At 49.6% G+C, this 56,977-nt stretch carries 60 protein-coding genes and 1 pseudogene (1 of these 61 cut by a window edge); 37 read left to right on the forward strand and 24 right to left on the reverse strand.

The features are described 5' to 3' along the window. The 3 genes in view from SFSGTM_RS14350 to SFSGTM_RS14360 are tightly spaced (at most 21 nt apart) and all read left to right on the forward strand, a layout consistent with a single transcriptional unit that may run on beyond the window. Positions 1-115, forward strand: partial view of an acyl-CoA dehydrogenase family protein gene (locus SFSGTM_RS14350; RefSeq protein WP_198420566.1) — the final stretch only. The gene continues 1,037 nt to the left of window position 1, outside the view; 115 of the gene's 1,152 nt are visible here — the last part of the coding sequence; its start codon lies off the left edge, out of view; its stop codon occupies positions 113-115. 21 nt (positions 116-136) lie between these two features. Further along, complete coding sequence (locus SFSGTM_RS14355; protein WP_162085763.1) at positions 137-529, forward strand: DUF302 domain-containing protein; 393 nt, start codon at positions 137-139, stop codon at positions 527-529. Further along, a complete protein-coding gene (locus SFSGTM_RS14360; RefSeq protein WP_162085764.1) occupies positions 526-714 on the forward strand; it encodes a rubredoxin in 189 nt (62 codons plus the stop codon). The genes SFSGTM_RS14355 and SFSGTM_RS14360 overlap by 4 nt, the downstream gene beginning before the upstream one ends. Before the next feature lie 42 nt (positions 715-756). On the opposite strand, the gene SFSGTM_RS14365 is transcribed toward SFSGTM_RS14360, so the two are convergent. After that, positions 757-1,233, reverse strand: coding sequence for a thioredoxin family protein (locus SFSGTM_RS14365; RefSeq protein WP_162085765.1), 477 nt, complete (start codon positions 1,231-1,233; stop codon positions 757-759). 84 nt (positions 1,234-1,317) lie between these two features. Between SFSGTM_RS14365 and hemC the strand changes: the two genes are divergently transcribed. From hemC to SFSGTM_RS14390, 5 genes are all read left to right on the forward strand, one after another. Continuing rightward, a complete protein-coding gene (gene hemC, locus SFSGTM_RS14370) occupies positions 1,318-2,259 on the forward strand; it encodes a hydroxymethylbilane synthase (protein ID WP_434784333.1) in 942 nt (313 codons plus the stop codon). Continuing rightward, positions 2,256-3,032 (forward strand): uroporphyrinogen-III synthase, encoded by a 777-nt coding sequence (locus SFSGTM_RS14375; protein ID WP_162085767.1) that lies wholly within the window; start codon positions 2,256-2,258, stop codon positions 3,030-3,032. Before hemC ends, SFSGTM_RS14375 begins: the two co-directional genes overlap by 4 nt. Next, positions 3,025-4,044: a uroporphyrinogen-III C-methyltransferase gene (locus tag SFSGTM_RS14380; RefSeq protein WP_162085768.1), complete on the forward strand. Its 1,020-nt coding sequence runs from the start codon at positions 3,025-3,027 to the stop codon at positions 4,042-4,044. The genes SFSGTM_RS14375 and SFSGTM_RS14380 overlap by 8 nt, the downstream gene beginning before the upstream one ends. Further along, a complete protein-coding gene (locus SFSGTM_RS14385; protein ID WP_162085769.1) occupies positions 4,044-4,463 on the forward strand; it encodes a heme biosynthesis HemY N-terminal domain-containing protein in 420 nt (139 codons plus the stop codon). Before SFSGTM_RS14380 ends, SFSGTM_RS14385 begins: the two co-directional genes overlap by 1 nt. Positions 4,464-4,680: 217 nt before the next feature. Next, positions 4,681-4,992 carry a hypothetical protein gene (locus SFSGTM_RS14390; protein WP_162085770.1) on the forward strand — a complete coding sequence of 104 codons (312 nt, stop codon included), beginning with the start codon at positions 4,681-4,683 and terminating at the stop codon, positions 4,990-4,992. Positions 4,993-5,310: 318 nt separating this feature from the next. On the opposite strand, the gene SFSGTM_RS14395 is transcribed toward SFSGTM_RS14390, so the two are convergent. Together SFSGTM_RS14395 and SFSGTM_RS14405 are read right to left on the reverse strand one after the other, a co-directional pair. Next, the gene (locus tag SFSGTM_RS14395; RefSeq protein ID WP_162083488.1) at positions 5,311-6,426 is read right to left on the reverse strand and encodes an IS91 family transposase; all 1,116 of its coding nucleotides are present in this window, start codon (positions 6,424-6,426) and stop codon (positions 5,311-5,313) included. Beyond that, positions 6,423-7,336: pseudogene (locus tag SFSGTM_RS14405) on the reverse strand (tyrosine-type recombinase/integrase). The gene SFSGTM_RS14395 and the pseudogene SFSGTM_RS14405 overlap by 4 nt, the downstream one beginning before the upstream one ends. A gap of 168 nt (positions 7,337-7,504) precedes the next feature. Here SFSGTM_RS14405 and SFSGTM_RS14410 point away from each other — a divergent pair. The 5 genes from SFSGTM_RS14410 (at position 7,505) to SFSGTM_RS14430 (ending at position 10,408) form a co-directional block, all read left to right on the forward strand. Beyond that, positions 7,505-8,011 (forward strand): hypothetical protein, encoded by a 507-nt coding sequence (locus tag SFSGTM_RS14410; RefSeq protein WP_162085771.1) that lies wholly within the window; start codon positions 7,505-7,507, stop codon positions 8,009-8,011. Between the two features lie 147 nt (positions 8,012-8,158). After that, entirely contained in the window at positions 8,159-8,854 is a 696-nt protein-coding gene (locus SFSGTM_RS14415) for a CTP synthase C-terminal region-related (seleno)protein (RefSeq protein ID WP_162085772.1), read from the forward strand. Positions 8,855-8,937: 83 nt separating this feature from the next. Then, positions 8,938-9,441, forward strand: coding sequence for a GNAT family N-acetyltransferase (locus SFSGTM_RS14420; RefSeq protein WP_162085773.1), 504 nt, complete (start codon positions 8,938-8,940; stop codon positions 9,439-9,441). A gap of 89 nt (positions 9,442-9,530) precedes the next feature. After that, positions 9,531-9,935 carry a GFA family protein gene (locus tag SFSGTM_RS14425; protein ID WP_162085774.1) on the forward strand — a complete coding sequence of 135 codons (405 nt, stop codon included), beginning with the start codon at positions 9,531-9,533 and terminating at the stop codon, positions 9,933-9,935. 86 nt (positions 9,936-10,021) lie between these two features. After that, positions 10,022-10,408 carry a VOC family protein gene (locus tag SFSGTM_RS14430; protein WP_162085775.1) on the forward strand — a complete coding sequence of 129 codons (387 nt, stop codon included), beginning with the start codon at positions 10,022-10,024 and terminating at the stop codon, positions 10,406-10,408. 392 nt (positions 10,409-10,800) lie between these two features. Here the strand turns inward: SFSGTM_RS14430 and SFSGTM_RS14435 are convergent, their stop codons facing one another. Then, on the reverse strand, positions 10,801-11,805 hold the full coding sequence (locus SFSGTM_RS14435) for an OmpA family protein (RefSeq protein WP_162085776.1): 1,005 nt from the start codon (positions 11,803-11,805) through the stop codon (positions 10,801-10,803). A 282-nt stretch (positions 11,806-12,087) separates the two neighbouring features. Further along, the gene (locus SFSGTM_RS14440; protein WP_162085777.1) at positions 12,088-12,408 is read right to left on the reverse strand and encodes a YajG family lipoprotein; all 321 of its coding nucleotides are present in this window, start codon (positions 12,406-12,408) and stop codon (positions 12,088-12,090) included. A 412-nt stretch (positions 12,409-12,820) separates the two neighbouring features. Between SFSGTM_RS14440 and SFSGTM_RS14445 the strand changes: the two genes are divergently transcribed. From SFSGTM_RS14445 to SFSGTM_RS14485, 9 genes are all read left to right on the forward strand, one after another. Then, the gene (locus SFSGTM_RS14445) at positions 12,821-14,914 is read left to right on the forward strand and encodes a GGDEF domain-containing response regulator (RefSeq protein WP_162085778.1); all 2,094 of its coding nucleotides are present in this window, start codon (positions 12,821-12,823) and stop codon (positions 14,912-14,914) included. Positions 14,915-15,324: 410 nt separating this feature from the next. Continuing rightward, the gene (locus tag SFSGTM_RS14450; protein WP_332836247.1) at positions 15,325-23,796 is read left to right on the forward strand and encodes a glycoside hydrolase family 94 protein; all 8,472 of its coding nucleotides are present in this window, start codon (positions 15,325-15,327) and stop codon (positions 23,794-23,796) included. Between the two features lie 277 nt (positions 23,797-24,073). Beyond that, complete coding sequence (locus SFSGTM_RS14455) at positions 24,074-24,340, forward strand: hypothetical protein (protein ID WP_162085779.1); 267 nt, start codon at positions 24,074-24,076, stop codon at positions 24,338-24,340. Beyond that, positions 24,318-24,623 carry an IS66 family insertion sequence element accessory protein TnpA gene (tnpA, locus tag SFSGTM_RS14460; RefSeq protein WP_162083703.1) on the forward strand — a complete coding sequence of 102 codons (306 nt, stop codon included), beginning with the start codon at positions 24,318-24,320 and terminating at the stop codon, positions 24,621-24,623. The genes SFSGTM_RS14455 and tnpA (SFSGTM_RS14460) overlap by 23 nt, the downstream gene beginning before the upstream one ends. Positions 24,624-24,685: 62 nt before the next feature. After that, complete coding sequence (tnpB, locus tag SFSGTM_RS14465; protein WP_232526076.1) at positions 24,686-24,979, forward strand: IS66 family insertion sequence element accessory protein TnpB; 294 nt, start codon at positions 24,686-24,688, stop codon at positions 24,977-24,979. An 80-nt stretch (positions 24,980-25,059) separates the two neighbouring features. After that, positions 25,060-26,688 carry an IS66 family transposase gene (tnpC, locus tag SFSGTM_RS14470; RefSeq protein ID WP_162084465.1) on the forward strand — a complete coding sequence of 543 codons (1,629 nt, stop codon included), beginning with the start codon at positions 25,060-25,062 and terminating at the stop codon, positions 26,686-26,688. A gap of 76 nt (positions 26,689-26,764) precedes the next feature. Next, complete coding sequence (locus SFSGTM_RS14475; RefSeq protein ID WP_162085780.1) at positions 26,765-26,992, forward strand: hypothetical protein; 228 nt, start codon at positions 26,765-26,767, stop codon at positions 26,990-26,992. Next, positions 26,985-28,445, forward strand: a complete 1,461-nt coding sequence (locus SFSGTM_RS14480) for an ATPase domain-containing protein (RefSeq protein WP_162085781.1) — start codon at positions 26,985-26,987, stop codon at positions 28,443-28,445. Before SFSGTM_RS14475 ends, SFSGTM_RS14480 begins: the two co-directional genes overlap by 8 nt. 30 nt (positions 28,446-28,475) lie before the next feature. Continuing rightward, positions 28,476-29,975: an ATP-binding protein gene (locus SFSGTM_RS14485; RefSeq protein ID WP_162085782.1), complete on the forward strand. Its 1,500-nt coding sequence runs from the start codon at positions 28,476-28,478 to the stop codon at positions 29,973-29,975. 1 nt (position 29,976) lies between these two features. On the opposite strand, the gene SFSGTM_RS14490 is transcribed toward SFSGTM_RS14485, so the two are convergent. Next, positions 29,977-30,456 (reverse strand): CZB domain-containing protein, encoded by a 480-nt coding sequence (locus tag SFSGTM_RS14490; protein ID WP_162085783.1) that lies wholly within the window; start codon positions 30,454-30,456, stop codon positions 29,977-29,979. 187 nt (positions 30,457-30,643) lie between these two features. Between SFSGTM_RS14490 and tnpA (SFSGTM_RS14495) the strand changes: the two genes are divergently transcribed. The 3 genes from tnpA (SFSGTM_RS14495) to tnpC (SFSGTM_RS14505) all read left to right on the forward strand — a co-directional run bounded on the left by tnpA (SFSGTM_RS14495) (position 30,644) and on the right by tnpC (SFSGTM_RS14505) (position 33,014). Further along, the gene (gene tnpA / locus SFSGTM_RS14495) at positions 30,644-30,949 is read left to right on the forward strand and encodes an IS66 family insertion sequence element accessory protein TnpA (protein WP_162083703.1); all 306 of its coding nucleotides are present in this window, start codon (positions 30,644-30,646) and stop codon (positions 30,947-30,949) included. Between the two features lie 62 nt (positions 30,950-31,011). Further along, positions 31,012-31,305, forward strand: coding sequence for an IS66 family insertion sequence element accessory protein TnpB (gene tnpB / locus SFSGTM_RS14500; RefSeq protein ID WP_232526076.1), 294 nt, complete (start codon positions 31,012-31,014; stop codon positions 31,303-31,305). Between the two features lie 80 nt (positions 31,306-31,385). Next, positions 31,386-33,014 (forward strand): IS66 family transposase, encoded by a 1,629-nt coding sequence (tnpC, locus tag SFSGTM_RS14505; RefSeq protein ID WP_162084465.1) that lies wholly within the window; start codon positions 31,386-31,388, stop codon positions 33,012-33,014. A 156-nt stretch (positions 33,015-33,170) separates the two neighbouring features. Here tnpC (SFSGTM_RS14505) and SFSGTM_RS14510 read toward each other — a convergent pair whose 3' ends face one another. Further along, complete coding sequence (locus SFSGTM_RS14510) at positions 33,171-33,806, reverse strand: DUF1109 domain-containing protein (protein ID WP_162085784.1); 636 nt, start codon at positions 33,804-33,806, stop codon at positions 33,171-33,173. Next, a complete protein-coding gene (locus SFSGTM_RS14515; protein WP_232525990.1) occupies positions 33,807-34,346 on the reverse strand; it encodes a sigma-70 family RNA polymerase sigma factor in 540 nt (179 codons plus the stop codon). Positions 34,347-34,656: 310 nt separating this feature from the next. On the opposite strand from SFSGTM_RS14515, the gene msrA reads away from it, so the two are divergent. The 5 genes from msrA (at position 34,657) to SFSGTM_RS14540 (ending at position 37,415) form a co-directional block, all read left to right on the forward strand. Beyond that, positions 34,657-35,325, forward strand: coding sequence for a peptide-methionine (S)-S-oxide reductase MsrA (gene msrA / locus SFSGTM_RS14520; RefSeq protein ID WP_162085785.1), 669 nt, complete (start codon positions 34,657-34,659; stop codon positions 35,323-35,325). Continuing rightward, on the forward strand, positions 35,322-35,915 hold the full coding sequence (locus SFSGTM_RS14525; RefSeq protein WP_162085786.1) for a cytochrome b/b6 domain-containing protein: 594 nt from the start codon (positions 35,322-35,324) through the stop codon (positions 35,913-35,915). Before msrA ends, SFSGTM_RS14525 begins: the two co-directional genes overlap by 4 nt. A 10-nt stretch (positions 35,916-35,925) precedes the next feature. Then, positions 35,926-36,699, forward strand: coding sequence for a molybdopterin-dependent oxidoreductase (locus tag SFSGTM_RS14530; protein ID WP_162085787.1), 774 nt, complete (start codon positions 35,926-35,928; stop codon positions 36,697-36,699). Continuing rightward, positions 36,700-37,011, forward strand: coding sequence for a pentapeptide MXKDX repeat protein (locus SFSGTM_RS14535; RefSeq protein ID WP_198420567.1), 312 nt, complete (start codon positions 36,700-36,702; stop codon positions 37,009-37,011). Positions 37,012-37,103: 92 nt separating this feature from the next. After that, positions 37,104-37,415 carry a hypothetical protein gene (locus SFSGTM_RS14540; protein ID WP_162085788.1) on the forward strand — a complete coding sequence of 104 codons (312 nt, stop codon included), beginning with the start codon at positions 37,104-37,106 and terminating at the stop codon, positions 37,413-37,415. Between the two features lie 6 nt (positions 37,416-37,421). Here the strand turns inward: SFSGTM_RS14540 and SFSGTM_RS14545 are convergent, their stop codons facing one another. Further along, positions 37,422-39,410 (reverse strand): UvrD-helicase domain-containing protein, encoded by a 1,989-nt coding sequence (locus SFSGTM_RS14545; protein ID WP_162085789.1) that lies wholly within the window; start codon positions 39,408-39,410, stop codon positions 37,422-37,424. A gap of 276 nt (positions 39,411-39,686) precedes the next feature. Here SFSGTM_RS14545 and SFSGTM_RS14550 point away from each other — a divergent pair, with 276 nt between their 5' ends. From SFSGTM_RS14550 to SFSGTM_RS14570, 5 genes are all read left to right on the forward strand, one after another. Next, entirely contained in the window at positions 39,687-40,508 is an 822-nt protein-coding gene (locus tag SFSGTM_RS14550; protein ID WP_162085790.1) for a symmetrical bis(5'-nucleosyl)-tetraphosphatase, read from the forward strand. A gap of 119 nt (positions 40,509-40,627) precedes the next feature. After that, positions 40,628-40,861 (forward strand): DNA-binding protein, encoded by a 234-nt coding sequence (locus SFSGTM_RS14555; protein ID WP_232525991.1) that lies wholly within the window; start codon positions 40,628-40,630, stop codon positions 40,859-40,861. Continuing rightward, entirely contained in the window at positions 40,854-41,147 is a 294-nt protein-coding gene (locus SFSGTM_RS14560) for a helix-turn-helix domain-containing protein (RefSeq protein ID WP_162085791.1), read from the forward strand. Before SFSGTM_RS14555 ends, SFSGTM_RS14560 begins: the two co-directional genes overlap by 8 nt. A gap of 100 nt (positions 41,148-41,247) precedes the next feature. Then, positions 41,248-41,553, forward strand: a complete 306-nt coding sequence (locus tag SFSGTM_RS14565; RefSeq protein WP_162085792.1) for a type II toxin-antitoxin system Phd/YefM family antitoxin — start codon at positions 41,248-41,250, stop codon at positions 41,551-41,553. After that, the gene (locus SFSGTM_RS14570; protein WP_162085793.1) at positions 41,544-42,041 is read left to right on the forward strand and encodes a hypothetical protein; all 498 of its coding nucleotides are present in this window, start codon (positions 41,544-41,546) and stop codon (positions 42,039-42,041) included. The genes SFSGTM_RS14565 and SFSGTM_RS14570 overlap by 10 nt, the downstream gene beginning before the upstream one ends. An 87-nt stretch (positions 42,042-42,128) precedes the next feature. Here SFSGTM_RS14570 and SFSGTM_RS14575 read toward each other — a convergent pair whose 3' ends face one another. The 15 genes from SFSGTM_RS14575 to radC form a co-directional block, all read right to left on the reverse strand. Continuing rightward, positions 42,129-42,581: a DUF4234 domain-containing protein gene (locus SFSGTM_RS14575; RefSeq protein WP_162085794.1), complete on the reverse strand. Its 453-nt coding sequence runs from the start codon at positions 42,579-42,581 to the stop codon at positions 42,129-42,131. 127 nt (positions 42,582-42,708) lie between these two features. After that, positions 42,709-43,368: a glycine-rich domain-containing protein gene (locus tag SFSGTM_RS14580; protein WP_162085795.1), complete on the reverse strand. Its 660-nt coding sequence runs from the start codon at positions 43,366-43,368 to the stop codon at positions 42,709-42,711. A 63-nt stretch (positions 43,369-43,431) separates the two neighbouring features. Further along, entirely contained in the window at positions 43,432-44,193 is a 762-nt protein-coding gene (locus SFSGTM_RS14585; protein WP_162085796.1) for a lysophospholipid acyltransferase family protein, read from the reverse strand. A 20-nt stretch (positions 44,194-44,213) separates the two neighbouring features. Further along, positions 44,214-44,969 (reverse strand): GNAT family N-acetyltransferase, encoded by a 756-nt coding sequence (locus tag SFSGTM_RS14590; RefSeq protein WP_162085797.1) that lies wholly within the window; start codon positions 44,967-44,969, stop codon positions 44,214-44,216. Positions 44,970-45,111: 142 nt separating this feature from the next. After that, positions 45,112-46,449, reverse strand: coding sequence for a Fic family protein (locus tag SFSGTM_RS14595; RefSeq protein ID WP_162085798.1), 1,338 nt, complete (start codon positions 46,447-46,449; stop codon positions 45,112-45,114). Positions 46,450-46,667: 218 nt separating this feature from the next. Then, positions 46,668-47,291 (reverse strand): FMN-binding negative transcriptional regulator, encoded by a 624-nt coding sequence (locus tag SFSGTM_RS14600; RefSeq protein ID WP_162085799.1) that lies wholly within the window; start codon positions 47,289-47,291, stop codon positions 46,668-46,670. Between the two features lie 9 nt (positions 47,292-47,300). Beyond that, complete coding sequence (gene pyrC, locus SFSGTM_RS14605; protein WP_434784334.1) at positions 47,301-48,332, reverse strand: dihydroorotase; 1,032 nt, start codon at positions 48,330-48,332, stop codon at positions 47,301-47,303. Then, complete coding sequence (rsmI, locus tag SFSGTM_RS14610; RefSeq protein ID WP_162085800.1) at positions 48,332-49,198, reverse strand: 16S rRNA (cytidine(1402)-2'-O)-methyltransferase; 867 nt, start codon at positions 49,196-49,198, stop codon at positions 48,332-48,334. Before rsmI ends, pyrC begins: the two co-directional genes overlap by 1 nt. 44 nt (positions 49,199-49,242) lie before the next feature. Then, the gene (locus SFSGTM_RS14615; protein ID WP_162085801.1) at positions 49,243-51,663 is read right to left on the reverse strand and encodes an EAL domain-containing protein; all 2,421 of its coding nucleotides are present in this window, start codon (positions 51,661-51,663) and stop codon (positions 49,243-49,245) included. Continuing rightward, positions 51,660-52,064, reverse strand: a complete 405-nt coding sequence (locus SFSGTM_RS14620; RefSeq protein WP_162085802.1) for a hypothetical protein — start codon at positions 52,062-52,064, stop codon at positions 51,660-51,662. Before SFSGTM_RS14620 ends, SFSGTM_RS14615 begins: the two co-directional genes overlap by 4 nt. 128 nt (positions 52,065-52,192) lie before the next feature. Continuing rightward, positions 52,193-52,951, reverse strand: coding sequence for a glycosyltransferase family 2 protein (locus SFSGTM_RS14625; RefSeq protein WP_198420568.1), 759 nt, complete (start codon positions 52,949-52,951; stop codon positions 52,193-52,195). Positions 52,952-52,975: 24 nt separating this feature from the next. Then, on the reverse strand, positions 52,976-54,010 hold the full coding sequence (locus tag SFSGTM_RS14630; protein WP_232525992.1) for a chorismate transformation FkbO/Hyg5 family protein: 1,035 nt from the start codon (positions 54,008-54,010) through the stop codon (positions 52,976-52,978). 129 nt (positions 54,011-54,139) lie between these two features. Beyond that, the gene (rpmG, locus tag SFSGTM_RS14635) at positions 54,140-54,307 is read right to left on the reverse strand and encodes a 50S ribosomal protein L33 (RefSeq protein WP_087445827.1); all 168 of its coding nucleotides are present in this window, start codon (positions 54,305-54,307) and stop codon (positions 54,140-54,142) included. An 11-nt stretch (positions 54,308-54,318) separates the two neighbouring features. After that, positions 54,319-54,555 carry a 50S ribosomal protein L28 gene (rpmB, locus tag SFSGTM_RS14640; protein ID WP_162085803.1) on the reverse strand — a complete coding sequence of 79 codons (237 nt, stop codon included), beginning with the start codon at positions 54,553-54,555 and terminating at the stop codon, positions 54,319-54,321. 58 nt (positions 54,556-54,613) lie between these two features. Then, a complete protein-coding gene (radC, locus tag SFSGTM_RS14645) occupies positions 54,614-55,288 on the reverse strand; it encodes a RadC family protein (RefSeq protein ID WP_162085804.1) in 675 nt (224 codons plus the stop codon). 51 nt (positions 55,289-55,339) lie between these two features. Between radC and coaBC the strand changes: the two genes are divergently transcribed. Next, entirely contained in the window at positions 55,340-56,530 is a 1,191-nt protein-coding gene (gene coaBC, locus SFSGTM_RS14650; protein ID WP_162085805.1) for a bifunctional phosphopantothenoylcysteine decarboxylase/phosphopantothenate--cysteine ligase CoaBC, read from the forward strand. Beyond that, positions 56,527-56,976 (forward strand): dUTP diphosphatase, encoded by a 450-nt coding sequence (dut, locus tag SFSGTM_RS14655; RefSeq protein WP_162085806.1) that lies wholly within the window; start codon positions 56,527-56,529, stop codon positions 56,974-56,976. The genes coaBC and dut overlap by 4 nt, the downstream gene beginning before the upstream one ends. The last annotated feature ends 1 nt before the right edge of the window (position 56,977 follow it).

Here is a 56,977-nt window from a genome sequence, read left to right on the forward strand (position 1 = left end):
TGCCCAGCGCCGCGTACGTGAGGCTTATTTTATTGCGATAGTGACGCCCGCTATCAAACACCTGCGCAAAGAATTGCACGATATCGACACTGGCAGCTGCGCCTGCACTGCCTGAATGCTGAAAGGAAGGAAAGCGATGCTCACTTTTACTGTCAATCTGGATGTAGACACAGCCGTGGCCAAGCTCAGCGAAGCTGTGGCGGCCGTGCCGATGGGACTGGTCGCGCATATTAACGGTCAGGCCAATGCCGCCAAGCGCGGCCTGACCGTACCCGCCGACCAGATACTGGAAGTGTTCCGCCCCGATTTTGCGATTCGCGTGTGGCAAGCGGACAAACGCGCCGGGATCGATATCCCGCTGCGCATTCACGTTTACGAAGCCGCAGGCAAGACGCATGTCGCCATGCGTAGCCCGATGGAAGTATTTTTACCTTACGCTAGTGCCGAGCTCGATAAGCTGGCTACCGAACTGACGCCAATTTTTGACAACATACTCGCGTCCCTAACACCTTATAAGGAAGCATCATGAATACCTGTACCGAAGTGGTAACGCAACAATGGATATGCCTGATTTGCGATTTTATTTTCGACGAGACTCTGGGCATGCCTGACGAAGGCGTCCCGCCAGGCACGCGTTTTGAAGATATTCCTGAAAGCTGGGTATGCCCGGATTGCGGCGTAACCAAAAGCGACTTTGAATTAGTCCAGGCGTAATTTATACGTTAAACAGACTCAACATTGAAGCCACCAACGTCTTCAATGTTGATTAGTCTTAGTCACACCTGCATCTATCAACCCATCCAGATAACTGCCGTAATATTCCTCGGGACCTAACCCGACCAGCGGGTCAGCGGCAGCCGTGCCATCTGGCGTGTACACTATTACAGTGGGAGTAAAGCGAGCTTTTTGCGTAGCTGCATACGCTTGCTGTGTCGTCACCGCACCATCGAAGCCTATCAACTTGCTGGCATTATTAATTTCCACACGGCGCATCATTACTTTGTGGGTGTATTCCGGGTTGCGCTGCATAGGGATGAGAAAGTTATTCATCACTCTTTCGCAATAATGACAATCTGGACTGGTAAAAATGATCAGAACAGGCACATGATTTTGGGCAGCAATTCGCCCGTCTTTTTGCAAGTCAGTGGCATAAACAATGGTATCGGTCTTGGCTATCGCTGTATTAACAAATAAAGCCAGGCAGATAATTAAATAAGTGTATGCTTTTTTCATAGGGCAACCTTAAGGTTTGATAGTAGCGCGCTTAATTGAGTTAAAATAAGCACTTGATTACCGATTCTACCAACAGGTTATATTTTGTTAAATAGTCCAAAACTCCCCCCGAAACTTGTGATTGCATCACGTGAGAGCGCCTTGGCCATGTGGCAAGCGGAACACATCGCAGCCCGCCTAAGTCAACTATACCCGCAAATGGCCGTCAGCATTCTGGGTATGACCACGCAAGGCGATCAAATTCTGGATGTTTCATTGAGCAAAATCGGTGGTAAAGGCCTGTTTGTAAAAGAACTGGAAACCGCAATGTATGAAGGACGGGCTGACATTGCCGTGCATTCCATGAAAGACGTGCCGATGAATTTGCCCGAGGGGTTTACCCTGGCAGCCATCGGTCAGCGTGAAGATCCGCGCGACGCCTTGGTTTCCAACAAATTTGATACGCTGGATGCGCTGCCACATGGCGCACGCGTTGGTACATCCAGCCTGCGCCGCGAGAGCCAGTTACGCGCACGCTTCCCGCACCTGATCATCGAACCTTTACGCGGCAACGTGCAAACCCGTCTACGCAAGCTGGATGAAGGTCAGTATGACGCGATTATATTGGCAGCAGCAGGCCTGAAACGCTTAGGGCTGGGCGACCGCATCCGTGCCGAATTACCAGCGGAACAAAGCCTGCCAGCGGTCGGTCAAGGTGCTTTGGGTATAGAGTGTCTGGAAAATCGCGACGATTTAATCGCCCTGCTCGCCCCGTTAAACGATGCCGACACTGCTGATTGCGTGCGTGCCGAGCGCGGCATGAGCCGCACTTTGGGTGGCAGTTGCCAGGTGCCGCTGGGCGGCTACGCGGAAATCATTGCTGGCCAGATACAGCTACGCGGCTTTGTCGCAGAAGTCGATGGCAGCCGCATTATCAGCGGCAACATCACAGGCGCGCGGGATCAGGCAGAAACTTTGGGCGCAACACTGGCCGAACAACTCATCGCGCAGGGCGCAGATAAAATACTCGCGGAGTTGTCACTATGAGCATCGATTTAAACAAACAAGGCATACTCGTTACGCGCCCGGCTCAACAAGCAGCAGAGCTCGCTGAACAAATTAGCGCAGCGAATGGCAAGCCAGTGATATTCCCCGTGCTGGAGATACTCGACACAGCAGACCTGGCACCGCTATACGACTTAATCGACCGCCTCGACACAGTTGATATGGCAATATTCATCAGCCCCAACGCCGTCAATAAGGCAATGAATCTGATCAAATCACGCCGGGCTATCCCTGCGACCTTACAAATTGCCGCCATCGGCCGCGGCAGCAGTCGTGAGCTCAAACACTTCGGCATAGAAAAAATCATCGCGCCGACTGCACGTTTTGATAGCGAAAACTTACTGGAAATGCCTGAACTGCAAGACGTAGTGGGCAAACATATCGTGATATTCCGTGGTGATGGTGGTCGTGAATTATTAGGCGATACCTTGACCGAGCGCGGCGCAGTAATCGAATATGCAGAATGCTATCGTCGTAGCCGCCCTGACGTAAATGCCGGTAACTTAATGCGCCAATGGTCACGCAATGAAATTAACGCTGTCACCATTACCAGCTCTGAAGGCTTGCGCAACCTCTACGACATCCTCGGCAAGCTAGGTCGCCAATGGCTGAAAACCACCCCAGTATTTGTTCCGCACGAACGCATACTGGAAGTCGCAAAAGAATTAGGGCTGGAATATGCCATCCTCACCGAATCAGGTGACGAAGGCTTAATTGCTGGCATGAGCACCTGGTTTGCAGAACACCATGTCTGACGCAAACGACCAGCCCGATTTACTCGACAAGATCGGCGATTATTTCGATCCCGCGCTTATTATCGCAGTTTTGGCACTGGCATTTGCCGGCTGGCAATGGTGGCAAACTCGCGTAGAGTTGAGCACCTTACGCATAGAAGTCAGCCAGCGCCTGACTACCGCGAATGATGCCGCACAAGCCAGCCGCACACTAAGCCAGCAAACTGCCGACAACAGTCGCGACATGGCAATACGTCTCGGTGAAATACAAGCCAAATTGGCCGACTCACAAAATCAGCAACTGGCGCTGGAAGCACTTTACCGCGACATGTCCAAGAGCCGTGACGATGCCACGCTGGCGGATATTGAGCAGACCGTACTCACCGCGAATCAGCAATTGCAATTAGCCGGCAATGTCAAAGCCACCATCATCGCGCTGCAAAACGCAGACACCCGGTTACAAAGTATCGACAAGCCACAATTCACCAATCTGCGCCGCGCACTCAAGGCGGATATCCAGCGTTTACAATCCTTGCCACAAGTCGATACCGTCGGTATTACGCTGGCGCTAGATAGCCTGATCGCGAACATCGACTCCTTGCCATTGTCCAGCGACCACGAAATTCCTGCCACCTCGCCGACAGTAGCACCCAAGCTCACGACAGTCGGTGCGGCGCACGAATTCAGTCAGGAAATGTGGCATGAGATTAAGGGTCTGGTGCAAATACGCCGAGTAGACACCCCCGACAACGCATTGCTTGCCCCCGAGCAAAGTTATTTTTTACGCCAAAATTTAAAACTGCGCTTACTCACTGCACGCATAGCTTTATTTGCGCATGATGAAACCAGCTATAAAACAGATTTAATCGCAGCAAAAACCTGGCTCGCACAGTATTTCAGCACACACGACAGCCGCACTGCCAAAGCTTCCAAACAGATAGACAGTTTGATCGGCAGCCCAATCAGCATCCAGCTCCCTACCCTGGCCGAAAGCATCGCGGCGCTCCAATCCAGCCGTCTGGGTAGCAAGTAATGCGCACACTGATCTGGACGCTACTGATATTCGGCCTGGCGGTAGGATTCACGCTGGCTGGCAAATTCGACCCGGGTTATGCCGTATTAGTCTACCCACCCTATCGCATAGAATTATCGCTAACCTTACTGGTGGTCATATTTCTAGGTCTGGTCGTAGTCAGCGACTTATTCGCCCGACTGGCAGACCTCACCCTGAATCTCCCCAAACGCGTCCGCACCCATCGTTTGCAACAACGTCAGGAACAAGGTCAAAAAGCATTATTAGCTGCAATGGATCATTTCTTAGCGCAACGTTATGCTGATGCGGAAACAGCTGCCCAGCTTGCACTGAGTCTGGAAGCCCATCCGGAGTTGGCGAAAAAAATAACCGATCAAGCAAAAGAAAAACAACACCCTAAAGTCAATCAGCATTCCTGAGCTGTAAGTAACACAAGCGGTCACCCATACTGACAAATCATTACTATTCACCCTAATCAGGCGAGCGTAACCGATTTGCAGTATTATCACATCATATGATAGACGCTAAAATTGATGGAGTGAATATGAATCAACAACTTATCAGAACACTACTCGCCTCATTATTAACAACAATACTGACCGCTAAGTCCGTCTAATAACTGTTAGCGATCACCTTATGAAAACAGCGGCAATCCTAATAATCGGCGCGGCACTTCCCGTGAGTATTGCAGCCTCATTTTTCTCACGCCGACTCTGGCTTGGCTTTTTGCTTCCACTCGGAGGTCTCGCGGTCTATTTAGTGCTTGCCTCATTCCATGCGACCGGATGGAAACTTGATCAAATCGGCCTGCCCCTCGCATTTTCAACCGCACTAATGCTTACGCTCGGCCTGCCCATGAGTGCTATCTCAGGTATTGGTGCATGGTTTGGCTTGTATCTGTCGAAACGACGTTTCTCAACAGAAAAAGCACCAGAAAATGGAGCTTGAAATCGCTAACGAATAAGGTTAGATTGTGATCGCGAAGCGAGCCACAATCTGAACCGTTTGTTGGACAAGCCCGGCATGGCTGGGGCGGGTGTTGCTTGAGCGCTTATGGAAATATCTTTTTGACTATGCTGGCATAACTGGACGCGTTACGCATCCCACCCGCCATTTCACGACCTTCACGTTGCCATTGCAGCAACTTATTCTATTCAACTCACCGTTTTTAGTCGGCTTTTCGGGCATGTTAACCCAATTTCAGCCTTCTTCAGGGCGAGCACGGCCATACCTGCCTAGTCTGGCAGGTGGGCGGTGTGGGCTGGTTTAGCGCATGGTCTCCCACCCTGTGTCATCTGCTCTGTGTTCCCGTTTTATAGATGGGGCTGATGTGGCTAGCGGTATCGCTTTGATACGTGTGCGCACTATCTTCATCACCCCACCGCAACATTGGCAACGTATCGCTGGTCTGGGTTGCGCTGGCGGCGGATTGTTCCGTCGCCATAGGTGGGTCAGCTGTAGCTGGGTGAGTAGTTTGCTATTGGGATGCAGGTAGCCAAAGTTGCGGGCGCGGCGGTAGCCTTTGGGCAGAATGTGTTGCAGTATCAGTCGCAGGAAGGCTACACCACTCAAGGTACGGGTTTCCATTTGTTTGGTTTGGCTGTTCCGGTAACGGAAGGTGACCTGACCATGCCGGTCGGAGAGGATGTCTTTCTCCTGTATCACCCCCCGATACAGATAGCGCCCAAGGTAGATCAGAGCGTGCTGTCCAGTGCCGACGGCTTTGCAATCCACCACCCAATCGGTCGGGTAATCGTTTGGCAGGGTGAGTCCTGCTTGTCTGATGCCTGCCAGTAATTTGGCACGAAATACTTTGGCCAGGGCTTTGTGGTTAAACAGGTAGTTGCCGTGTTTATGACGCATGCGTCGCTGTTTGGGGTTAAAGGCGACAGCGGGCATGACGAGATGCACATGGGGGTGATAGTCCAGTCGGCGGTTATGGGTATGCAGTACAGTCACCGCCCCTGCGCTGCCGCGCAGCTTGTTGTCGTTTTGGCTGAAGGTGTTGACTGTTTCCCACGCGCAGCGTGTGATCAAGTCATACATGACGCGCTGATGTTGCCAGGCCAGTGTGCGCAACTGGGCGGGCACGGTGAAGGTGAGCATGAAGTAGTTGGCGGGGATGGATTTGTGTAATTGCTGGTCTATCCAGCGCTGTGATTCGTGCGCCTGGCAATGCGGGCAATGCCGATGACCGCAGGAATGTGGCAGGTAGCTGGGTGTTTGACAATCATCACAGGCAAGTTGCATCCTCGGGCTCATCTGGCTACGGCAGGTTTGAAAGGCGGTTAAGGCAGCTTGCTGGCTGGGCAATAGGTGATGACCGTGTTGTGCAAGCAGTTTAGCTGCGTAGGTTGCTACGATGTGCGCCAGTCTGATCATTTGACTTTGCCCCAATGAATGTGGAATTTCTCCATTAATTGATTAAGGCGAGTGTGTGCGCTCTGATGGCGTTGTTCGGTGAGGTGGGTGTAGCGGATGGTGGTGAGGATGGACTGGTGTCCGAGTATCTGCTGAATTTCGAGTAAATCGATGCCAGCTTCTATCAGGTGGGTGGCATAGCTGTGGCGCAGGCTGTGTGGTGTAATTCTTTTTTTAAGCCACAGTCACGGGTCACTTGACCCAAGGTGGTCTGGATACCACCACGATCCAGCGGGGTGCGTGCCAAGTGCGATTTGGCAAGACCGCCGTGTCGATTAGGAAAGAGCAAGCTTGGGTTGCGATGGGTGAGCCAGAAACGGCGCAATACCTGCAAGGTGTTCTCTGATAACGGCACCAATCGATCACGGTTGCCTTTGGCGTTGCGTACTTGCACCCGCATCCGATCCGCATCGATATCCCCTACCTGCAAGCGTAAGCCTTCGCCTAATCGTAAGCCCAGGCTGTAGAGGGTGAAGAAGAATACGCGGTAGCTCAATACGCGGGTGGCCATGAAGATTTGTTGTGCCTGGGCGACGGTAATGATGTCGGGCAGGCTATATGACTTGGGTGGTTTAACCAGATCCGCACCTGGCCAGGGTTGGCTGAGTACATGGGCATAATAGAACTTCAGTCCATACAGATCATGTTTGAGCGTACTCCATGAATGGGTATCCAGGATGCGAACAAAATAGTCGGTTAATTGTGGCTTGGTGAGCGCGTCTATCTGGTCATTAAAATACACCGCTGCGCGCCGTACGCCGTGTGAATACAAGGCGATGGTTTTAGGCTGCATGCCTCTGAGCTTGAGGCAATTCAGCAGTCGCTGGTGATTGTGCTCGAAGTGCGCGGGGATGGGTGTGGGGGCTGTCAATGTCGTCTCCTCGTGGTACAGTAATCAAAATTCCATTGCTGGGGGAGACGAAATTATGCTGCGTAATTTGATGGTTCGGGAATATTTCTCCGCGATAGCGGCTTCGTTCAACCCGGCATTCAAGCGGGACACCTATCGGCGCCCCTTAATTTTACATTAGAGCTAGATATGAACCTGCCTGTGTACCAAGTGAAAAATACAATTTTTACAGCGCTGAGCTTGTTTATTGTAGATGCCTTTGTAATGAATCAAGGTGCTATTGCAGTAATAACCGGAGTGGTAATAGTCTTATGGCTATTGCCGAAATCTTTGGTACTGAAATACAAAAGGGAATCAGCGCGTGTTCCACTCACAAAAGCAGCTATATATAGCATAATGGTTCTGTTAGTTTTTCTGGCTAATGTTGCTAACAATAAGCTTGCAAAATACCGCGCAGAGAATTTAATTGTTGCTATAGAAAAATATCATCAAGAAACAGGGCATTACCCTGAAAAATTAAATAACCTTGTGCCAGAATATATTTCAAATATACCACTCGCAAAGTACACGCTATTTTTCAACAAATTTAGGTATATAAATCATAAAGATACCCAGGCACTGTATTATGTTGAGTTGCCGCCATTTGGTAGACCCACATATAGTTTCAACCGACAATCATGGGGTTACATTGACTAGCCCTAACACATCTCTCAAGGTCGCTCCTCGCTTTGCTCATCACTGGACAGCTCCAGTCACAACGCATTTGCTTCGCAAATTGTATGCGCTGTATTCGACAACCGTCTAGTTTGGAAGGGCTTGAAGTCCCAACAAGATGGAGTAACAATGACTAAATCAATAGCCTTGCTCGGTGAATACACACCAACATTCCCACCACATGTTTCCACCAATGTAGCCATTGAGCATTCTTTAAGCCAATTGGGCGTGGATGTGGATGCAAGATGGGTTTCAACAGCAGACATCGACCAAACACTATTTGAACGTTATTCAGGGATATGGGTTGCACCTGGAAGTCCATACAAGAGCATGGAGAATACGCTTTGGGCCATTCGCTATGCGAGGGAAAATAATATCCCTTGCTTCGGCACATGCGGAGGATTTCAACATATTGTAATTGAGTATGCCCGTAACGTCCTTGGTTTCAAAGACGCGCAACACGCCGAGTACGACCCATATGCCTCAAGTCTTTTCATCTCCCAATTGGCTTGTTCACTGGCAGGCCGCGGAATGCAACTTCATTTTGCGCCAGGATCTCAGGTAGCGGCAATCTACGGTGAGTTATCAGCGAAAGAACACTACTACTGCAATTTTGGGGTCAACCCAGATTGCATTCATGAGTTGAAGCAGGGAAAGCTGAAGATATCAGGCTCCGATGCTGAAGGTGAAATCCGCGTCATTGAATACACCGACCATCCATTTTTTATTGGCACGCTATTTGTGCCTCAAGCTCGCTCATCACCTGAAAATCCACATCCATTAGTTACCGCTTTTTTGGAGGCCGTAGTTGGTCATGCTGCCTAATACAACATTCAAGCGGAACGCGCTGAAACACGCCTTTTATTCTATTATGTGTATATACGAATAAGAATATTTATGGGATGACAATGAAACTTGAATTAGCCAACATAAATCAGCTTGAAGAAATATTGAATCTGGTGAATCTGTCCTACCGTGGTGAAATCGGCTGGACTAGAGAAACAGATATCGTTCAAGGTAACAGGGTAACGGACACCGAAATCAAACACGCCATTCTAGATAGCGATTCACATTTACTTGTTTACGTTGAAAATGGAAAAGTGCTTGCTTGCATTAGAATTGCAACCGAGCAAGAAGAAGCGCACATAGGTTTATTTGCGGTCGACCCGCAACTTCAGAGACAAGGCATAGGAAAAATGGTGCTTGCAGCGGCAGAACATTATGCCGCCAGTAATCTAGGGGCCAAAAAATATGTCATGCTTGTGGTTACGCAAAGACCAGAACTCATCGCCTATTACGAACGCAGAGGCTATAGTCGAATAGGTGTTAGCGCAGAATATCCTGTTCACCTTAATGTTGGTATTCCAAGAAAAGCTGGGCTAACGATAGAGTATCTGGCAAAAGTCGCATGACTGTAAATGGCACAAGTTGGCCTTGCATTTCACACAAAAACAACAAGATAAAAGTAAATTCGGACACTGTTACTACATAAGGTGAAAATATGAAGGGTAGTTGTTTATGCGGTGTTATTGAATATGAAATAGATCAATTGGACATGCCAATTAGTCATTGCCATTGCCGTACTTGTCAAAAAGCACATGCTGCTGCTTTTTCATCAACAGCGGGTGTTATGCGGGATCACTTCCGCTGGCTTAAAGGCAAAGAGAAGCTGGCTGCCTTTGAGTCTTCACCGGGAAAGTTCCGGCATTTCTGTTCTGTTTGTGGTTCTCACCTCATGGCCGAGCGCATCACACAGCCACATGTCATTGTGCGCGTGGCAACGCTCGATGAGGATCCGCGCAGCAAACCTGCTATGCACATCTGGTGCTCACATGACGTTCCATGGCTGCAAGACGACAAGGACATTCCACACTTTCAAGAATGGCAACCCGGTAGAGGTAACTGAACGGCACCTGAACTATCATTCCACCGAACCTGCGTAAAAAATTCGCAGGTTACTCACTTCCACTTTAAATATACAAGTTACTCTTTATGAAAATAGACAGCCTTGATCATTTGGTACTTACCGTAAAAGACATTCACGTCACCACGGCCTTCTATTCAAGCGCCTTGGGCATGGACATCATTACTTTCGGCGGCAGTCGAAAAGCACTCTCTTATGGTACGCAAAAAATCAACTTGCATCAGCATGGCAAAGAGTTTGAGCCAAAAGCGCAACTACCCACTCCCGGCTCGGCTGATTTGTGTTTTATCACGTCAGTCCCGATACCTGATGTGGTAAGTCACCTCGCTTCGTGCAACATTACTGTAATTGAGGGGCCAGTTCAGCGCACAGGAGCAACAGGCCCAATTCTTTCTGTTTATTTCCGTGATCCTGACATGAATCTTATTGAGGTTGCGAACCGTGTGCTTGCTTAACATTGCAGCCAAATAGAACAGTGCTTAAGTCGAACTATCTACCTTGAACGTATGGCAACCACTCCGAAAGAACTTGATGATTATTAATCTGACATAGAAATCACCATTCAGGAAAGTGCTGCCTGCAATTGGGGCTTTAGAGGTATGCATGGTGATGAAATAACGTTGAATTATAAAATCGATGTCTAAACCGAATTCCTCAGTATTCAAAGAAGGCGGGATGGAGCTGGTCAAATACATTAACCCGCAACGTTACAAAACAACAAAAGGGCGGTGCCTTATACAAAGCACCGCCTCCCTGTTTCCTGTTCAATATCCTAGCGCTTTACCAAGCGGCCTGTTACAGCACACTCGGTGTAGTACTCTGATATTTCCAAGCTTAAATCTGTTACTTAGTTCATTATTTCAATTTCTACGCGACGGTTTTCTGCGCGACCAGCTTTAGTTTTGTTACTTGCAACAGGCTTGGTTTCACCGTAACCTTTGGTGGTCATACGGCTAGCAGCAATCCCTTTTGACTCCATATAGTTCTTAACTGTCATCGCACGCTCTTCAGACAGTTTCTGGTTATATTTAGCTTTACCAACGCTATCTGTGTAACCAGTAATCTCAACATCAATATCTGGATACTGGGTCAAACTTCTAACGTTATCATCAAGCTTTGCTTTACCTGCAGGACGTAAAGTAGCCTTGTCAAAATCAAAATTTGTTCCTTCAAAAATGACTTTGGTATGCGCTACTGGACGAGCGATTTCAGGCTGTGCAGCTGGTGCTGGCTCAGGCGCTGGCGCAGCGGCTGGAGCTGGTGCAACGTAAGGTGCTGGTGCAACATAAGGCGCTGGTGCAACTGGTTTAGGACCTATTGGGATTACCAAGCCTGCTGATATGATCCAGTCTTGTGGGCTGAAGGTGTTAGCTCCGCCAGCAACACCGTCAATATAACGATAACGGACATCAGCACGGAAAGCGATGTCATTCTTCCATGTCATGAAACCCAGACCTGCGTTAGCAGCCAGATTATTTTCTGAAACGCCGGTATAACGTGTTTGAACATCACCCGCACCGATAATTGCATAAGGTGAGAAAGCAGGGTCGCGGTTGAAAAAATACAAAGCATCAGCCATCACAGCAGAGTTCTGAACTCGGCCTGACGTGCTAGCACCCTTGGCATCCTGAGTGGCAAAAGTAGCATTTAATTCTATATTCCAACGATCTGAAACTGGCTTACCAATACCTATGCCTACACCATAACCATCATCCGTACCCCAGTCTTTATCGGTAACGGTATAGTTTATAGTTGGACTGACATATAAGCGAGTATCTAGTTCTGCAGCAGCCGCTTGACCAGCCATTATTGCGCAAGAGATTGCGACGAGATTACGTAAAATAGGTGACATATAATTTTCCCTTAAAATAAAAGTGTAGTCATAGTGCTATGACCACTTATGTTGCAACAAAATAGACAACTAACAAAAAACAGTAAGAACACGTTGCGGAAGCAGCGACTTGCTTCGTAGCTGTACCTATCTGAAAATGATCACTATCAATCATTTTTGAATAATCGGCTTATTCTCAAAAGCGATCTGTGCGCTAGCGCACCTAGCGCATAAAAAATTTCTGCTGCATGCCACCCCAAATCACGAACGGTGCATGCAAACTGTTAACCACGACAATAAATGTTATTTTTGCTCAGTCGGTACTGGAACAACAATTACTGCACCATCACCTGTTTTGCCAGTTGCACCAGTGTCACCCTGAGCACCTTGATACCCTTGCGAACCAGTTTTACCAGTGTCGCCTTGAGCACCATCATAGCCCTGCTCGCCCATTCTGCCCTGTGTCCCAGAGTCACCTTGCATGCCTGTCGCACCTTGTGGACCAGCCGGCCCTGGCACAGCGACTGGAACGGGCGTTGCTGGCACATTAACTACAGTGGGTTTATCACAACCACTTAATCCGAAAGTGGTTATTAGTGCAGCGAGTAACATGGAATATTTCATAATGGAGCCTCTTTTTAAAATAGATAGGGATTAGCGTACCCCAATATGGGCATTAAGTCGTAACGAAGCAGTGGTCAAATTTCGCACCCGTGAACCGCGATTTGGACTACTACGTCAGAGCAACGCTGCGGCAAGGGTAAGTTGAATTGTCGGCCAGTTCTGTACGCTGACGAACATAGCGCGATATTTATTATGAAAACGACGTGATTGGCAGAGCACCAGCCAAACCCCAATATGATTTCCACATATTGGGATTAATGAAGCAAAAATATACGTACTCTGTGTTCCAGCGCACAGACCAAGCATATATATCTTGATAAATTTGCAACTGGGGGCACTGAATTTGTAACGTTACTAACCCATCATCTTTAAATGAAATGCCGCCACTTCTAATCTCAAAGGCTAACTAAGTATGGACAAGCAGGACGACTGTGTACTGATTATCGAGAGCGACCCTGATGCGGCAGCATTTATTAGTGCCGCACTAGTAGACGCCAAAGATGGCCCATTCATTGTAGAGTGGATTACAACTCTTCAAGATGGGATAGAACGACTAAAAAAGGGGAAAGCCAAAGCAGTCTTGCTTAATATGTTTCTATCTGACAGTAAGGGCATAGAGACATTTAATAAGCTTTATGCCAGCAATAGCCAGGTTTCTATCCTGGTTCTGAGCGATCAGGAACATGAAGAAGTGGCAAAACTAGCGATACAGTCTGGCGCGCAGGATTATCTACTAACAGGTTTCATAGATGCTCATTCGCTATCTCGGGCAATTCGTAACGTAATGGCGCGTCAAGTAGTGGAAGATGAATTGTTCCTTGAGAAAGAGCGTGCTCAGGTCACGCTTAATTCCATTGGTGACGCGGTTATCAGCACGGATATTAATGGCAATATCACCTATCTGAATATGGTAGCCGAACACATGACAGGCTGGTCGCAGAATGAAGCCGTAGGTCAGCCGTTCACCAAGGTATTTCAACTCATTGACGGTCTCACTCGTGAGCCCTTACCCAACCCTATGGACTCAGCTGTGCAGAAGAACAAGACTGTCGGTATTGACATTGACAGCGTGCTGATACGGAGAGATGGCGTAGAGACTTCTATTGAAGACTCTGCCGCACCCATCCGTGATCGCGGCGGTCGTGTTATTGGCGCGGTGATCGTGTTTCACGACGTCAGCGCAATTAGATTGATGGCGCTCAAAATGTCACACCAGGCTCAGCACGACTTCCTCACCGATTTACCCAATCGCTCATTATTAAATGATCGCCTTACACAGGCTATTTCACAAGCACACCGTAGCCAAAAACAATTGGCGGTGCTATTCATTGATCTGGATCACTTCAAGAATATCAACGATTCACTAGGGCATTTGACTGGTGACAAACTGCTACAGTCGGTTGCTCAACGCTTGACAGCATGTGTACGCAGCTCGGATACAGTCAGTCGCCAGGGTGGCGATGAATTCATCGTGCTACTTGCCGATGTTGACCATCCTTCAGCAGCAGGGTATAGCGCCTCCAAAATACTGGCCGCATTATTAGAACAGCATAATATCGATCAACATGAGCTGAATGTGACTATGAGCATCGGTATCAGCATCTTTCCTGATGATGGTGAAGATGCGGATACCTTACTCAAGAATGCCGATGCTGCGATGTATCATGCCAAAGAACAAGGGCGCAACAACTACCAATTTTTCAAGCAGGAAATGAATGATAAAGTGGTAGAGCGGCTATCAGTGGAAAATGGTTTACGTCAAGCATTAGCCCGTCAAGAATTCATCCTGCATTTCCAGCCAAAAATTCATTTCAAAACTGGCCTGATTACCGGCGCAGAAGCATTAATCCGTTGGCAGCATCCGGACCGCGGGCTACTCCATCCTCAACAATTCATCAAAATTGCCGAAGACTCCGGATTTATCATACCCATAGGTCAATGGATGCTGAAAACGGCCTGCCAACAAGCCAAAGACTGGCAGCATGAAGGTCTGCGCCCCATCCCTGTATCGGTAAACATCTCCGCTGTAGAATTCCGTCACGACGGGTTGGTTAATAATATTCGCAACACGCTTGCGGAAACGGAAATAGAGGCAAAATATCTGGAAATCGAATTGACTGAAAGCACATTGGTTCAGGATGCCAAGTCAACCATGATAACCCTGCATGCACTAAAGGCTATAGGCGTTAAAATTGCCATTGATGATTTTGGGACCGGTTATTCCAGCCTGAGTAACCTGCGCCAATTTCCTATCGACACACTAAAAATTGACCAATCGTTCGTGCGTGACATGATTAATGATGACGATGATGCGCTTATTGTCAGCGCCATTATCGGTCTGGGTAACAACCTGAACTTCAAAGTCAGTGCCGAGGGTGTAGAAACGCAAAAGCAACTGGCTTTCTTGCAGGCAGAACGCTGCGAAGAAGGACAAGGTTACTATTTCAACCCACCTGTCGATGCAGTCGCTTTCGCTACATTACTAGGAACCAACCACGCAGCATAGTGAAACTTTCAGCGAACCTGCCTTTACAGGCATTATCGATCACTCATCACCCAGATCATCTGTAAGTATATATGTACGGTAACGTACAGACCTACCAGAAACGCCAACCTACACTTGAATACCTTGAGCCCGGGACGTAGCGTGCGCTCGCCCATTTGCCTGGGACAGCATATAAATCAGGCCACGAATGACGCTGGCAAATCGGCTGAAATTCATTCCGCCTGGCAAAACATGAGGAGAGTATCATCAAGGAATTCAGTTTTTCGCTAAAAACACACAACTCCCTGCATAGCGATCAGGATACCGCCTTACTCAGCTCGGAACTGTTCAGCATTGAACAACTGAAGCGGCATGCGGTACTTCTGGCGGGACAGCACCTGATAGACCCACAACTGGGGATAGACAAACTGTTGCCACGACTGGCTGACAATGAACGAGTTCTGCTCTTGGCCTATAACGTCGTAACTGCTGCAGCGACTCAGGGGCAGCGACTGATGCCAGCAGAGACCTGGCTACTGGATAATTTCTACCTGATCGAACAACAAATCACGCTTGCGCGCCAACATCTGCCACGTGGCTACAGTCGGCAATTGCCACGTTTGGGTGATGGTTCATCATTTGGCTTTCCTCGCGTCTATGATTTAGCGCTGGAGTTGATTTCGCACATGGATGGGCGTATTGATAGTGACAATACCACCCAATTTATTGCTGCTTATCAGACCGTAGCGCCATTAAAACTGGGGGAGTTGTGGGCTTTCCCTATCATGCTACGGTTGGCGCTACTGGAGAATCTACGTCGGGTAGGCTTGCGCATCGCTCAACGGCGGGAAGAACGTGATACCGCCATCGTCTGGGCAGAACGCATGCTCGCAACGGCAGAGAAAGAACCCAAGCAACTCATCCGCTTACTGGCAGAATTTGTTAATGCCGACGTGTCGCTGACCGCTGCTTTTGTAGAAGAATTTTATGCCAGACTCCAGGCTCAAGGAGCAGTAATGGCGTTCGTTCAAACCTGGGTTGAACAACAGCTACTCGAACAGGGAGTGACCGCAGCCCGGCTATCCGAGACCGCCAGCAGAGTCGCCGCAACTGACCAGCTATCTATCGCCAACAGCATAGGTAGCTTACGCTTCATAGGCGCTAACGACTGGCGCAACTTTGTTGAACAGCTCAGCATCGTTGAACAAATCTTATGTGAAGACCCGACAGCGATGTACGCCAACCAGGATTTTGCTACCCGCGACCGTTATCGTCACGTCATAGAAGATGTAACCAAAGGTAGCTCGCACACTGAATCAGCGGTAGCGCGCGAGGCCATCATACTTGCGCAAACTGCGGTAACGCGACTGGGCTCCAGCCATCGCAGTGCACATATCGGCTATTACCTGATTGATGATGGGCGAAAAAGTCTGGAACAGGCTGTCGGCTGCCATATATCGTGGATATCTCGCATCAGCCGAATAGGCCGGCATTTTCGATTGTTTCTGTACCTTTTGCCTATCACGTTATTCACGGGATTAGCTACGTACTTCATGTTAACCGATATCAGCGAATTACCTCCGAATGACTGGCGTTATGGGTATTTTGCCATTGCTGGCACCATCGCTATCTCAGCACTGGTAGTCGCGCTGACGAACTGGCTGGTTACCCTGACTGTTTCGCCACGGGCTTTACCCCGACTGGATTTTTCGCAGGGCATACCTGACATTCATCGCACCATGGTCATCGTCCCCACCTTACTCAATAAGTCGCATGAGATTGACGACTTGCTTGAAGCACTGGAAATACGCTATCTGGGCAATCGCGACACCAATCTCTACTTTGCTTTACTGACCGACTTTCATGATGCACATGAGGAAATACTCCCAGATGATAGCGCATTACTCAACTACGCCCGTGCAGCAATCAGGGTACTGAATGAAACTTACCAAGATGGTCGCCCAAATATTTTCTATCTGTTTCACCGTCCTCGGTTGTGGAATCCAGTGGAACAATTATGGATGGGCTATGAACGCAAACGTGGCAAACTGGAGCAGTTCAACGCTTTGCTGCGTGGCGGTGCGCAAACTGCGTTTTCGGTAATTGTCGGCGATCAGTCGATTTTTGCCAGTATCAAATACGTCATCACGCTAGATACTGATACACAACTTCCCCGTGATGCCGCACGCATGCTAATAGGCAATATTGCCCACCCACTCAATCGCCCAGTCTATGATGCTAAACAGGGTCGTATCGTCGCAGGTTACGCGATCCTGCAACCACGCGCCTCGATCAGCCTGATAAGTGCTAATCAATCACGCTTTACCAAATTATTCGCGGGTGAATCAGGCATAGACCCTTATACCCGCGAAATTTCAGATGTATATCAGGATGTATTCGCGGAAGGCTCATTCATCGGCAAAGGTATCTATGATGTAGACGCTTTTCGGCAAGCGGTCGATGGTCGCTTTCCAGAGAACCTTATACTTAGCCATGATTTACTGGAAAGCGGATATGCACGATCCGCACTGGTGACGGATGTTGATCTGATAGAAGAACATCCAGCCAGCTACACCATAGAAACAAGTCGACGCCATCGCTGGATACGCGGCGACTGGCAAATTGCAGCCTGGTTACTCCCCCGCGTACCAACGCCATCCGGACCGAAGACAAAATGGCTGGCAAATCCGCTATCAAATCTGGCTCGCTGGAAAATTCTTGATAACCTGCGACGCAGCCTGGTATCCCCAGCTTTGCTCGCCCTCCTGGCTGGCGGATGGCTATGCAGTCCTGATATTGCATGGGATTGGACACTATTGGTCATAGGCATACTGTTCCTGCCGAGTTTGCTGTCCACCATCACTGAGCTTATCCGCAGGCCTGAACAACGGGACTGGCTGTCACACTTATACCTGACTGGAAAATCTGCAACACACCCTATCACCCATGCGACACTGACCTTGGTTCTGCTTCCTTATGACACACTGATTTGTCTGGATGCAATTATACGTTCCGGTATACGCATGCTGTTTACCCACCGAGGATTGCTGCTGTGGCAACTGCCGAGTTATGCCGTTCGTAATAAACGCCATACATTGCTCAATTTTTTTGCTGAAATGTGGGTTTCACCTGTGCTGGCCATAGTACTGAGTATGACATTGGTTGGGCTATGGATGCTGGGAGCAAGTCAATTTACAGCATGGTTTGCCAGTGCGCCTATCTTGTTTTTGTGGCTGATATCGCCTGCCGTGGCCTACTGGATCAGCAAGCCATTATCATCTAACACACCCAATCTGAGCTCGGCGCAACGTACATTCCTGCGTGGATCAGCCCGTCGTACCTGGCGCTATTTCGCTGATTTCGTTGGCCCACAGGACAACTGGCTGCCACCTGATAATTTTCAGACCCATCCAGCGCCAGTCATCGCCACACGCACCTCGCCTACCAATATCGGCATGGGGCTGCTGGCGGATCTGGCTGCCCATGATTTCGGCTACATTACTACCAGCACATGCCTGCAATTGGTCGGAAACACTCTGACCACAATGGAAAAACTGGAACGCCACCGTGGCCATTTCTACAACTGGTACGATACCCGCAGCCTGCAAACTTTACACCCACAATATGTTTCTTCGGTAGACAGCGGCAACCTTGCTGGCGCCCTGCTGACCTTACAAGCTGGGCTAGCTGAGCTAAAAAACCAGCCTGTGCTGTCACCCAACGCACTGCAAGGATTGCAGGATACGTTGCAGGTACTGGCCGAGCAGATAGCACCCTCTCCTGCAGAAGATTTAGCGCACAAAATCCGCTGGTTGCAAGACATGCTAAATACTGCAAAGCAACTGCCGCAGACACCCGCAGGCATAGCCATACTACTGAAAAAGCTACTAGCAGCAAGCACGGTGGTAGTAGTATGGCTAGCGGCAGACATGGATAGCGAAGCCTATTATTGGGCGCTGGCATTTGAACAGCAATGCCGGGCACTACGCGACAGCCTTACAGCACTGATACCCGAACCATGGCATGGTGGCCACATTCCAACACTGGTAGAGCTGGCAATAGATCAGTCAGATAATGCCATCATCGCAACAGAACAAATCACAACCATCGACAACCTGATTGATCGTTGCCGCAAATTGGCTATGATGGATTTCGAATTTCTATATGACACGTCGTGCGGGTTACTGTCCATCGGTTACGATGTGGGGGAACGTCGCCGCGACCCATCCTGCTACGACCTCCTGGCTTCAGAAGCCAGATTGGCCAGCTTCCTGCTTATCGCAGAGGGGCAGGTAACGCAAAAGCATTGGTTCGCACTAGGTCGTTTGTTGACCAGTTATGGTGGTGCCGTGAGTCTGATTTCATGGAGCGGCTCAATGTTCGAATACCTCATGCCACAGCTGATCATGCCGAGTTATGAGAACACGCTACTGGATGAGACCTGCAAAGCTGCCGTATCACGACAGATCGAATATGGTAGACAGCGCGGGGTGCCGTGGGGAATATCCGAATCCTGTTACAACGCAACCGATGCCAATCAAGTCTATCAATATAGAGCCTTTGGCGTACCTGGGCTGGGCTTCAAGCGTGGACTCGGTGACGACCTGGTGATTGCACCCTATGCCAGCGCGCTGGCGCTAATGGTGATGCCAAGTGCTGCATGCCGTAACTTGCAGACGCTTGCAGATCTGGGCTTCCTCAGCACTTATGGATTTTATGAAGCCATCGATTACACCCCTTCGCGTGTATCCAGAGGCAAAAGTCACGTTATTGTGCGCGCTTTCATGGCGCATCATCAGGGTATGAGCCTGCTGTCCTTTGCCCATGTTTTGCTTAATCAGCCTATGCAGCGCCGGTTCATGTCTGCACCACAAGTGCAGGCAACCGAGTTACTGCTACAGGAGCGCATACCGAAAAAGAGCGCTACCTTGCAACCCCATGCCGCAGAAGTAAGCTCTGCTGCACGTCCACCTGTCGCTGAAGTCGCGGGGGTCATGCGCGTGTTTACCAATCCGAATACCATCATACCCGAGGTTCACCTGTTGTCTAACGGCAGCTGCCACGTCATGGTGACACATGCAGGCGGAGGGTACAGCCGCTGGCGCGATTTAGCCGTAACACGTTGGCGTGAGGATACAACTTCCGATTGCTGGGGCACGTTTATTTATTTGCGTGATCGTGACACTGGACATTACTGGTCAACTACCTACCAACCGACATTGCACAAGGCTGACCACTACGAAGCGATCTTTGTGCAAGCACGGGCTGAATACCGCCGCCGTGATTACGCAATCGAAGCCCATACTGAAGTAAGCGTCTCACCAGAAGACGATGTCATGATTCGCCGTGTCACCCTCACCAACCAATCACCCCGTATCCGCCGTATCGAAGTAACGAGCTATACGGAAGTGGTTCTGGCAGCGTTGAATGCCGATCTGGCACATCGCTCATTCAGCAACCTGTTTGTACAAACCGAAATCCTCCATGATAAGCAAGCCATATTGTGCACACGACGACGCCGTACGCCTGATGAACAGGTGCCATGGATGTTCCATCTGCTGGCAGCACCCGGGGTGGTTGCCGATACCGCCTCTTATGAAACTGACCGTGCCAAATTTATCGGGCGAGGACGCACACCTGCAAATCCGCTGGTACTTGATCACAGCAGTACCCTGTCACATTTATCACAACAGCTATCCAATACTGATGGTTCGGTGCTTGATCCGATAGTAGCCATCCGTCGCACCGTGACTTTACAGCCAGATGAATCAGCCAGTGTACAAATCATCTCGGGTGTCGCAGATACACGCGAGGGCGCGTTGGTTATGCTGGAAAAATACTGTGACCGACACTTTGTGGAACGCGCTTTTGAAATGTCATGGTTCCAGAGTCAGGAAGTACTGCGGCATCTCAATATAGCTGAAGCCGATGCGCAAATCTATGGGCGTCTGGCCAGCTCCGTCATCTATGGCAACGCTTTGCGTCGCGCCTCACCCAGCGTCATTGCCCGCAATCGATTAAGACAGTCTGGCCTGTGGCGCTTTGCGATTTCAGGCGACTTGCCTATCGTACTGCTACGCACAGCTGACCTGAATCGTATCGACCTGGTTAAACAGGTTCTGCAGGCGCACGCCTATTGGCGCATGAAAGGTCTGATTTCGGATTTGGTAATCGTGAACGAAGATTTTTCCGGTTATCGCGCCGTGCTACAAGACCAGATTATGGGGCTGATCAATGCCGGTCCAGAAGCACACATGGTAGACAAACCCGGCGGGATTTTTGTGCGCCGCGCGGAAGATCTGTCTGAAGAAGATCGTGTGTTATTTCAGACTGTTGCCCGCATCATTTTTACCGACACGTCGGAATTACTGGTCGAACAACCCGAACGACGCGTGTCAACAGAACGGGTATCAGATCGTTTTGAAGCCGTCATGTTGCCAATAGCTGTACCCGCTAATCCACTGCCGCCACGCGAACAGATATTCTGTAATGGTCTGGGTGGCTTTACCCCAGATGGCCGTGAATATGTGATCACACTGGAACCCGGTCAGCAAACGCCAGCACCATGGGTCAACGTCATCGCCAGTCCGTACATCGGTACGGTTGTCAGTGAGAGCGGTGGTGCCTATACCTGGGTGGAAAACGCACATGAGTTCCGACTGACGCCCTGGAACAATGATCCTATTAGCGACAGCAGCGGCGAGGCGTTCTATATCAGGGATGAGGAAACAGGACAGTTCTGGTCACCAACTCCTCTGCCTGCTCGCGGCCTAACTGGCTACGTATGTCGACACGGCTTTGGCTACAGCGTTTTCGAACATATAGAAGCTGGCATTTCCTCAGAAATGTACACTTATGTCGCCATGGATGCCCCAGTGAAATTCGTGGTAATAAAATTGCGTAACCTGACTAAACATACACGCAAATTATCATTGACCGGGTATTGGGAATTGGTAATGGGAGAATCGCGTCATAGCAATCTGATGCACATCGTTACCGAAATCGATCCCAATACTGGCGCACTGTTCGCCCATAATGCCTATGGTCGCGAATGTGCCAATCGAGTCGTGTTTGCGCAAGTCAGTGAGCATGCAAGCACAGTAACCGGGAACCGTACAGAATTCATCGGTCGCAATGGCTCACTGGTCAGTCCAGCCGCAATGCGTCGCAAGCGACTGTCAGGGCAGACGGGGGCAGGTCTGGATCCATGCGCTGCGATACAAAGCCGTATCGAACTGGCGGAAGGACAGGAACGTGAGATTGTGTTCGTCTTTGGTGCGGCTCACGACACGGGTGAAGCGCAGCACTTTATCCAGCGTTTCTCGGGGCCAGCGCGCGCGCGACAAGCACTGGAAATGGTATGGGAACACTGGAATCGCACCTTGGGTGCGGTGCATGTCGAAACCCCAGACCCCGCGCTGGATGTGCTGACTAACGGCTGGTTAATTTACCAGACCCTGTCCTCCAGATTGTGGGGGCGCAGTGGTTATTATCAATCTGGCGGTGCTTATGGCTTCCGCGATCAGTTGCAGGACACCATGGCGCTGATACACACCACGCCGTGGCTGGCTCGCGAGCAATTGATACGCTGTGCCGAACGCCAGTTCCCACAGGGCGATGTGCAACACTGGTGGCACCCGCCTGGCGGACAAGGTGTACGTACTAATTTTTCCGATGATTATCTGTGGTTGCCTTATGCCACCTGCCGGTATGTGATGACGACGGGGGACACAGGCATACTGGACGAATCTCTGCACTTTCTCGAGGGGCGTGAGCTGACGGCTGGAGAAGAGGCTTATTACGACCAGCCACAGCGCTCATCACAAGTAGCGAGTCTTTATGAACACTGTGTGCGTGCGCTCAAGCATGGTTTGCGTTTTGGTGAACATGAACTGCCACTCATGGGTGGTGGCGACTGGAACGACGGCATGAACCTGGTTGGTCACAAGGGCAAGGGTGAAAGTGTCTGGCTAGCGTGGTTCCTGTATGAAAACCTGCAGTTGTTTGCAGGCCTGGCTAACGGCCGGAATGATTCGACCTTTGCCGAAATTTGCACAAGCCAGGCGACGCTACTGCGTAACAATATTGAGGCGCATGCCTGGGATGGCGCTTGGTATCGGCGCGCCTATTTTGATGATGGCACGCCGTTAGGCTCATCCAGTAACGACGAATGCCAGATCGACTCTATCAGCCAGAGCTGGGCGATTATTTCTGGTGGCGGCGATCGTATCCGCTCCCGTCAGGCCATGAAGTCTGTGGATCATCGACTGGTACGTAACGATGCGCAGATCATCCAGTTACTCGATCCGCCGTTCGACAAATCTGACCTGGAACCAGGTTATATCAAGGGTTATGTACCGGGTGTACGTGAGAATGGTGGTCAATATACCCATGCCGCCATCTGGAGCACGATGGCATTTGCGATGATGGGTGAACGTGACCGGGCGTGGGAATTATTTGCCATGCTCAATCCTGTCCATCATAGCAGCACCCCTGAGCAGATAGCACGTTATAAAGTCGAGCCATACGTAATGTGTGCAGATATATACGGCGCGCCGCCACACACCAGTCGCGGTGGCTGGACCTGGTACACGGGGGCAGCTGGCTGGATGTATCGACTGACACTAGAGACCCTGCTCGGCCTGCAACTGGAAGTAGATCACTTGCGCATAGCGCCATGTGTGCCATCGACGTGGAAATCCTACAAAGTTCACTATCGCTATCGTGAAACCACCTATCACATTACCATCAATTGCGGCGCTGATCAGTCCAAACAGGAAGTGATTATGGATGGTGTTAAATGTACAGGTAACAGGATTCCACTGGTCGATGATCGGCAGGAACACAAGGTCGAAGTGAACGTAGCTGCGGTATCTGCAGTCAATAGATTATCCGGCGTATGATAACCAAAACATCAGGAATGAGTAGCGGCATAAAGTCAGGATTTTCACGCTTTGTTTAATGATACGGCTATTCTTCAACAAAGCGTGTATCCTGCGAGAGTGGTACTGGAGGCGCGTGCTAACACTAAGAGACAGGTTGAATAACTATGAAAACAAATATGCATAACCCCTATGCCCCTCTGACCATCATCCGCCGTGATATGACGCAACATTGCAGCCCGACTCAAATAGCGGTCATATCCATCAACACCCTTATCTCCTCTGATTATTGATGCTTATGCCAACCAGTGAATTGTCACGACACCAGAGAATTAACAGCCTCGCGGCGCAAGATACCGAGAAGATTGTGGGTACCGCAATTTTGCTATGGGAGCGTATGGCGACCCAGATCATTTCTATCGTCGGCGAAGCCGGTTTTAATTCACTGTTCACACGCAGTGTAGTAAGCGTCCAGCCCATCCACCTGTCATTGCCCGCCAAACTCATGCAATCTAGCTGCTTTTTTATGAAAGGCACGCTAGATGGCTACTCGACACACGCCTGATTTTTGGCAAACGCACCTTACCGCTTGGCAACAAACCAAACTGACCGTCACAGCTTATTGCACCCAGCACGGCTTATGTGCCAAGACCTTTTATCGCTGGCGCAGCCAGCTGACAACAGCGCCCAATCTCACGCGCCAGCCACCGCTAACCCTCATCCCCGTCAGTGTTCAACCTGCGCCTGTCACGGGCACGCTCCAGCTCCACAGCCCCACTGGCTGGCGGGTAGAGCTTCCCATTGCTAGCACGCCCTGGCTAATTGACTTGTTGCGGCAACTGCCATGATATCTGCCCATCCCATCAGCCCCATCGCCACCCAGGTCTGGCTAGTCATCGAACCCGTGGACATGCGCATCGGCATAGATGGCCTTTCCCAGCGCATCCAGCACCGCCTGGGTCGCAGTCCCTGCGACGGCGCCGCCTACGCCTTCCGTAATCGTCGCCAAACGCGGGTCAAGCTCCTGGTCTGGGATGGCACAGGGGTCTGGTTGTGCCAACGCCGACTGCATCGTGGTCACTTCACCTGGCCAGACATCGCTGCCATCACCCATCCTTTAACCCCCACACAGTGGGACTGGCTGATCACAGGTATCGACTGGCAAAGACTCAGTGCCCCAGCCCCTGCCCACTGGCAGGTGTAGCCACTCATGATTCAGTAAAAACATGCCTGAAACCCGCATTATTGCTGGTTTCAGGCGGGGTGAAATGGTATAATTCAAGCATGGATTCAGCCCAACAACTTGCCCAATTTATCCCCGATCCCGCCTTGGCGGCGTATGTGGATAAGCTGTTGGCGCAGGTTAAACAGGATGCTGAACTCATTCAACAAAACACAGTATTACTCCAGCAAAACACCGCACAAATCCTCACGCTGACTAAGCAAATCCAGCACGCCGAACTCAAGAACCAGGCTTTGGTACTGGAACTTGCCTATTACCGCCGCATCCGCTTCGCCAACAAGAGCGAGCAGCTCTCGCCTGAGCAGCGTGCGTTGTTTGATGAGTGCTGGGCAGCCGACATCACGGCCATTGAAGCCCAAATCGGGCAGCCAGATACACCTAATACCGAAGATGCGACAACCGCTATCCCCAAGCCTGCGCGTCCACGCGCAGGTCGTCAGCCACTGCCTGACCATCTGCCCCGCATCATTCATCGCCATGAGCCTGCATCTTGCCAGTGCGGTGCGTGTGGTGGTGCGTTAATCAAAATCGGTGAAGACATCAGCGAACAACTGGATGTCGAACCTGCCCAGTTCACCGTGCATCAACACATCCGTCCACAGTATGCTTGTCGCCACTGCGAAACCGTTGCTGCCGCCCCCATTCCAGCTGCCGTCATCGACGGCGGCGTGGCGACATCAGGTTTGCTGGCGTGGGTGATGATCAGTAAATTCGTTGATCATTTACCGCTCTACCGTATAGAACACATTGCCCAGCGCAGCCAGGTGACCCTGGCGCGTTCCACCTTGGCGGAGTGGGTCGGACGTGTGGGGGTAGCGTTGCAACCGTTGGTCGACAGGCTCACTGAATTACTGCTGGCACGCAGTGTATTGCATGCGGATGAAACGCCAGTGCCACAATTAGACCCCGGGGCGGGCAAAACCAAGAAAGCTTATCTGTGGGCTTACCGCACGGGTGATTTGGCATCCCCTTCATCCGCACCGCCTATCGTGGTGTTTGACTATCAGCCAGGGCGACAGGGATTGCATGCGCGGCACTTTCTGGCAGGTTGGCAAGGACACTTGATGGTTGACGATTACGCTGGTTATAAAGCGTTATTTACCCAAGGCATCACTGAGCTGGCATGCTTCGCACATGCACGTCGGAAGTTCTTTGATTTGCATGCGGCCAACCAAAGTCCAATTGCAGCGGCTGCGCTGCAGCGTATCGCGGCACTCTATGCCATTGAGCAGGCTGCGGACAAGCTGGATGCGGCAGGTCGTTTGCAGTTGCGCCAGACTCAGGCAAAACCGTTATTGGGCGAACTGCATGACTGGTTAATCCAGACTCGCGTCAAAGTGGCCGATGGCAGCGGCACAGCCCGCGCGTTGGATTACAGCATCAAGCGTTGGCCAGCACTGATACGCTATGCGGACAGCGGCATCTTGCCTATTGATAACAACCCAGTCGAAAATGCGATACGACCCATTGCCATCGGCAAAAAGAATTGGCTGTTCGCAGGCTCAGAACGTGCAGGCAAACGCGCTGCAGCGATTCAGAGTTTGTTGGCTACCGCCAAGCTCAATGGCTTGGAACCCTATGCATGGCTCAAAGATACGTTGGAAAAATTACCGGTCTGGCCTAATAGCCAGATTGATGAATTGCTGCCGTTTAAAAATGAACTACCATAAGTAGTGAAGGGATTGGAGTGGCTGGGCTGGACGCTTACGCAGTGTATTCCTTACCCAAGCTACGTTTCCCTGGTTATTGTCCAACTCGTCATTAACACTGTCTGATCAACGATTCGCAGAACTACAAACAAGCTTACAGCAACAAGCACCCGTGCTAGCCAGTGAAGCGAATACGCTGCTACTGATCACTTTTACTGACATCCTGGCCACCTTAATTGGCGAGGAGTTAATGTCCAGTATTTTACGTGCCGCCTGGGTTAACGACGTTACGGACAAGACCGACAAGGAATTCAAAAATGAGTAACAAGGTAAATATAAGACGCCTAGCAACAGGTGTACCTGGTCTGGACAATCTATTGGGAGGAGGTCTGCCAGAATTCTCATTTAACCTGATTGCAGGAACGCCAGGCAGTGGCAAAACCACGCTTGCACACCAGATCATGTTTTCGCAGGCTAATTCAGATAATCGGGCGCTGTTCTTTACCGTGCTCGGCGAGCCTGTTCTGAAAATGCTGCGCTATCAACAGCAGTTTCCATTTTTTGATATTAATAAGGTCAACGACTCGATCCGTTTCGTCAACCTGTCCTCTGATCTGCTGGAAGGAAATTTTGATCAGGTGTTGTCACGCATCGCTGAAGAAGTAAAAAGTTTCGCACCCAGCATGGTATTCGTTGATTCGTTCCGCTCAGTCGTGCAGTCTGCCAAACAGATGAAACACGGGGTATCTGAGCTCCAACAGTTTGTGCAGCAACTGGGCATGCAAATGACAACCTGGCAGGCGACTACCTTTTTGATCGGCGAGTATTTAACTCCTGAATCCGAGTCCAGCCCGGTTTTTACCGTAGCAGACGGCATACTCTGGTTGACACAGAACATGCAGCGCAACTCCATGCTACGCAAAATCCAGATAGTCAAAATGCGTGGCCAGGCACAAGTACCAGGTTTACATACATTCCGCATCAGCGATAAAGGCATACAGATTTTCCCGCGCGCCATTATCCAGAAAGGATCAACCGTCGGCATACCAACCTCGGCCATTACGGGCGAGCAACGCGTTGCGATGGGGGTAGCAGGTCTGGATGAAATGCTGGGCGGCGGCTTGCCTGCCGGGTATTCGCTGCTGGTGGTCGGGCCTTCTGGTTCAGGCAAAACTATACTGGCGACAGAATTCCTCGCCGAAGGGGTACGCAGAGGCGAGCCTGGCGTGATTGCCGCATTTGAGAAAAGCCCGAATCAATTATTGAGCAATCAGTTACATACACTGGTCAATGAGGGACATGTGGGCGTGATCGATACGCGCTCACTGGATTTGTCCATAGACGAAACCTTGCATGACCTGATCGAAATGATTACCCGCATGCAGGCAAAGCGTGTCGTGATTGACTCCTTGTCTGGCTTCGAGCTGGCACTGGCACCCGAATTCAGCGAAGATTTTCGCGGCTCGCTGTACCGCATGGTTGCCGAACTCACCAGCATGGGCGTGACCATATTAATGACCTCAGAACTGGAAGATCGCTATACCGATCTGCGCTTCAGCCCCTTTGGCAGCGCATTTCTGGCAGACGCCATTATCGTACAGCGCTATATCGAAATTGCAGGGCAGTTCAAACGCGTATTCTCAGTGGTTAAAGTCCGTGGCAGCGAGCACAGTAAAGACATACGCTTATTTGATATTACCGACCAAGGCATCATTGTTGGTGAAGTCCTGTCGGAGTATGCCGGCATTATGACTGGCCGACCTGCGGTTACGCCGTAACCAGCACGAGCAGCTTGCAGAAAGCCGTTAATGAACACAAAAGACAGCAATGATGTCCAGTTAACTGCCCGCAAAGGCGAGCGGCGGCATAAAAAAAATGCTGCCACCGACCATGAACTAGCTGTACAAAGTCGTGATAAGTTAATCACGGCACGGGAAGATTTGACGCAACTGCGAGAAGATGCGGTACATGTACGTGAAGTTGATATACATGAGGCCGAAACGAAACAGGTCGCTACTGATAATCACATACTGCTTTTGCAGCAAGTGAACGAACGTTTGGTCATTTCCACCATAGAAGCGCAGAAACTGGCTGAAAAATTACAAGTAACGCAAATCCATTTGGAAAACGCCAAACTGGCGGCAGAACAAGCCAACCTCGCTAAATCCGAATTCCTCTCCAGCATGAGCCATGAACTGCGCACCCCACTCAATGCGGTGCTGGGTTTTGCCCAACTACTGGAAGCCGGCACTCCGCCACCAACAGCCACCCAGGCTAGCAGGCTACAACAAATCATCAAAGCGGGCTGGTATCTGCTCGATCTGATTAATGAAATTCTTGATCTCGCTACGATCGAATCTGGCAAACTTTTATTATCACTGGAACCGGTTTCGCTGGATGAAATTCTGCATGAGAGCAAGACCATGATAGAACCGCTGGCGCAACATCACGGCATACAAATTAAGTTCGCACCCTGTCACCCCAACTGGTTTGTCAATGCTGACTACACGCGCCTGAAACAGGTGCTGATCAACCTGCTTTCCAATGCAGTTAAATACAACTGTGAACACGGAACGGTAGAAGTAGGTTGTAACGCAAGCTCGCCTGAACATTTTCGCATCAGTATCAAAGACAGCGGAGCGGGCCTATCTGCCGAGAAAATGGCACAACTGTTTCAGCCGTTTAATCGCCTCGGTCAGGAGACTGGCAATGAAGAAGGGACAGGAATTGGACTGGTAGTGTCCAAACGACTGGCCGAACTGATGCAAGGTAGCATCGGTGTAGAAAGCGTGGTCGGCGTGGGCAGCGAATTCTGGATCGAACTAACCCGCAACGTTGCTCCACAGCTTGCTGCCAAAACTGACATACCCATGGCAGCTGAGTCGCCACAATTGAATAACGTTCAATCACGCACGCTGCTTTATGTGGAAGATAATCAGGCAAACCTGATGCTGGTCGAACAAATAGTTGCACGCCACCCGCATCTCAACATGCTCAGCGCAAGCGATGGCTACCTCGGCATCACACTTGCACGTGAACACCTGCCAGATGTCATCCTGATGGACATCAATTTACCCGGTATGAATGGCTATGAAGCACTGGCTATCCTGCGCTCAGATCCAGCTACCAAGCACATTCCAGTGATCGCTATCAGCGCCAATGCCATGCGCCATGATATCGACAAGGGCAGCAATGCCGGATTCTTTTACTACCTCACCAAACCCATCAAAATCGATGAACTAATGGCGGTACTGAATAATGCACTAGCACTTGCTGAGTGCGAGTCTATTAACCCAAAACCTGATTAAGTCAGCCACTGCTACCCAGATCAAGATACATACGCGACAGCTCCGTTTTAACCCTGCTTGAATTACGTGCGAACTCCCCAGTAGTGAGCGATTCACGCGCCTCATCATCTCGCCCCGACTGAACCAGCGTAATCACTTTAGCGGCTGCTTGGTGAAAATCCGCATGCGCAGCACGTAGCCGGTGATACTCCTCGCTTTCACTCAACATGATCGCCACTTCACCGTGTATCCACTTGCCCGGCTCACATTGATCATCACGGCACACATGCAATGGATCCAGCGCATCACGCCCGTTCTGACTGGCAAGCAAATCATCCAGTCGTTTTTTCCATGCCATATGCGCATTAATAGCTGCATTCACATCCAGCCCCAAGTCGAGACTGGCAATGCTGCCAACCTGTTGTTCTGACTGTTTACGATGGCGTGGTTTAACCTCATTATATTCAGCTGATTGAAATAAACGTGTAAACCAGGAAGCCATGTTGCCCCTTTCAAAAAACAAGCAAAAACACTTGGATTTTATAAGAGTGCAAGTTCTATGCCATGCATGAAACACAAGGCATGCAAGCTATTCAAGCCTAATTTGTCAGTAAGCGTCCAGCCCATCCACCTGTCATTGCCCGCCAAACTCATGCAATCTAGCTGCTTTTTTATGAAAGGCACGCTAGATGGCTACTCGACACACGCCTGATTTTTGGCAAACGCACCTTACCGCTTGGCAACAAACCAAACTGACCGTCACAGCTTATTGCACCCAGCACGGCTTATGTGCCAAGACCTTTTATCGCTGGCGCAGCCAGCTGACAACAGCGCCCAATCTCACGCGCCAGCCACCGCTAACCCTCATCCCCGTCAGTGTTCAACCTGCGCCTGTCACGGGCACGCTCCAGCTCCACAGCCCCACTGGCTGGCGGGTAGAGCTTCCCATTGCTAGCACGCCCTGGCTAATTGACTTGTTGCGGCAACTGCCATGATATCTGCCCATCCCATCAGCCCCATCGCCACCCAGGTCTGGCTAGTCATCGAACCCGTGGACATGCGCATCGGCATAGATGGCCTTTCCCAGCGCATCCAGCACCGCCTGGGTCGCAGTCCCTGCGACGGCGCCGCCTACGCCTTCCGTAATCGTCGCCAAACGCGGGTCAAGCTCCTGGTCTGGGATGGCACAGGGGTCTGGTTGTGCCAACGCCGACTGCATCGTGGTCACTTCACCTGGCCAGACATCGCTGCCATCACCCATCCTTTAACCCCCACACAGTGGGACTGGCTGATCACAGGTATCGACTGGCAAAGACTCAGTGCCCCAGCCCCTGCCCACTGGCAGGTGTAGCCACTCATGATTCAGTAAAAACATGCCTGAAACCCGCATTATTGCTGGTTTCAGGCGGGGTGAAATGGTATAATTCAAGCATGGATTCAGCCCAACAACTTGCCCAATTTATCCCCGATCCCGCCTTGGCGGCGTATGTGGATAAGCTGTTGGCGCAGGTTAAACAGGATGCTGAACTCATTCAACAAAACACAGTATTACTCCAGCAAAACACCGCACAAATCCTCACGCTGACTAAGCAAATCCAGCACGCCGAACTCAAGAACCAGGCTTTGGTACTGGAACTTGCCTATTACCGCCGCATCCGCTTCGCCAACAAGAGCGAGCAGCTCTCGCCTGAGCAGCGTGCGTTGTTTGATGAGTGCTGGGCAGCCGACATCACGGCCATTGAAGCCCAAATCGGGCAGCCAGATACACCTAATACCGAAGATGCGACAACCGCTATCCCCAAGCCTGCGCGTCCACGCGCAGGTCGTCAGCCACTGCCTGACCATCTGCCCCGCATCATTCATCGCCATGAGCCTGCATCTTGCCAGTGCGGTGCGTGTGGTGGTGCGTTAATCAAAATCGGTGAAGACATCAGCGAACAACTGGATGTCGAACCTGCCCAGTTCACCGTGCATCAACACATCCGTCCACAGTATGCTTGTCGCCACTGCGAAACCGTTGCTGCCGCCCCCATTCCAGCTGCCGTCATCGACGGCGGCGTGGCGACATCAGGTTTGCTGGCGTGGGTGATGATCAGTAAATTCGTTGATCATTTACCGCTCTACCGTATAGAACACATTGCCCAGCGCAGCCAGGTGACCCTGGCGCGTTCCACCTTGGCGGAGTGGGTCGGACGTGTGGGGGTAGCGTTGCAACCGTTGGTCGACAGGCTCACTGAATTACTGCTGGCACGCAGTGTATTGCATGCGGATGAAACGCCAGTGCCACAATTAGACCCCGGGGCGGGCAAAACCAAGAAAGCTTATCTGTGGGCTTACCGCACGGGTGATTTGGCATCCCCTTCATCCGCACCGCCTATCGTGGTGTTTGACTATCAGCCAGGGCGACAGGGATTGCATGCGCGGCACTTTCTGGCAGGTTGGCAAGGACACTTGATGGTTGACGATTACGCTGGTTATAAAGCGTTATTTACCCAAGGCATCACTGAGCTGGCATGCTTCGCACATGCACGTCGGAAGTTCTTTGATTTGCATGCGGCCAACCAAAGTCCAATTGCAGCGGCTGCGCTGCAGCGTATCGCGGCACTCTATGCCATTGAGCAGGCTGCGGACAAGCTGGATGCGGCAGGTCGTTTGCAGTTGCGCCAGACTCAGGCAAAACCGTTATTGGGCGAACTGCATGACTGGTTAATCCAGACTCGCGTCAAAGTGGCCGATGGCAGCGGCACAGCCCGCGCGTTGGATTACAGCATCAAGCGTTGGCCAGCACTGATACGCTATGCGGACAGCGGCATCTTGCCTATTGATAACAACCCAGTCGAAAATGCGATACGACCCATTGCCATCGGCAAAAAGAATTGGCTGTTCGCAGGCTCAGAACGTGCAGGCAAACGCGCTGCAGCGATTCAGAGTTTGTTGGCTACCGCCAAGCTCAATGGCTTGGAACCCTATGCATGGCTCAAAGATACGTTGGAAAAATTACCGGTCTGGCCTAATAGCCAGATTGATGAATTGCTGCCGTTTAAAAATGAACTACCATAAGTAGTGAAGGGATTGGAGTGGCTGGGCTGGACGCTTACATTTGTCATGACAAATCACTGGCTCATGACAACAACGTCATGACATATTGGCAGCACCAAAATTGCTGTTACCCCAGCATTAACTGTGTAAGTACTGCATCCGTCACCCGAGTCCAGCTCACCACTTCAACAATATTTTCCCCAGCCACACACCCAGCAATGCCACGCCTATCATAGGCAGGTAATGCCATTCGATCACATGGATAATGGAGTTGGTTTGCTCTGACAGTCTGAGGGTGATTGCACCTATGCTAAAAGCCGAGAGCATGGTCACTACCCCTGCAAAACGGCGGTGGGTGCTGGCGAGCTGGCGCATGCTGTAGAACATCCATGCCGCTGGCAGCAGTGCCAGCACTGCAATTGTCAGCGAACACTGGTAGCTGTGGACTGGCGGTGGCGCGGGTGGGTTATCTGCTTGCCAGGCCAACGCGATGACGCCGATAAAGATGATGAACATGAATATGGGTGCCAGCGTCCAGCGGCTACGCTGATAAATATCAGGGTATGCCAGCAAACTGGCACTCAGGGCAGTAGTGACAACTATGGCGACCAGCAAGCCCATTTCGGCAATAAACATGGTGCTATGCAGTCTCTCCACCACATCTGCACGCACGCCGAGTACCAGCAGGGAGATAACGATATACACTACCGCTATCCCCATCCATTTCAGCCACAACATCAATGGACTGGGCGCAGGTTGTACGCTATCGGCGTCTGCCACCAGGCTGGCTATCTGTTTTTCCATTGCATCCATTTATTTACTCAGCTTCTCTCTTAAAATTTTATAGGCGCGAAAAGCCGCTACCTTGACCGCAGATTCTTTCATACCTATCTTGGCGGCAACCTCTTTGGCGGTATAACCTTCCTCATGCATCAATGACAATATCGCTGCCTGTTTTTCTGGCAGCTGATTCACCTCTCCACTAATTGATTCGTAACTGAAGTCGGAATTAGTTACATCTGCGGGCAAAGTATTTTCCAGCTCGCCCAATTCGGTCGCTGTTCTGAGCTGATCTGCATAATAAGTGCGCAAATAATCCTGCAGACGAAAATGCGCAATTGCGAACACCCAAGGTTTGTAGGGGCGCATACCATCGTAGGTATGGCGCGCTTTATGGATGGAAACGAGGATTTCCTGCAGCAAGTCATCGACATCGCTGGCAGCACTCAGGCGTTTGCTCAAATAAGGGCGAAGGAATTGCGCGGTATCTCGCAGCAGATCAGCATAGGCGCGTTTATCTCCTGTCAGCGCCTGCTGCATCAGCATTTCCAGCGATACGCTAGTTTTGGCCACACTCACTCCTGAAAGATTAAGTCGCCATGTCCGCCATCTGCACCATGCAGTCAACTTTGTGGTTTATATCACATATAGAGACCTTTGCACGATTACTGCGCTTGTTCATACGTCGTTGGAAATCAGCTCAAAATGCTCATGTACTACTTGTACACTCCGCTTTTTCGCTGATTTCCGCCTCATCTGAACTGCGCTCGCTACATCGTGCAAAGGCCTCATATATAAAATTATTTTTGACGCCGTGTAACCTTTTTTCTGCCCAGCGCGAATCAACCAGTAAGCTCGATTGAGTTACAAAGAGGAGATCAACATGGAACTGCTAAATCATTTACTGCCCAGGTTAAGCGCACTGGCAATTACCGCCGTACTGGCTACTGGATCGGCGCTGGCTGACGGCCAGTTGCGCAGCTTGCCTGACCCGATTCAGGATACCGTCAGTACAGGCAATCAACAAACTGCAGTTTTTGCAGGTGGCTGTTTCTGGGGTGTTGATGCTGTATTCAAACATGTCAAAGGCGTAGTCAGCTCAACCGCTGGATATGCTGGTGGTAAAGCCGATACCGCTGGTTACTATCAGGTAAGCACCGGCACCACTGGTCATGCTGAATCAGTCCGGGTGGTGTTTGATCCCAAACAGATTTCATACGGACAACTGCTGAAAGTATATTTCGCAGTCGCACACAACCCTACCGAGCTGAATTATCAAGGTCCAGATCACGGCACCCAGTATCGCTCGGCTATATTTGTTACGGATAACAACCAGCGTGAAGTGGCTATGGCGTATATCAAACAGTTGCAAACTCAGCATCTGTACTCAGCACCTATCGTGACGCAGGTTGTGCCCTTACCCGCCTTTTATCCTGCCGAAGACTACCATCAGGACTATCTGGCGCTACATCCGGATCAGCTGTATATCGTCGCCAACGATATGCCCAAACTGGCGCACTTACAAGAACAATTCCCGAGGTTATATAAATGAACGGGGCGCAAATCATCCATCCATGGTGGCTCAGGGCTACCCACTGGATCAACGCATTAGCCGTGGTAGCAATGGTTATGAGCGGCTGGAAAATCTATAACGCATCGCCGATTTTTCATTTTAATTTTCCCGAGGAAATAACGCTGGGCGGATGGCTGGGTGGCGCGCTGCTGTGGCACTTTTTTGCGATGTGGATACTGATGGCTAACGGGCTGATCTACCTGAGTCTGAATCTGGCGACTAAGCGATTCAAACGCAAATTTTTCCCGATTTCGCCCCGCGCCCTGTTGCTGGATATGCTGGCCGCCATCAAAGGCAAGCTTGCACATACCGACTTGAGCCACTACAACCAGCCGCAAAAGCTGGCCTATCTCTTCATCATCATCGACATCATAGTGCTGGTGATGTCAGGGCTGGCGATATGGAAATCAGTGCAACTGCCATTGCTGCGCGAACTGATGGGTGGTTATGACAACGCACGCATTGTTCACTTTGTAGCGATGTCGGCATTAGTCGCGGTAGTCGCCGTGCATCTGCTCATGGTTGCATTAGTGCCGCGCACCTTGCTGCTGATGATACGTGGACGTTAAGGAAAACATCATGTTCAAACCGAAAAAAATACAAACCCTGGACGAGCAAGCTATCGTTAAAGCCGCCCTGCAAGCCATGCCGCAGCCATCACGCCGCCTGTTTTTACAGCGTGGATTATCCTTAGGTGGCTTGTCATTGCTAACTGGCTGTACGCTGGATAATGAAGATTCGGTAGAGCGCGCGTTGATGCGTGTATCCACCTTCAACGACAAGGTGCAAGCCTGGTTATTCAACCCCAACAAACTGGCACCGACTTACCCTGAATCCATGATTACCCGCCCGTTTCCGTTCAATGCCTTTTATGGCATCGAAGATGTCCCCAAAATCAATGGTGACAGCTTCCAGCTTGAAGTCGGCGGACTGGTTGCCAATAAGCGGCCATGGACGCTGGCACAGCTGCATGCGCTCCCTCAGGTCAGCCAGGTCACCCGCCACATCTGCGTCGAAGGCTGGAGCGCGATAGGTAAATGGGGCGGCGTGCCTTTTGCTACCTTTCTTCAGCATATAGGCGCGGATCTCACGGCGAAATATGTGGGTTTCAAATGCGCTGATGATTATTACACCAGCATCGACATGCCCACCGCGCTACAGGCGCAGACGCAATTATCGTTAACCTACGACGGGCAGATACTGCCCCCTGAATATGGCTATCCGATGAAACTGCGGATACCCACCAAGCTGGGGTACAAAAACCCCAAGCATATCCAAGCTATTTATGTAACCAACGTCAACCCCGGCGGCTATTGGGAAGATCAAGGTTACAACTGGTTCGGCGGCAGTTGAATGTTCAACCGCCCTGATGTTATGGCAATCTTGCCTTTTTTAAATATGGAGAAAATCGAAATGCGTAAATTATTAGCTACTATCATTACTACTGGTCTTTTATTGGCAGGCACACAGGCTTTTGCCGATGACATGATGAAAAACGACAGCATGGCGAAACCAGCCATGGCTAAAGATGAAATGAAAAAAGATGTGATGGCGCATGATGGTATGAAGAAAGACGCCATGGCTCATGACAGCATGAAAAAAGACAGCATGGCACATGACGGTATGAAAAAAGATACGATGGGCAAAGATACAATGGCCAAGTAATAAACAAAGCGACGCAAGGAACTGTGCGATCATCGTGAGCAGGCGATGATCGCACAATTCAGCTTAATAATGACCAGATACAGAGGTGTGAAATGTTATCTACAACTGGACTGACTTCAAATATAGGTAACGCAGGCTTAGACACTACGTCGCAACTCGCACGCCTGCAACACCAGCTATCTGATTGCGTTAATTGCGCAACGGCCAATACCACAGCAGGCAAAGCCAAGATTCAGTCTATATCCGACCAAATTGGCGCTATCAAAGAACGCCAGCAACACGCACAGCAGAACACAGTTAATCAAACACCGAATGCGCAAACTTCGCCACAATTCCAGCGCGACGCGAACAACCACCCAATTCCCGGTGCAGCCGTCGGCGGCACTATCAACATCGCAGTCTGATTTAGTTCACTTCTGCGCCAGCATCGCCTTGATATTCGCCAGCCTGTCGTTGCCTTGCTGACGTTGCTCTACAGGATCAACATCCTGCCCCGACTGGCGCATGTCGTCTTGTGAAATTTCACCGATAAAACGTGAAGGCTCACAGGTTTGCAATTCGCCCGCACGTTTGCGGCGCTTGCAGTAACTGATGGTTAGTGAACGTTGCGCGCGGGTAATGGCGACGTACATGAGACGACGCTCCTCTTCCAGCGTACCGTTTTCAACCGACTCACGGTGCGGCAGGATATCTTCTTCCGCACCCACCAAAAAGACATGACCGAACTCCAGCCCTTTGGCAGCGTGGATAGTGGACAACCGCACCGCATCAATTTCATCTTCGCTGCGGTTTTCCAGTAGCGTAATCAAGGCAATGGTTTGCGTGAGCTCGATCAAGTTTTTATCATCGGCCTCGCCCTTTTTACCCAGCCAGCCCACGAATTCCTGTACGTTATTCCATTTGTTTTGCGCAGCGCGGGTTTCGTCACTGTCGAAAATATAGACTTCGTAGTCTATCGCCTTGAGCAAATCCGCCATGATTTCACTGACCGGCGTATTGCGCACACGAGCTTCCAGCGCGTTGATGTACTGGCAAAAAGTGAGCAATGGCTCAAGCTGGCGTTCGGTCACACGACTGACAAAACCTGCTTCAAACACCGCTTCAAACAGGCTGATTTTACGTTGCCCGGCGTATTCGCCCAGCTTTTCCAATGTAGCGGCACCGATGCCGCGTTTGGGTGTGGTAGCGGCGCGAATGAAAGCAGGATCATCATCGCTGTTAGTGAGCAGGCGCATGTAGGAAATCAGATCCTTGATCTCGGACTTCTCAAAAAACGACTGCCCGCCCGACATCACATAAGGTGCTTTTTCATTGCGCAACATTTGCTCAAACACGCGTGCCTGATGATTACCGCGATATAAAATCGCATAATCGCCATAGCGAGTACGGTGCTCAAATTTATGCGCCAGCATACGCATCACCACATTTTGCGCTTCTTCAGTTTCGTCTTTGCACGCCATTACATGCACAGGATCGCCGTTGCCGTGTTCGCTCCATAACTGTTTGTCGTACAGCCTGTCGTTATTGCCGATGACACTGTTAGCCGCGCGGAGTATGCGTAACGTGGAACGATAGTTTTGCGTGAGTTGGATGACTTTGAGTCGCGGGTAATCTTCATGCAACTGATGCAGGTTTTTCACATCCGCGCCGCGCCAGCCGTAGATAGCCTGATCATCGTCACCCACGGCAGTAAATGCGCCCGATACGCCACAGAGCTGTTTTACAATTTGATACTGGCAGGCGTTGGTATCCTGATATTCATCGATGAGCAAATAGCGTAATTTCTTGCGCCATTTTTCCAGCATTTCCATATCAGTAGCAAACAGTTCGGCAGGCAAGCGGATGAGGTCATCAAAATCCAGCGCCTGATAGGCTTTGAGCGTGTCCTGATAACGCTGGTAAATTTTAGCGTAAGTGGCGTCAAGGTCAGATTCCGCCGTTGCCAGCGCAACATCGGGCGTGATCAAACCGTTTTTCCATCCAGAAATACGCCACTGAGCGCGACGGATTTCCTGCTTGTCAGTGGTTTTTAATATTTCATTGATAATCTGCATGGCATCAGCAGAATCAAGAATAGAAAATTGTGGTTTGTAAGCTAATCGATGTGCTTCCTGGCGCATAATCTGCACACCGAGCGCGTGAAAGGTACAGACCGTCAGACCTTTTGCTGGCTTGCCCGGTCTGAGTTTATCAACCCGCTCCTGCATTTCGCGTGCGGCTTTGTTGGTAAACGTAATCGCGGCAATATGATTTGGCGCATAACCACATTCATCGATAAGATATGATATTTTCTGAGTAATGACTCGCGTCTTGCCCGACCCTGCACCCGCTAGCACCAGCAAAGGACCGTCGAGATATTTAACCGCTTCGCGTTGTGGGGCGTTAAGATGAGAGAGCATGGATTTTATGAAACGAATGTAGATGGGTATTTTAACCCAGAAACGTCAGCTGGACACGTTGTAGTGTCCGCACATCGCGGTGCAGAGCAAGGCGCGACAAACGCTGAATGGTTATCCATTCAAGTGCGGAGCAACGCCGCTATGTGACGTGAGGGGCGGACAGTTCGACGGGTAACGTTGTTAAGAACAGATCACAAATAAATAATGGAAATAAGGATTAAGTGTCATGCTGTTAAGCTACTATATTAGTGGTCAACTGGCGTTTCTGGGTTAAAAATGAGCACCTACGTCATCGGCGATTTACAGGGATGTTTTCCCGCATTGCAACAAATGCTGGAGCTTATCGCGTACGACCCCGCGCAAGACCGCATTATCTTACTGGGCGATTTGGTTAATCGCGGTACTAACTCGCTCGCTGTGCTGCGCTGGGCGCGGGACAACCAGATCAGCGCAGTACTGGGCAATCATGACTTGCATTTACTCGCCGTGGCGGCGGGCTATGAAAAACATCACAAGGGCGACACCCTCCTCCCCATACTGGATGCGCCAGACAAGGATGAATTGCTGGACTGGCTGCGTCATCTGCCATTGGCAATATACACATCAGGCTATTTTCTGGTACATGCAGGCGTACTGCCGCAGTGGAGCATCAGCCAGGCATTAAGTCTGGCTGGCGAAGTAGAATCAGCATTGCGCGGCGACAATTACCTGGACTACCTGCGCACTATGTATGGCAACGAACCCACTCAATGGCATGACAATTTAACGGGGAAGGATAGATTACGCGTCATCACCAACGGCATGACGCGACTGCGCTTCTGCTCTGCTACGGGCGAAATGGACTTCACCGCCAAAGCCGGACTAGACTCAGCACCCGAAGGTTATTACCCATGGTTCCACGCGCCCAATCGCCTAAGTGAGGGCTCACCTATCGTTTTCGGCCACTGGTCAGCGCTGGGATTACAAGTAGAAAGCGACAACATCGCCCTCGACACAGGCTGCCTCTGGGGTGGTCAACTCAGCGCATTACGACTGGAAGACAGGCAGGTATTTCAGGTGGAATGCGGCGGCATGGCGGGGATTAAGCGCTGGCATTAAAATTCCGATGGAAATTATACGCTTTAAGCGTATAGCTTAACCATGCTAACATTATCGAAACTAGTATATTCATTCAATATGCAAACACCGTATGGGATGAAGACGAGCGCATAGCATTTGTGAATTGGATTGCAGCCAACCCACTGGCGGGTGACGTAGTACCTAAAAGTGGCGGATGTCGTAAAGTACATTGGTCGCGTGCAGGCATGGGTAAACGAGGCGGCGTAAGGGTTATATATTTTAATCAGCTTGCTGCGGGTGAAATCATATTACTGATGGTCTATGCCAAAGCAAAATATGACAACCTGCCTGCGGAATTTTTTAAGCAACTTAAGGAGGTGTTTGATGGCTAAATTAGCGAACGATCCAGATATGGCGCAGTTTTGTGCCGACTTCCTAACCTCTGCCCGTGAAATGAAAGCAGGCGTAAAGGCGCGCAGCACACAAGTGAACTTACCACCTGTCGTCATTGCACGTAATAAATCAGGACTTACACAAAGTCAATTTGCGGTATTGTTGGGCGTATCAGTACGCACACTGCAAGGTTGGGAGCAGGGGCGAATTAAGCCCAGTGGTGCGGCCAATACTCTAATTCGCATTGCCATTACCCATCCAGAAGTATTGCAGGCAATGGCTTAACCTGACAGATTTCATCAAATCCACGGCTAAACCAAGCTGGTTAGTAACAAGCACAGGGCATTAAAAGCTAACTTACATGTTATTAATTTTGGAGCATGTCATGCATATTTGGTCAGTTAAAAGTGCAAAAGCACGATTTAGCGAATTTTTAAATACCTGCCTATCAGAAGGCTCACAAATGGTGACCAGAAGCGGCGCAGAAACAGCAGTGCTTGTACCTGTACAGGAATGGCAACGCCTACAGTCAACGACACGCCCCTCATTAAAGCAATTACTGCTGGCTGATCAAGCACGCACGGACACACTCACGCCAACGAGTGACCTAGGATCGGGTACAGAAAAAACACATAGATTGCGCTACATATCTAGACCAGCCCCCGATGCTCTGGAGGGTCTATGGCAATAATTGGTCTTATTACTTCGTTTGCCATGTTTACTGTTTATTTCTGTACTAAATATACCTATGCCCTACGCGCAGTAGCGTATCAATCAAACATATCATTTAAAGATGTATGGAATTTTTCTTTTGATGGACATCCTATGCGTAGAAGCATTGTCCCAATGAAGTATATTGCAATATTTTTTGCATGTACGAGTTTATTTGGATGGGGTCACGATCTCAGTTCAAAAGATATAAGAAGTTTATGGATCATGGTATTGATGTTAATAGCGTATCTGGGTACATGGGCTCGCATTGCGATTTATGAGGCCACACATTGGAAACAAGGTGTTGAAAAATCGCTGACTAAGAGTGAAATGTTTAAAAGAAGCATTAAGGATATTGGTTGGTTTCCGCAAGGTAAAGACTGGTTATCGAGAATAGTTAATGCATCAAATGTAGTTCTACTGATTGTTGTTATATTGCGAGTTATTTCACTTTACTTTTACGGTTAGAGGTCGCTGGATCTAGAAAAAATGCATTACTGCGCTACACGAAGTCGCAGGGTCGGTCTAGCAAAGAGGCATAAATGCACTACACCTCTAGCCCCGTCCCTGATGTGCTTTACAAATAAAATTGATCTGATAGTTAAAATATATCGGTGTAAACAACAAAGTCAAAAAACCACTAAACCACTCTTCATCTTCTGTTGAGATTTCAAAAAGAGCATTTAGCCTGTTCCTGGCTTTAAAACCCCAAACGATAAACAATAACTCTAAGACACTATCCGCTATATCGCTTATTAGTTCTATCAGTTGCCCATCATTTACGACCAAGGACGCAATAAACATCGTGAGTGAACTATATGCGATTATTAATATAACCTTTATAAACCCTGTCGATATTCTGTCTTTTTCATCAACCATCTCGTTTATAGTTACAGTCTGACTTTTAATATAGTGCGCAAAGTAAACACCAAATGTCACTATCCCAAGACTCAGTAATCGCCACGTACTTTGGTCTTTGAATTTCTCGAGAAGTTTAATTTCTCTCACATTATCTCCATAAGGATCACTCACGAAATCGCAGAGGCAGGTCTAGAAAATGCGCGAAGTACCCGCCGCACCCTGGATAAAACCTAGTTCAACCTTCAAGCCTTATATTCCAGAAAAAGGTCTTATTTCAATCCCCACCACCACAGCCACCTCCGCAACCTGAATCGCCGCTACAACCTCCACCACATCCTCCGCCACCCCCAGAACTACAACCAATATCTCCAGCACAATAACCGCCCCCACCAGAGCTACCATTATCGAGTCGATTCTTACAGTTTAACGAATACTTGTATCCATTCTCAATATTTAACAGACCATCTATTGCAAACAACAAAGGTAATCTTTCTGGCGATTTTGGATTTATCTGTTCTCGAATACACGACAACCTCCAGGCACGTTTTATGCCGATTTCTGCATGAGTAGGCGTAACCATCGCCTCTGTGGGCGTATGATGCAAATATCGACCCAATGCTTTATTACAGAAATCTTGATACGCTTTGGTGAAAATAATGAACTCATGCCATGCCATATCAACAGCTTGAGATGGCATGGCAACCATTCTCCGATTAGCGCTATTACAAATACGGAAGTATGAACGCAAACCCTCAAATATAAGCGCTATCTGCTCTTCATTTAAGTGAGGATATTTAGCCACCAACTTATTCTTAATGGAAGAGTGAAAAACAAAATTATCAATGAATTTGAGTTGACGGGCTCTCCTCAGACCAAAAAGCCAAAATGTAGCAGCCGTTATAATCACTAATAACACTACAATTGAAAAATCCATTTACGAATACCTTTCTTCAAATTCGCGAAATGACACGTAACAAAAGATTCTTGTAATGTACTGTTAAATTTCGTCTATATGCGGCGCAGACAGGTTTAATACAGCAGCGATCGCCGCTTCGCTAGCCACCGCCAGATCACGTCTATGCATCTGACTATTCGGTACCACAGGTACACAATAGGTAGCGACGACGGGTATCTGTGGTACTGCCATGATGCGCCAGATTGATGACAAAAAGCCCATATTATCTATCCACACCGCTGCGTCATGCTCATAGCGTAACGCCACGGGCTGGCAGATGACATTGGCATCAAGTGCGACCTGAAATAGTGGTGGCTTGAACGGGAGTAATTGCTTGCCGTTGGTGGTGGTGGATTCGGGGAACATGCCAACCGCGCGCCCTGACTGCAATGCGGCGGTGAAATTCTGGGTGACTTTATGAACGTCACGCGCACGTTCGCGCTGGATGAAGATGGTGCCTGCTTGCGCCGCCAGCCAGCCAAAAACCGGCCAGCTGCGAATTTCCGCTTTGGCGACAAAATGGACGGGGGAACCCGCTATCAGGACGAAAGGATCCGCCCAGGATACGTGATTGGCAACTACCAAGGCGGCAGCGCAGGGGGGTTGCCCAACTATACGCAAACGGATGCCGACGATGTAGATGAGCGCTTGCGACCAGCGCTGCATAACGCGCTCACGTGCAGATACAGACAGCACCGGGAATGCAATCCCCAGCGTGATTAACCCCACGATGATCAACATCAGCAAGGCACATGCCCGCACGGGGCGCAACAAATAGGCAGTTAAAAATCCGGATAAATTCATCCGCCAATTTTACTTGAATCTCAGCCCTTGTTCATGAAATGCTTGGCGTAGAGCGCATTCATTTGCTTGATCGACAGCAGCATCATGAAATCGGCACAATTGAAATCTGCATCCCAGGCAGGTTCACCACAGATATAGGCACCGACGCGCAAATAGCCTTTGATCAACGGTGGCGTGGTGACTTTCAGATCGCTTTGCAGGCGTTCCAGTGGCAATGGGGTACGTGGGAATACACGCCATTCCACCGGGCTCAATACTTCTGCAGCTAGCTTATGATACAGGCTGGCAGCAGTGTGTCCGCCATCACTCATGCCGACGCTGGCACAACCGATGAGGTAGTCATAATCATGCTGGCGCAAATAATCTGCCAGTCCTGACCACAGCAAGGTTATCACCGCGCCACCGCGATAATCTGGATGTACGCATGAACGCCCTATCTCCACCATACCCGCACGTAAATGCACCAGGCGGGTAAAGTCGAACTCCTGCTCGGAATAATAGCCACCGATACGCGCTGCACGGTCTGGTGGCAAAATGCGGTAAGTGCCGATGACTTTACCTGTATCCGTATCGCGGACGATGAGGTGATCGCACACGCTGTCGAACTCGTCTTCGTCCAATCCACTGTGCGCAGACATCAGCTGCGCACCCATTTCTTCGGCAAATACTTTATAACGCAACGCCTGCGCTTCACGGATTTCATGCTTGTCACGTGCCAATGACACGACTAACGAGTTGCGTGTGCGGGGTTGGCGGGATATTTGTTGTTCTAACATGGTACGCTCCATCTATGGTCTATGGAGCGTAACAGTAAACATACTACGTGACGTAACGATGAAAAATGCGTTACAAATTGAAGAAAACCCCGCATCACTGACGCGAAATAGTGAAATTAAGAACTACTAAATACAGGGGGTGCTAATTACTAGTGGAATTTAACTGTCCAATCACAGCACGTAAATTCAATGGTGCGAAGTACTGAAACGCTTTGCCATTTTTCTGCTCCTGCAGCAAGCCAAACGTGACCAAATCCATTAAATCCTGCCGTGCCGTTGCGTAAGAAATGCCATGTGACCGCTGATGACTGCTAATTGTATAGGTATCAGCACGCCCTTTAAGCGCTCCGGTGATAAGCGCAATTTGGCGCAAATTTAACTTGTTATTCATACCTGTTAGCAATTGCTGGGTTTGCTGTAATTCATTTTGCTTAATTGCCAGATATTCACGCAACGCATAAATAGCGCTTTGTATGGTTTCTAATTGATGAATGAGAAAATAGGTTACATCACCATCATCTGTTTCAGTATAAAGATAAGCACGTTTATATTGCCCCGTCGCCTTACGCAAAATGCTGGAAATCGACACATATTCCATTAAACGATAACCATGCCGCACCATAGCCCAATAAAATAAAGCGCGTGCGGTACGCCCATTACCATCGGCGAATGGATGATCATATGCAAGCATAAAATGCAGCAATATGGCACGTACCACAGGATGGCAGTATGGCTCATCATCCTCGGACTGATTAGCAAAAACACATAAGCGCTGCATACGTTGGGCTAACTCAGTTGCAAGCGGTGGTTGATGCAATACCGCGCCATCTCGATTATCGACAACATTAATCGTATCATCTTGCCGAAAACGACCTTCATCAGCCGAGTTCTCTAATGTGCCACGCGTGATTATTCGCTGAATTTCACAAATCATCTCTGGTGTTAAGTCGGTTTTTGCCAGTGTTTGTATGTATTGCATGGCGGCAAAATTATTGGCTATCATACGTTCAGAGCCATCCACAGGTTTACGTCCTGTACGCAACAACTCCTCAGCAACGCGGCGGGTGGTGGACGCACCCTCTAATTGACTAGATGTAATTGACTCTTCGATCAATTGTCCAAAAATATAATTATCACGTGCTGCCGTATCAATTTGTGTATCCGCCCCACCTGCATGACGATCTATATAACGCAATGCTTTTAATACCGACTCAGCCAACACATAACTAAAAGGCGAGCCCTGTTTGTCACTTAGCAAAGCTAAGTTTCTGGCTTGACTCACGCGGGCGAATTTAGTTATGAGCCACCATTCATCATGAGTAATACCCGCTGGAGTGGGCCGATGGCGTAACTCATCCCAATGAAAATAACGTTCATTTCTGACTGATTGTATAGGCAACGACACTAACTCACTCACACGCGTAGAGGAAAGTTGCGTAAGTAATTGATGTAATGACGGCGGTGTGACGGGCAAGGACATAACTATTAATTTACAAAAAATTGATAGTTAATGATAGGCGTAGTCAAAAAAAATATCTATCAATTTCTTAAAAACTAATAGATATTTATGTAGCCAGTTATTTTTACAACTTATAACATATTGATATTAATTACAATAATTTACCATTCGTGATTATTATCCGCATTTAATTATTAATTTTATTAAAGTTAATAACCATCCCCATCTATCAATCGTCATTAAATTGATAGATTATTTTGCATTAGCTGAGCTATCTCAAGCTCATAAAAATTACTCGATTGCGCTAACACATCAACAACACCCTGCTGATCGGCTAACGGGCGATTTTGACTGAGCTTAAATTTGCCAACTATTTCAGTAATTTCTATCTCGAAACCCACTATCATGCCCAACAACTTCGTGCGCTGATCATCGGTTAGCGTTAAATTCCACGGCGTGTCGTACTGCAATTCCTGACTATCGGTGAGCTGTTTAAGCAGCGCTTCAAGCGCTGTCTCGTCGTCTATTATTTTAGGCCTGCCACGCACTTGAACCACGGCATAATTCCAGGTGGGCACACCCGAGCCTTTATACCATGAGGGTGAGACATACGCATGCGGGCCTTGAAATGTCACCAGCACTTCATGACTTGTTGAAAAATCTTGCCATTGCGGATTCGCACGTGCCATATGCCCTAGCAAGCGATAGCCTTGGTCCACACTGCCATCCAGCAGCAATGGCAAATGATTAGCCAAAGGCTCACCTGCAGCCGATATGGTAATCAGCATTGCCAGAGGATAGGCTGCAATCAGCTCGGATATTTTGGCTAAATCGGTTACTTTAAAGTGCTCAGGCAAATACATAACGGCACTCTAAACTATCCGCCAACCAAGCTGCTCACCTGCCCGTAAAGGAATCAGTTTATCGGCACCAAACGAAATTTCAGCAGGCGCCAGCCAGCTTTCCTTAGCCAGCGTAACGGTGTCAGTATTGCGCGGCAAACCATAGAAGTCTGCGCCATTAAAGCTGGCAAAAGCTTCCAGTTTATCCAGGGCATTAGCTTTTTCAAAAGCCTCAGCATAGAGCTCGATGGCGGCATGTGCGGTGTACATGCCTGCGCATCCGCAAGCAGATTCTTTGGCATTTTTTGGGTGCGGTGCACTATCCGTGCCGAGGAAAAATTTGACACTGCCGCTGGTTGCTGCCTTCACCAATGCCAATCTGTGCTGCTCGCGCTTCAGTATAGGCAAGCAGTAATAGTGCGGACGTATGCCGCCCTGAAACATGGCGTTGCGGTTATAAAGCAGGTGATGTGCCGTGATGGTCGCGGCAATATTAGCAGGCGCATTCGCCACAAATTCCGCCCCTTGCTGCGTGGTGATATGTTCCAACACGATTTTTAATGCGGGGAAAGCTTGCGTCAGCGGGATGAGATGACGCTCAATAAATACCGCCTCACGGTCAAAAATATCGACACTGGGGTCAGTGACTTCGCCGTGTACCAGCAATGGCATACCGTGCTTTTCCATTTCCGCTATCACAGCATAGCCGTTAGTTAAATCGGTCAGACCCATATCCGAATTCGTCGTTGCACCTGCGGGGTAATATTTCACCGCATGAACTATCCCACTGGCTTTTGCGCGTGCAATTTCGGCTGGCTCGGTATTATTGGTCAGGTACAGCGTCATCAATGGCTCAAACTGCATCCCTGCTGGCACGGCGGCAAGAATGCGATCACGGTAGGCGCGCGCATCTTCAGTGGTTCGTACTGGCGGCTTGAGATTCGGCATAACGATGGCACGTGCAAAACGGCGAGCTGTGTCAGGGAGCACGGCTCGCAGCGTTTCGCCATCACGTAAATGCAGGTGCCAGTCGTCAGGGCGGGTAATGGTGATGGATTGCATCAGTTTTCCTCATCAGTCGGGTCATCGCGCATGGTCAGCGCAAGTTTATAACAGGTATTCTTTTTAATGCCCGTCAGCTTGGCAGCAATATGTGCAGCCTGTTTGAGCGGCAACTCTTCCAGCAACACGGCTAAAGTCTCACGCAAATGCTGCTGTTCAGGATTATCTTCGACTTCTTTTGCGCCTTCAACGATCAGCACAAACTCACCCTTTTGCCGATTTGCATCGGCTGCCAGCCACTCACTCGCTTCTGATAATGGCAGGCTGTGGATGTTTTCAAACAGCTTGGTCAGTTCGCGTGCAAAAGTAATGCGTCTGTCGCCACCCAAAGTCGCGGCCAGATCTTCGACACATTCCACTATACGATGGGGTGCTTCATAGAATATCAGGGTGTACGGTAATGCCTTAAGTTGTACCAACGCATCGCGACGGTGACTGGCTTTGGCAGGCAGAAAACCGTAAAACAACCAATTAGGCGCATAAATCCCAGCCGCTGATAATGCACACACGACTGCGCTCGCTCCCGGCACAGGCACGACGCGTATCCCGGCCTCATGCGCGGCGGCTACCAGCAACGTACCAGGGTCACTAATCGCAGGGGTTCCTGCGTCAGTAATTAAGGCAACGTTTTTGCCAGCTTGTAAATCAGCTATCAGAAAAGGAGTAGCGCGCTGCTCATTGTGTTCATGCAAGGCTACAAATTTGACTGAAATTCCCAGTCGAGATAACAGCTGCCCGCTATGCCGAGTATCCTCAGCCGCTACCAATTCAACCGTTTTAAGCACATCCAGTGCGCGTTGAGTAATATCACCCAGATTACCTATCGGTGTGGCGACGACGTAGAGTGTTCCAGTAGTTGTATGCATGGCACGATTTTACCCCAGAAACCACAACTCCAGAATTCACGTCGCTAATCTTGCGTAGGGATAACTTCCCAGAAGAGGGCTGGTCGACCGGTGTGGTAGCCTTGTGCATAATTAACACCCAGTTTTTTGAGTGCATTGAATGTGGCTTCATCTTCCACCCACTCACCTATGGTTTTGATTTGCATGACATGACCGATTTGATTAATCGCTGTCACCATGGCGCAATCTATAGCATCAACTTCCATATCTTTAACAAAACTGCCGTCAATTTTAATGTAGTCTACGGCCAGATTTTTCAAGTACCCGAATGAACTTAACCCGCTACCAAAATCATCGAGTGAAAAACGACAGCCTCTCGCCTTAAGCTCATGGATAAAATGCGTAGCTTTGCTCAAATTACTTATCGCTACCGTTTCAGTAATTTCGAAACAAATCTCATGTAACGAGATGCCCAGATCTGCGGCATTGCTGCAGATGTACGCGAGCATTTCATCATCCCCCAGCGATTCCCCGGATAAATTAATTGCCACCACGCGCTCGCCGCCCTTCGGCACGATAAAATGCTTCCCAGTGGCAATAGCCTTAAATACATTCAACACCACCCACCGATCTATGCTGCTCATTTTGTTATAGCGTTCTGCCGCAGGAATAAAAGCATTAGGCGGAATTATCTGACCCGCAGCATCCTTGATTCTAACCAGCACTTCCCAGTGCAAATTACCAGCATCGATATTGGATAAGCTGACTATCGGCTGCGCATAGAGTACAAACCGATTCTGTTCCAGCGCCTCAGTAATAGTGGTAGTCCAGCTCATCTCGCCTTGTCTCTGCATAAGCTCAATATCAGCCGGCTGAAACACATGTACACGATTACGCCCACCATCTTTTGCCGTATAACAGGCCAAGTCAGCCGCACTCATAATACTGGCAGCATTAAGATTATCTTGCGTAATGCTGACCAAACCTATACTGGCACCGATTTCAAAAGTTTTATCATGCCAGGCAAACCTGAACTCTTTTACGCTGTGGCGAATTTTATCCGCAACTTCCTGTGCGCGGGCCAAACCGCAATTTCGCAACAACACCCCAAACTCATCCCCACCCAAACGCGCCAATGTGTCACTTTGCCGTATATTGCGCTTCAATTCCCGAGTGAGTTGACGCAACAGCTCATCGCCCGCCATATGTCCACACGTGTCATTCACTATCTTGAACTGATCCAGATCGATATAAAGCAGCGCATGCTGATCCGCCTTTTCCGTTGTGGCCAACATATGCAACAAGTCTTCCTCGAACTTAAGACGGTTATACAGCCCCGTCAGCGGATCATGACTAGCTTGGTAGGTCAGCTGCAAAGCAAGCTTGCGTGCATTATTCACATCCTGACATACCATGACAGCACCGATAAACTCACCCTGATGATTATGCATCGGTGCTGCAGTAATATCGATAGAAAGGAACTGCCCGTTACACTGCAATAATGCTGCATGATTATCCATAGTAATCACACCATCAATTTTTAAACATTCATGGATAGGATTAGGTATCTTTAACTGCGTCACCTCATCCACCAACTTAATGACTGACTCTACTGGCAACCCTTGCGCATCTGCATTAGACCAGCCAGTTAAACGCTCTGCGACTGGATTCAAATACTGCACCTCACCCACGACATTGGTCGTAATCACCGCATCCGCAATCGACTGCAAAGTGACTTCGGCACGCTCTTTTTCGTGCGCTAACGCATCTTCCGATACCAATGTCCGCGCCAATGCTGTGCGCAACTCTGTCTGCTGAAATACGATGGAGTCTAGTGCCTGATTAATAAATTTAGCCAAAAAACCAAATTCGTCACTACGTGACTCATCAAACCTGACCGCAATATCACCCTCCGCAAACTGCTGCGCACGTGACACCATGCTTTTAAAGGGTTGCGACAATAACTTATGCAAAATGCGCTGCAATACCAACCCAAACAACATCGTCACCAGACCAACGGAAATCAGTATCTGTTTACGATAACTATTCTCTATGTTTTTTACACTGGGAAAATATACCGTCAACGTACGCGACGAGTCCGCTATTTGCAACGTTTGACTAACACCGCCTTCAGTTAAGTGTGTAGAACCAGCACGCAGCATACCCTCAGGTTGCGTAAGCGTAATGGAAGTACAATGTATGCTGGGACATAAGGCAGTAAAAACCTGCTGCAGATTTTCCTGATAATTTACCGGCAAAGTGGGGGGCTCTTTAAGTGCCTCGTTAACATCCGTAACAAACGTACGCCCCACAAGCCCAGTGTATTGCAAATTTTGTGCGGTAATTTCACGCTCTTTGCTTGCTAACATCAAAAAAGCAATCAACAAACCAACCAGCACCATTCCCCAAAACACGATGCCCGTGATTTTTAATGGCAAATCACTGGGTATGAGTTTTTGGTCGGAAGAATGCTGTGAAAATTTCATTTAAATCCCAGCCACTTAATGGCCAACAACAGAGGGCAAATACCGCTCACACCAGCACCGAAAATAGCGAACCCCATGAACCATGGAAAAAACCACAACTGTTCATAAAACAACACCGTAGTGATGAACAAAACCAAAGCAACAACGAATCGCCAAACCCTTTCGGCTTCACAATTAAACCGACAAGGCAACTCGATTGGTAATAAATTAGCATTAACCATCGCCGCATACGCTGGACCTGAACCTGCCCGCAACCGACTCACCAATTTGGGTATGCGCCAATTGGTTATGCCTTCGAACAAGCTCAGCACGATCAGGCCATAAATCAAGTAATTAAGATCAAAACTTAGTGAAATCAACAACAATGCACCGAATATCAATCGATATGCGCGATCACTCATGTAACACTCCTCAACACAGGGCAGTAATACCAACTCACGCTGGCAATCGATACCCCTAATTATTATAGGGCTAGTCTACACCAAACCCCGAAACTGTCACACAAAATCACATCGCCGGAGCGTATATGTTACTTACCCGCTACCCGCTTTATCAGCAAAACAGGCAAACGCAAAATGAACTCCAGAAACAACCTGAAATGCATCCAGCTCAACAGTAAGTTATCCCGCAAATATTTAAAATGCGAGACGCCACCGTCTTCCGGTCGAAAATATCGAACAGGCGCAGGCAAGTTAACAGGTTTCACGCCATACCAGCATAATCGCACCACAGCCTCAGGATCAAAATCAAAGTGCCGCATCCAAGGCTGATAACGCATAATGTGGCGGAGTGGTGCAACTGGATAAACCCGGAAACCATATAGCGAATCCCCTATACCCGACCACAGGGTTTCCAGATTTGCCCACGCATTCGACACCCGCCGCCCCTGCACGCGCAACGCAGGCGCATCCGCATCAAACACTGGAACACCCAGCACCATGGCGGCAGGCTGACTCAATGAAGCCGCCATAAAATCAGGTATCAGTTCAGCAGGATGCTGACCATCAGAGTCCATCGTTAACGCATGGGTATAACCCGCTTCAGCAGCCAGAGTCATACCATGCAACACCGCAGCACCTTTACCCTGATTTTTTGCCAAAACGATAGCGCGCAGTCCGTCGTCCTCAGCCGCCATCGCCTGCAGACCTGCGGCTGTGCCATCAGTGCTACCATCCACCACGACCCAGACTGGGTGCCAAAAGCGTCGCGCAGCACGTACCGTCTCATATACTTTTTCACCCGGGTTATAACTCGGTATCAGCACAAAGTGCGTTGTAGATTTCAACATCACGCCCATCTCAAAAAATAACACTCACGCAGACACAGTACATGACAAACCCCGCGCAGCCTCGATCTCAACCAACAGCTCCTGCCGACATACATCGGCCTGCAAATAAATCACCTGGATATCAGTCCCTGCCACAGCATTCAATACTGCTCTGACCTTATCTAAATCGGCAGCATGCTTCACATAAACGGTGTAATGCAAATCACGTAAATCAAATCTCCCACATGCCAGCTGACGATTAGCGACTTCTAATACCGCAGCAATATTTTCCAGCGCTTCCTGTGTTTGCGCTACCACATTTCCGAGATGCAAGCTCTCATGCCCGACTATACTTGCCGTACCAGATATAAACAGACAAGCCCCGCCTGACCACGGCAATAAAGCAGCTCGGGAAAAAGTCGGACTACGCGGACCATACACAGGCGGATAAGCACATGCATTTAATTGTCGTGGATTCTCGATCGCTATGGGCGCAACCTTGCCCGCCAGAAAAGCGATACTCAGCGGACCTGCCGAGGCACCCAGCGCGCAAGCCGCAGGCAAACCGCCAGTTACCGAGCGCCCTTGCGCCAACAAACCAGCCTGCCGACCTACGTTAAACTGCCGATAACGCTCTAAGCCGTGGCTATGCCCATTAATATCGGACATATAATTCCAAAACCGCACAACATGGGGAAAACGTAATGTATCAAGCAATGAAACGATTTGCCGATAAGCAAGCGCCGCTGCCAACTGTAGCGCGCTACTAGACTCATCTCCAGAAAAATCGGCTTCTTCTAATGTAACAACCCCAAACACAAATTCGTCATTACACCGATATTGAATATTCCCCTCTTGTCCTGATGTAACCGGAGCGGCACTCTGCCACACTTCACATATTGCACCTGCAGTCAGTAATGGCGGCAACGTCACCGACAACACCGCCCCATTCACCACTGGCAATTGCTCGCCAAAACACACTACACCTAATACTTGCGCCCACCACTCTGCCGGCTGCTGTTGTAATTCAGCATAAGGAAGATATTCATTCTGCAAATGAGAGGCTACAGGTTTTATCAAAATTATCCTTACACAGGACGTACCTAGTGGTTATATATGTAATAGCGTAACACTATCGAAACTTACCCAATAAAAAACCCGCTCATAGCGGGTTTTTTATTGGCAATACTACTACCGAAACAACTCAATTTACTTCAGTTTGATTTCTTTATAAAGCACATGTTTACGTGCTTTAGGATCAAACTTCATAAATTCCAGTTTTTCAGGCGTAGTACGCTTGTTTTTGCTGGTGGTATAGAAATGACCTGTACCTGCTGTCGATTCTAATTTGATTTTTTCGCGGATTTTGCTAGCCATTGTTCAGCCTCTTAAATTTTCTCGCCAGCGGCGCGTAATTTTTCTAACACAGCTTCGATACCGTTTTTATCGATAGTACGCAAAGCAGCTGTACTAACGCGCAAACGGATGAAGCGGTTTTCGTTCTCTAACCAGAAACGACGTGATTGCAGGTTAGGCAAAAAACGACGTTTAGTTTTGTTGTTCGCGTGGGAAACGTTGTTCCCAGACATTGGCGATTTGCCAGTAACTTGACATACACGAGCCATGTTGACCCCCCACTGAATTCGGAAAAACGAGATTTATACCATGCTTTTATATAAAAAGTCAAAGTAATCCACGTTCTGCGAATGAAATGGCACTCCCTTCGCCCACCACAAAATGGTCTAAAACCCGCACATCAACTAGTGCCAGCGCATTTTTCAATGCCTGCGTTAAATTTTCATCCGCACGACTCGGTTCAGCCACGCCTGATGGATGGTTGTGTGCCAGAATTAAGGCAGCGGCATTGTGTGCCAAAGCACGCTTAACCACTTCACGCGGATAAACACTTGCCTGATTTAACGTACCCTGAAACAACTCCTCGACCGCAAGCACTCGATTCTGACTATCCAAAAACACCGCACAAAAAACCTCATGGGCTTTCCCTGACAATACTAAACGCAAATAATCTCGTACTGCCGCAGGTGAGTTGAGCGCATCGACCTGACGCATTTCTTCTGCTAGCGCGCGTCGTGACATTTCAAGCACAGCTTGCAATTGCGTAAATTTCGCATCACCCAAGCCATGGACTGCACAAATCGCCTGCCGACTCGCTGCAAACAAACCCGTCAATGACTTAAACTCACCTATCAACTCTCGCGCCATATCCACTGCGCTTTTGCCCGGCACGCCTGTACGCAGAAATATAGCCAACAATTCCGCATCGCTCAGCGCTGCAGCACCGCGCAATAATAATTTTTCACGCGGGCGTTCATCCTCAGGCCAATCGGTAATTGCCATACTCTCCCCTCCTTGCGGTAGAATTCATTTTTATGTTTTATAAACGCTATCATGCCGCAATTAGCAAAAAAACACATCCTGTTAGGTGTCACCGGCGGCATCGCTGCTTACAAAGCAGCCGAACTCACACGCCTGCTAGTCAAAGCTGGCGCACATGTACGAATAGTGATGACTCAGGCCGCGATGCAGTTCGTTGGTGCACAGACATTTCAAGCGCTATCGGGCAATCCTGTTATCACCGACATGTGGAACGATGCAGCCAACGGCATGGCGCACATCAATCTCACCCGCGAAGCTGATTTAGCCATCATTGCACCAGCCAGTGCTGATTTCATTGCCAAGCTCGCGCACGGACTGGCGGACGACATGCTCTCCACGTTATGCCTGGCGCGCACCTGCCCGCTGCTGGTTGCGCCCGCTATGAACCAGCAAATGTGGAAAAACCCAGCAACACAACGCAATATCACACAGCTAAACGCCGACGGTATACACCTCCTTGGCCCTGCCAGTGGGGAACAGGCTTGCGGTGAAACGGGGCTGGGACGAATGTTAGAACCCGCAGATTTATTTCAGGCGATAGTCGCGCAATTTGCGCCACGCTGTTTAGCAGGCAAGCAAATACTGATTACCGCAGGGCCAACAATAGAAAAAATCGATCCCGTACGTGCCATCACCAACTTGAGTTCAGGCAAAATGGGTTATGCGATGGCACAAGCAGCGCTGGATGCAGGCGCGACAGTCACATTAATCAGCGGCCCATCCTGCCTGACTCCGCCGCAAAACGCGACAATCATCAAGGTGGAAAGCGCATCGGACATGCTTGCCGCAGTTAATCAGCACGTAGCCGCATCCGACATTTTCATTAGCGTGGCAGCCGTTGCCGATTATCGTCCTGAGCTGGCGCACGAACAGAAAATCAAAAAAACCGCCGACATGCTCACGCTCAACCTGACCCCAAATGTCGATATTCTGGCGCAAGTTGCGCAACGCCCACAGCCACCATTCTGCGTAGGCTTTGCCGCAGAAACCGAAAACCTCATCGCCAACGGCACTACCAAACGCCAGCGTAAAAACATTCCACTACTGGTGGTCAATCGCGCTCAGGATGCATTGGGTAGCGACAGCAACGAAGTCACCCTGCTCGACGACCACGGCGCGCATCCACTGGCACGTGCCGACAAATCCAGTATTGCCCGACAAATTATTCAACACCTAGCCAATTTATATCAGGAGGCAAAATGAACCGCACCATAGACGTTAAAATCCTCGATCCACGTTTACACGAGCAGTTGCCAGGATACGCAACACCAGGCGCTGCAGGCATAGACCTGCGTGCCTGCATAGACGCCCCCATGGAGCTTCACCCAGGGCAAACCTTACTCATACCCACCGGCATGGCTATCCACATCGGTACGCCAGATTTAGCCGCTGTCATTTTGCCGCGCTCAGGTTTGGGACATAAACATGGTGTAGTGCTAGGCAATCTGGTCGGATTAATTGACTCAGACTATCAGGGCCAGCTGTTCGTCTCCATGTGGAACCGTGGTGACGCCATGTTCACCATCAACCCGCTGGAACGCATTGCGCAAATGGTAATGGTGCCTGTAGTACAAGTGCAATTTAATATAGTTGAAGACTTCGATGCAAGTGAACGTGGCGCAGGCGGATTTGGAAGTACGGGACGATAAT

This window comes from Sulfuriferula nivalis (genome assembly GCF_009937995.1).
GTDB classification, from domain to species: domain Bacteria; phylum Pseudomonadota; class Gammaproteobacteria; order Burkholderiales; family Sulfuriferulaceae; genus Sulfuriferula; species Sulfuriferula nivalis.

Coding starts and splice junctions, on each gene's coding strand:
- SFSGTM_RS14355 (WP_162085763.1), top strand. CDS start 137: ATGCTCACTTTTACTGTCAATCTGGATGTAGACACAGCCGTGGCCAAG.
- SFSGTM_RS14360 (WP_162085764.1), top strand. CDS start 526: ATGAATACCTGTACCGAAGTGGTAACGCAACAATGGATATGCCTGATT.
- SFSGTM_RS14365 (WP_162085765.1), bottom strand. CDS start 1,233: ATGAAAAAAGCATACACTTATTTAATTATCTGCCTGGCTTTATTTGTT.
- SFSGTM_RS14375 (WP_162085767.1), top strand. CDS start 2,256: ATGAGCATCGATTTAAACAAACAAGGCATACTCGTTACGCGCCCGGCT.
- SFSGTM_RS14380 (WP_162085768.1), top strand. CDS start 3,025: ATGTCTGACGCAAACGACCAGCCCGATTTACTCGACAAGATCGGCGAT.
- SFSGTM_RS14385 (WP_162085769.1), top strand. CDS start 4,044: ATGCGCACACTGATCTGGACGCTACTGATATTCGGCCTGGCGGTAGGA.
- SFSGTM_RS14390 (WP_162085770.1), top strand. CDS start 4,681: ATGAAAACAGCGGCAATCCTAATAATCGGCGCGGCACTTCCCGTGAGT.
- SFSGTM_RS14395 (WP_162083488.1), bottom strand. CDS start 6,426: ATGATCAGACTGGCGCACATCGTAGCAACCTACGCAGCTAAACTGCTT.
- SFSGTM_RS14410 (WP_162085771.1), top strand. CDS start 7,505: ATGAACCTGCCTGTGTACCAAGTGAAAAATACAATTTTTACAGCGCTG.
- SFSGTM_RS14415 (WP_162085772.1), top strand. CDS start 8,159: ATGACTAAATCAATAGCCTTGCTCGGTGAATACACACCAACATTCCCA.
- SFSGTM_RS14420 (WP_162085773.1), top strand. CDS start 8,938: ATGAAACTTGAATTAGCCAACATAAATCAGCTTGAAGAAATATTGAAT.
- SFSGTM_RS14425 (WP_162085774.1), top strand. CDS start 9,531: ATGAAGGGTAGTTGTTTATGCGGTGTTATTGAATATGAAATAGATCAA.
- SFSGTM_RS14430 (WP_162085775.1), top strand. CDS start 10,022: ATGAAAATAGACAGCCTTGATCATTTGGTACTTACCGTAAAAGACATT.
- SFSGTM_RS14435 (WP_162085776.1), bottom strand. CDS start 11,805: ATGTCACCTATTTTACGTAATCTCGTCGCAATCTCTTGCGCAATAATG.
- SFSGTM_RS14440 (WP_162085777.1), bottom strand. CDS start 12,408: ATGAAATATTCCATGTTACTCGCTGCACTAATAACCACTTTCGGATTA.
- SFSGTM_RS14445 (WP_162085778.1), top strand. CDS start 12,821: ATGGACAAGCAGGACGACTGTGTACTGATTATCGAGAGCGACCCTGAT.
- SFSGTM_RS14455 (WP_162085779.1), top strand. CDS start 24,074: ATGCCAACCAGTGAATTGTCACGACACCAGAGAATTAACAGCCTCGCG.
- tnpA (WP_162083703.1), top strand. CDS start 24,318: ATGGCTACTCGACACACGCCTGATTTTTGGCAAACGCACCTTACCGCT.
- tnpB (WP_232526076.1), top strand. CDS start 24,686: ATGCGCATCGGCATAGATGGCCTTTCCCAGCGCATCCAGCACCGCCTG.
- tnpC (WP_162084465.1), top strand. CDS start 25,060: ATGGATTCAGCCCAACAACTTGCCCAATTTATCCCCGATCCCGCCTTG.
- SFSGTM_RS14480 (WP_162085781.1), top strand. CDS start 26,985: ATGAGTAACAAGGTAAATATAAGACGCCTAGCAACAGGTGTACCTGGT.
- SFSGTM_RS14485 (WP_162085782.1), top strand. CDS start 28,476: ATGAACACAAAAGACAGCAATGATGTCCAGTTAACTGCCCGCAAAGGC.
- SFSGTM_RS14490 (WP_162085783.1), bottom strand. CDS start 30,456: ATGGCTTCCTGGTTTACACGTTTATTTCAATCAGCTGAATATAATGAG.
- tnpA (WP_162083703.1), top strand. CDS start 30,644: ATGGCTACTCGACACACGCCTGATTTTTGGCAAACGCACCTTACCGCT.
- tnpB (WP_232526076.1), top strand. CDS start 31,012: ATGCGCATCGGCATAGATGGCCTTTCCCAGCGCATCCAGCACCGCCTG.
- tnpC (WP_162084465.1), top strand. CDS start 31,386: ATGGATTCAGCCCAACAACTTGCCCAATTTATCCCCGATCCCGCCTTG.
- SFSGTM_RS14510 (WP_162085784.1), bottom strand. CDS start 33,806: ATGGATGCAATGGAAAAACAGATAGCCAGCCTGGTGGCAGACGCCGAT.
- msrA (WP_162085785.1), top strand. CDS start 34,657: ATGGAACTGCTAAATCATTTACTGCCCAGGTTAAGCGCACTGGCAATT.
- SFSGTM_RS14525 (WP_162085786.1), top strand. CDS start 35,322: ATGAACGGGGCGCAAATCATCCATCCATGGTGGCTCAGGGCTACCCAC.
- SFSGTM_RS14530 (WP_162085787.1), top strand. CDS start 35,926: ATGTTCAAACCGAAAAAAATACAAACCCTGGACGAGCAAGCTATCGTT.
- SFSGTM_RS14535 (WP_198420567.1), top strand. CDS start 36,700: ATGTTCAACCGCCCTGATGTTATGGCAATCTTGCCTTTTTTAAATATG.
- SFSGTM_RS14540 (WP_162085788.1), top strand. CDS start 37,104: ATGTTATCTACAACTGGACTGACTTCAAATATAGGTAACGCAGGCTTA.
- SFSGTM_RS14545 (WP_162085789.1), bottom strand. CDS start 39,410: ATGCTCTCTCATCTTAACGCCCCACAACGCGAAGCGGTTAAATATCTC.
- SFSGTM_RS14550 (WP_162085790.1), top strand. CDS start 39,687: ATGAGCACCTACGTCATCGGCGATTTACAGGGATGTTTTCCCGCATTG.
- SFSGTM_RS14560 (WP_162085791.1), top strand. CDS start 40,854: ATGGCTAAATTAGCGAACGATCCAGATATGGCGCAGTTTTGTGCCGAC.
- SFSGTM_RS14565 (WP_162085792.1), top strand. CDS start 41,248: ATGCATATTTGGTCAGTTAAAAGTGCAAAAGCACGATTTAGCGAATTT.
- SFSGTM_RS14570 (WP_162085793.1), top strand. CDS start 41,544: ATGGCAATAATTGGTCTTATTACTTCGTTTGCCATGTTTACTGTTTAT.
- SFSGTM_RS14580 (WP_162085795.1), bottom strand. CDS start 43,368: ATGGATTTTTCAATTGTAGTGTTATTAGTGATTATAACGGCTGCTACA.
- SFSGTM_RS14585 (WP_162085796.1), bottom strand. CDS start 44,193: ATGAATTTATCCGGATTTTTAACTGCCTATTTGTTGCGCCCCGTGCGG.
- SFSGTM_RS14590 (WP_162085797.1), bottom strand. CDS start 44,969: ATGTTAGAACAACAAATATCCCGCCAACCCCGCACACGCAACTCGTTA.
- SFSGTM_RS14595 (WP_162085798.1), bottom strand. CDS start 46,449: ATGTCCTTGCCCGTCACACCGCCGTCATTACATCAATTACTTACGCAA.
- SFSGTM_RS14600 (WP_162085799.1), bottom strand. CDS start 47,291: ATGTATTTGCCTGAGCACTTTAAAGTAACCGATTTAGCCAAAATATCC.
- pyrC (WP_434784334.1), bottom strand. CDS start 48,332: ATGCAATCCATCACCATTACCCGCCCTGACGACTGGCACCTGCATTTA.
- rsmI (WP_162085800.1), bottom strand. CDS start 49,198: ATGCATACAACTACTGGAACACTCTACGTCGTCGCCACACCGATAGGT.
- SFSGTM_RS14615 (WP_162085801.1), bottom strand. CDS start 51,663: ATGAAATTTTCACAGCATTCTTCCGACCAAAAACTCATACCCAGTGAT.
- SFSGTM_RS14620 (WP_162085802.1), bottom strand. CDS start 52,064: ATGAGTGATCGCGCATATCGATTGATATTCGGTGCATTGTTGTTGATT.
- SFSGTM_RS14625 (WP_198420568.1), bottom strand. CDS start 52,951: ATGTTGAAATCTACAACGCACTTTGTGCTGATACCGAGTTATAACCCG.
- rpmG (WP_087445827.1), bottom strand. CDS start 54,307: ATGGCTAGCAAAATCCGCGAAAAAATCAAATTAGAATCGACAGCAGGT.
- rpmB (WP_162085803.1), bottom strand. CDS start 54,555: ATGGCTCGTGTATGTCAAGTTACTGGCAAATCGCCAATGTCTGGGAAC.
- radC (WP_162085804.1), bottom strand. CDS start 55,288: ATGGCAATTACCGATTGGCCTGAGGATGAACGCCCGCGTGAAAAATTA.
- coaBC (WP_162085805.1), top strand. CDS start 55,340: ATGCCGCAATTAGCAAAAAAACACATCCTGTTAGGTGTCACCGGCGGC.
- dut (WP_162085806.1), top strand. CDS start 56,527: ATGAACCGCACCATAGACGTTAAAATCCTCGATCCACGTTTACACGAG.